A 55,284-nucleotide genomic window follows, 5' to 3' on the forward strand; every position below is an offset into this window, starting at 1 on the left:
CCGGAAATCGATCAAGACCCGTGGGTCATTCCCGACGGATGAGGCCGCGACCAAGCTGATCTACCTGACCATCCGAAACTACGAGAAGGACGGCCGGAATGTCCGCGAGTGGTTCGCAGTCAGTTCGCCATAACGTTTAGCGAACGCTTCGACGCTTGAGTGTCCCAAACGGCATGGACCGGGCCAGATACACAAAGTTCAGGACACTCCCAGGCAGTCGCCACTGGCACCCTCGCACCGACGGCCCTTGGTCCGGGTGTTTCAGTCTGCGAACTAGCTCCGCGCCACCTGCCGCGACCTTCCGCAAAGACGGCTGGACTGCCTTCGCTGCCAGTTGAGGATGCCAAACGAGCATCGCCAGCAGCCGCCTTACCGCCAACCGGACCCGGCCGCTGGCTGGCCCTCCGCAATCGTCCCACCCTTGGCTGGCGCCGCCCGAGGTGCCAAGCCGATCGATGTCGCGCGGAACCGGAAACCCCAGGAACATCCGACAGATCAAGCTGTTGGTAGGACTATGAACCTTATCCGACCGGAGGCTCCCGTCAGGCGCGAGAGAGCCTGAACCAGACGAGGCAGGAATGAACGACCAGACAAACCCGCAGCGGACCCGCCATTCCCTTTTGCTGTTGCTGGGCACCATCACCGTGATTCTGACCGGCTGGGCGCTGCATGCGACGGCGGCATTCATGGTTCCGGTGGTGTTTTCGGTATTTCTCGCCCTGCTGGTCGCGCCGCTGGACCGGATGGTGTCAGAAAGGGTGCCGGACAAGGTCAGCTGGCTGGGCCATCTTGCGGCAATCGGCGCAGTCGTGGTCGCGCTGCTGGTCTTCGCCGCGATGATCTGGGTGGCGGCTCAGCAGGTGGTCGAGAGGTTCCCCGACAGCAGCGGCAGCGGCGGCCTCCTGCCGCAGTTCGGACAGGAAATACGTGACCCGGCCGGAGGGTCCACCAGCGGCGCGGGTGCCACCGGCAGTGACCGGGCCACCCCCTCCTACGGCATGATGGAGGGACTTCGGGAACTTCTGCCCGACGCCGGCAGCACGGTCGTCGAGAACCTGGGCAGCTGGGCATCCGGCATTGCGATGCAGATCCTCAGGGCGGCCAGTTCGGCTCTGTTCGCGACGGTTCTGGTGATCTTCCTGACCCTGATCATGCTGATCGAGGCGCCCAAGTGGCAAAAAAAGGTCGCCGCCGTGTCCGACGGCGGAACGCGCCAGGATGTCCACGAGTCAACGGCCGTCATCGCCAGCCTGTTGCGCCGGTATCTTCTGGCCCGCACGATCCTGGGCGTGCTGACGGCGATCCTCTATGTCGCATGGTTGTGGATCTTCGGGATCGACCTGCTGGTGGTCTGGGCCCTGCTGACGGTCCTTCTGAACTATATCCCCACACTCGGCTCGCTCATTTCGGGGGTGCTGCCGGTGCTTTATGCTCTGGTCCAGAAGGATCCCGGCACGGCGGTCATGGTGGGTGCCGGCATCTTCGCGATCGAACAGGTGATGGGCAACTATGTCGACCCGCGCGTGCAGGGCCGGCAGGTGTCGCTGTCATCGTTGGTGGTGCTGATCACGCTGCTGGTCTGGGGCTGGATCTGGGGCATCGCCGGGGCCGTCCTTGCCGTGCCCGTTACGATCGCCACGATGATCATCTGCGCCCATATCGAATCGCTGCGCCCCTTCGCCCTGATGCTGAGCAATGAGACGGACATGGAGGGGTTGGACCGGCGGGCCAGCCAGTCTGGCGGCTGAGGGGCTTCGGCACCGGTCCACAGGCTTTCAAGGACATCGAGGCTGACTGATGTGAAAAAGGAGGTCCGCAGTGATCCGGATCCAAGACCTCGGGCCCAAGCGGTTCCTTCGCGAACTTGTCGCCTCGATCAACGACGACAATGTCTTCAATGGCGCAGCGGCGCTTGGTTTCTTCCTGACCATGGCAATCTTTCCGGGGCTGATCGTCCTGATGAGCGTCATTCCCTATCTTCCGATCGCCGACATCGACACCACCATCATGGACCTGCTTCGGCAGGCCCTGCCAAGTGAGGCTGCGGTCCTGCTTCAGGATGTGGTGACCGAGGTGACGCAGCAGCAGCGTGGCGGCGCGCTGTCCTTCGGCTTGCTTGCGACGCTGTGGATCGCGTCATCGGGGATGTATGCGATCATGCAGCAGCTCAACATCACCTATGGCGTCAAGGAGGCGCGCAGCCTGGTCCGTGGCCGCTTCACCGCGATCGTGCTCAGCCTGCTGTTCGGGGTCTTCGTCCTGGGTGCGATGTCGCTGATCGTCGCCGGCGGCAGCTTGGAACACTGGGTGACCGAGAGGTTCGGCACATCGGCGTCACTGGCCACCGCCTTCGCTGTCCTGCGCTGGATCGTCATCCTCTGCGCGCTGCTTCTGGGACACGCCTTCTTCTACAAGTTCGGTCCGAACGTCGAGCAGCGCTTCCGCTTCATCACGCCTGGCAGCGTATTCAGCACCATCGTCCTGGTCGTCGCGTCGCTGCTCTTTTCCCTCTATATCAGCAACTTCGGCACCTATGACGCAACCTATGGCAGCATCGGAGCGGTCATCATCCTGATGTTCTGGCTGTATATCGCGGGCTTCGTGATGCTGGTCGGCTCCGAGATAAATGCCCTGCTGGAGCATCACAGCAAGGAAGGGAAGCGGAAGGGGGAAAAGGAACTGCCCGACCCCTGATGGAGACACCGAGATCGAGCTGATACGCTGGAGGTCCCGTCAAGACGTCCAGCGGGCATGTGGAAGGTCACGCCTGATCATGCGTGATCGTCGCAGCAGGAGACAGTTGGCGTCAGTGCGTCCAGGGTGTGCGCCGGTCGGTGGCGAAGTTCTCTCCATAGCCACGCGGGCGGACGTTGGCACTGCGGCGATGGGGCTCTTGCACGACGAAGTCCAGCCCATGCTCCTTGGCATAGTCTTCGGCCTGCTTGCGGCTGTCGAAGCGCAGGCGGACCTGGCTTTGCGTGTCCTGGCTGCTGGTCCAGCCCATCAGCGGGTCAAGCTCGCGCGCGTCGGCGGGCGGAAACTCGAGGATCCAGCCCTTTGTGCGGGCGGTCCCGGACTGCATGGCGTTCCTGGATGGCTGATAGATGCGCACGAGCATGGGGCTGTCCTTCGGCTTCGGTCACCGGTATATCGCGAAATAGCCGGTCCGGATCAAGCCCCGGGAACATCGCACGCCTACAGACGTTCAGACTGCTGAACGCGACTGAGGAGTTTCCGATGACCGACAAAATTCTCTCCGCCAGCCTTGCCGTCCTGATGCTGTCCGCAGGCGCCGTCAGTGCCCAGGACGCCGCCTCCGAAAGCTTTACCGCGCAGGTCGCTGCGGCGGACGGCACCGACCACGGAACCGTGACGGTTCAGCCGACCGCGTCGGGCTATGCCCTGGTCACGCTGGATCTGCAGGGCCTGCCGCCCGGCCAGGTCGCTGTCCACCTGCACCAGACCGGCGCCTGCGAGGGCCCCAGCTTCGAAAGCGCTGGCGGCCACCTGGCGCTTGAAGGGCAGGACCACGGCATCATGACCGAAACCGGCCCGCATGTGGGCGATCTGCCGAACCTGCACGTCCCCGACAGCGGCGAAGTAATGGTCGAACATTTCGCGCCCGAACTGACAGCCGATGTGATCAACGATGATGATGGCACGGCCTTCATCATCCACGGCGGCACTGACGACTATGAAAGCCAGCCGTCCGGCGATGCCGGCGACCGGATCGCCTGCGGCGTCCTGGCCGCTGCGGAGTAAGCCCGCCCCCCCGCCCGACAGGGCGGGGGCGCCCGCCTGAAAGCCGAGGATCACCATGACCGCCCTGCCCCGTTTCGCCCGCCGCATCGGTGCCGCCACCCTCCCCGCCGCCCTGTTGGCGGTATCGGCCTGCGGCGGCAACCCCTATGACGTGGCGTCCCGCAGTTGCGATCCCGCCGAGCATCAGGCGCTGGTCGGCCGCAACGTCGGAGAGATCCTGCTGCCGCCGAGCCTTCGCGTTCGAGAGGTGATGACCCCAGGCGTCATGACCCGCGACTATAACCCGGCCCGGCTGACGATGTATGTCGACCCCAAGGGCTGGGTCACGGGCATTGCCTGCGGCTAACGACCGCGCTTCGACCGCTTGTTGCCGCCACGCTGTCCCGCACGACCGGCCGTCGAACGACCCGAGCTGCGTACTGCAGCCTCGGCCGCCTCGTCGATGGCGGATTGCCGCGCCATCGGATCGTCGGCGATCGCCAGATCCACCGCCTCCAGACGCTTGACCTCGTCTCGCAGCCGCGCGGCCTCCTCGAACTCAAGGTTCTCGGCGGCCTTGCGCATCTGAGCGCGCATCGCTTCGAGGTGAGCGGCCAGGTTCGCGCCGATCAGCGGCTTGTCGACCTTGGTGGTGATGCGCGACTGGTCGGTATCGCCCTGCCACAGTCCCGCGAGCACATCCTCGACGTTCTTGCGGACGGTCTGCGGCGTGATCCCGTGCGCCTCGTTGTATGCCATCTGCTTCTCGCGCCGCCGCTCGGTTTCGGCGATGGCACGCTCCATGCTGCCGGTCATACGGTCGGCATAGAGGATCACCCGCCCGTCGGCATTCCGCGCCGCCCGGCCGATCGTCTGGATCAGCGAGGTCTCTGACCGCAGGAAGCCCTCCTTGTCGGCGTCCAGGATGGCGACCAATCCGCACTCGGGAATGTCCAAACCCTCGCGCAACAGGTTGATGCCCACCAGCACGTCGAAGGCTCCAAGGCGCAGGTCGCGCAGGATCTCGATCCGTTCGATGGTGTCAATGTCGCTGTGCATGTAGCGGATCTTGATGCCCTGCTCGTGCAGGTACTCGGTCAAATCCTCGGCCATGCGCTTGGTCAGGGTGGTGACCAGCGTGCGATAACCCGCCGCCGTCACGCGCCGCACCTCATCCAGAAGGTCGTCCACCTGCATCTCGACGGGCCTGATCTCAATCTGCGGGTCCAGAAGGCCGGTCGGGCGGATGATCTGTTCGGCGAAGACGCCGCCGGTCTGGTCCATCTCCCATTGGGCGGGAGTTGCTGATACAAAGACGGACTGGGGCCGCATGGCGTCCCATTCTTCGAACTTCAGGGGGCGGTTGTCCATGCAGCTGGGCAGGCGGAAGCCGTGTTCCGCCAGCGTGAACTTGCGCCGGAAGTCGCCCCGGTACATGCCGCCAATCTGCGGCACGCTGACATGGCTTTCGTCAGCGAAGACGATGGCGTTGTCGGGGATGAACTCGAACAGCGTGGGGGGCGGCTCGCCCGGTGCGCGCCCGGTCAGATAACGCGAATAGTTCTCGATGCCGTTGCAGACGCCGGTGGACTCCAGCATCTCGATGTCGAAATTCGTCCGCTGTTCAAGCCGCTGCGCCTCAAGCAGCTTGCCCTCATCCTGAAGCTGCTTCAAGCGGCCCTGAAGCTCGGCCTTGATGCCCTTGATGGCCTGCTGCATCGTCGGGCGCGGTGTCACGTAGTGGCTGTTGGCATAGATGCGGATCTGCTTGAAGCTGTCGGACTTTGTCCCTGTCAGCGGATCGAATTCCGTGATCGCCTCCAATTCGTTGCCGAAGAAGTCGAACCGCCAGGCCCGATCCTCAAGGTGGGCGGGCCAGACCTCGACAAGATCGCCGCGCACACGGAAGCCGCCACGCTGGAAGCTGGCATCAAGGCGCTTGTATTGCTGCGCGACCAACTGGGCCAGGAACTCTCGCTGGTCATAACTTTGACCGACGATCATGTCTTGTGTCATGGCAGAATAGGTCTCGACCGAGCCGATACCATAGATGCAGCTGACCGAGGCGACGATGATCACGTCGTCACGCTCCAGCAGCGCACGCGTGGCGCTGTGGCGCATCCGGTCGATGGCCTCGTTGATCTGGGACTCCTTCTCGATATAGGTGTCCGACCGCGCGACATAGGCCTCGGGCTGGTAGTAGTCGTAGTAGCTGACAAAGTATTCGACGGCGTTGTCGGGGAAGAAACCCTTAAACTCTCCATAGAGCTGCGCGGCCAAGGTCTTGTTCGGGGCCAGGATGATCGCGGGGCGCTGAGTCTCCTCGATCACCTTGGCCATCGTATAGGTCTTGCCGGTGCCAGTCGCGCCCAGCAGCACCTGGTCGCGCTCCCCCTGCATCACGCCCGCCGCCAGTTCGCGGATCGCCGTCGGCTGGTCGCCGGCGGGCGAGAATTCTGACTTCATCACGAAACGCTTGCCGCCTTCCAGCTTGGGGCGGGTGACTTCCGGAAAGCGCAGCACGGGGGCGCTGGTGTTGTTGTGACCCATGGGGTTCCTGATCCGTTCGGAGTTGACCCCAAGATGTGCGCGACCTGCGCGAACTTCAACCGCGTTTCAGGCGCGCCGGCTGAAGTTCCTGCCAGCCGGGCTTTCCGTCCAGCTCATCGGCCAGGATCTCGGCCGTGACGGGGCCGAGGGTGAAGCCCTGGTGCCCATGCCCGAAATGCGCCCACAGGTTCGGCTGGTCAGGAACGCGGCCCACCAGCGGCAGCATGTCGGGCATGCATGGGCGGCGGCCAGTCCAAGGCTCGGCCTCGACCGGGGCGCCGATGTCGAACAGCTCGCGCGCGGCCCTCTCGCCATGCTTCAACTGCGGCGGGGACAGCCGCGGATGCGGGGTCAGCTCTGCCGCGGTGGCGATCCGCAGGCCACGGCGCATGGGCGACAGCACGACCGAGTTGCCGAAGTCCGCGATCGGGTGATGGGGCGGCATCTCCATGTGGTAATGCCGGTGATAGCCGCGCTTGTAGACCATCGGCACGCGCAGCCCGAAGCGTTCCGTCACCATGGGCGACCACGGGCCAAGTGCCACAACGGCATGTTCGGCGCTGACCTCGTCTGCGACCCAGGCCGCGCCCTTGCGGTGCAGATCGCCCGCGTCGCCGTTAACGATCCGGCCGCCGCGCTTCTGGAAAAGCGCCGCATAGGCCGCGACAAGCCCGCCCGGATCGGCGCAGTTCCAGCTGTCGGACCAGTGGGTCGCGCCCTCGACGCGGGTCCTGATCGACGGCTCCAGCGCCTGCAGCTCTTGCCTGTCCATCAGCCGCGCCTCGACGCCGAATTCGCTCCGGAACCGCTCGGCCGTCTGCCGCGCCTTGTCCATCTTGGCGGGCGTTCGGTGAAGCTCGATGTAGCCGTTGCGGCGGATAATGTTGTCGGCGCCGGCTGCCGCGATCAACGGGCCATGGCGTTCGGTCGACTGCCGGATCAGCTTGCCCCAGGTCACCGAGGCACGCCTGTGCGCCGCCGGCAGAGAGTTGCGTGCATAGGTCAGCACCGCGCCCAGCTGCGACATCAGCCCCTGCGGCGTCCACTTGACGTCATAGCCCCGCCCCATGGCGATCTGCAGAAGCGCACCGGGGGCCAGCGGCATGGCATAGGGCTCGACCGCTTCGGTCTGGATCAGGCCGGCATTGCCATAGCTGGTCTCACGGCCCGGCACGCCGCGCTCGACGATGGTAACGTCATGCCCCCGCGCCTGCAGCGCCAGCGCCGTGCTGACGCCCACCATACCCGCACCCAGAACCAGAACCTCGGCCATGCCTGCCCCCTTGCTGATAGGTCAGGGATGCAGACATTGCCGGCGCCGGGCAAGTTTTTTCGGGCAATCTTCGGCGTGCGCCCGAATCTTTGCAAGATTCAGGCGAAAAGCTCGCGGCAGAAGGTCAAACTTTCGACAAGAGCGTCAATATCCTCATGGGTGTTGTACATGGCAAAACTGGCCCGCGCGCTGGCGCTGATTCCCAGATGCTCCATAAGCGGCATGGCACAATGGGTGCCGGCCCTGACCGCGATGCCCTTCTTGTCCAGGATGGTCGAGATGTCGTGGGCATGCGCGCCCTCCATCGTCATCGAGAAGATCGCCCCCTTGCCGGGCGCGTCCCCCTGGACCTGCAGCCAATTCAGGCTGCGCAGCCGGTCGCGCGCATGGTCTCGCAACCCGCGTTCATGTGCGGCGATGTTCTCCATGCCCAAGTCCATCAGATATTCCAGGGCGGCACCAAGCCCGATCTGGTTGACGATGCCGGGGGTGCCAGCCTCGAACTTCAGCGGCGGGTCGGCATAGGTCACGGCGTCGCGCGTGACGGTGCGGATCATGTCGCCGCCGCCGATGAAGGGCCGCATCTCGGCCTGCCGGTCGGCGCTGATCCAGATCGCCCCCGACCCAGACGGACCATAGAGCTTGTGTCCCGTGATGCAGTAGAAATCCGCCCCCAAGGTCGAAAGGTCCACCGGCATGTGCACCGCAGCCTGGCTGCCATCCACCACCATCGGCAGGTCGGTGCCCGCCCTGATGCCGGCGATATCGACCACGGTCCCGGTGACGTTCGACATATGCGTGACGGCGATCATCTGCGTGCGCGGGCCGATGGCGGCCAGAACCTTTTCCGGCGGCAGGCTGCCGTCAGGTTCAGGCTCGACCCATTTCAGGACCACACCCTGGCGTTCCCGCAGGAAATGCCACGGCACGATGTTGGCATGATGCTCCAGCAGGGACAGCACGATCTCGTCCCCGGCCTGCAGGCGCGGCGCGGCCCAGCCATAGCTGACCATGTTCAGCGCTTCCGTCGATCCCGAGGTGAAGATCACCTCATCCTCTCGCGGAGCGTTCAGGAACCTCGCGATGATGCCGCGGACGCGTTCGTAATTGTCGGTCGCCAGGTTCGACAGGAAGTGCAGGCCGCGGTGCACATTGGCATATTCGCCCTCATAGGCGCGGGTGATTGCCTCGATCACCTGACGCGGCTTCTGCGCACTGGCGCCGCTGTCCAGATAGACCAGCGGGCGGCCGTTCACCTGCCGCGACAGGATCGGAAAGTCGGCTCGGACGGCGTTGACGTCAAAGCTCATTGCGGCATCTCCGGCATGAGGCCGAGCGCGGCCAGAATGAAGGACAGCACGAAGCCCATGGCCAGCAGCGTGGCGAACATCACCAGCAGCACCTTGGGTCCGCTGGTGAAGCCGTGCAGCGCCTTGGTGAACTGCACCGTCAGCCACAGGAACAACGCCACCGCAAGGATGCCCAGAATGCCCGCCAGCGCGGGCAGCGCCAGTGACAGGACGATCTGGGCCGCCTGGACGATCAGCAGCATGATCTCGATCCAGACGGTCAGCAGCAGCGCGTCCTCGAACCGGCCGTGGCCGCCGAACATGCGTCCCACACCGGCCATCAGCCCCGCGCCCAGGACGATCGCGACCATCTGCATGCCCGCCAGCACCAGGGGCTGGCGGCTCATGCCCAGCATGGCCGGAACCTCGCCTTCGGGAACGGGGAAGGCCAGCGTCGAGACATAGGCCAGCACACCCGACACGGACACGGCCAGAACCAGCGCCATCCAGCGCGCCTGCATCGGCCAATCCTGCGCGATCAGCCAGCGGGCAGCCTGTTCAGGCTCGGACAGGGTCCGGCGCGCCAGCGTCTTGAAGTCGTCAGAGGTCATGCACGTCTCGCAAGGGCCGAGATGCCGGAACACCAGATGAAGAAAAACCCCGCGCCGGCGATGGCGCGCGTCAGCGTCAGTTCGGGCCCCGGACCAATGAGCCCGGCCACCAGCCCCGCCAGCAGCGTCGCCGGAGAGGCCGCAAGCAGCGCCCAGAACAGCGCCACCCGCGACCGGCGGCTGTCGATGTGCCAAGGCGTCGCCCGCGACAGCACCGATATCAGCCCGGCCACTGCATATGACAGAAGCGGCATCATGAAGATCGTACCGAGCACCGCGCCACCCATGCGGGCATCCATTGGAATCGACGGGTCCAGCTGCGCCGCCCTGGCGTGGCCGGGGGCTTGCGCCACCAGCGTGATCAGCATCGCCAGCATCAGCACGATCAGCAGCACCCGGTCAGGCATGCCGGACAGGCCCCGCACCACCGGGCGCGGCGCCCACCAGCTGCGCAGCACGCGCTGCGCCATGCCGCCGCGTGGCGTCAGATCTGCGGTCGGGTCGTCAGCCACGCGTCCAGCCGCTCGTTGATCTCGTCGCGCAGGCTCTCATCCTCGACCTCTTCCAGCGCGTCGGCCAGGAAGGACAGGACCAGGAAGACGATCGCCCGCTCTCTCGGCACCCCCCGAGAGCGGAGGTAGAAGAGTGCGTCCTCGTCAATGGCGCCGGTGGTCGAACCATGCGAGCACTTGACGTCGTCGGCATAGATCTCAAGCTCTGGCTTTGCCAGGAACTGGCTCGCCTCGTCCAGCAGCAGCGCTTGGCTGATCTGATAGCCGTCGGTCTTCTGTGCGCCGGGCTTGACCAGGATCTTACCCTGGAAGACGCCCGTGGCCCCGTTCTTCAGCACCTTCTTGAACACCTGCCGGCTTTCGCCGCGCTCGGCGCCGTGGGTGATGAAGACCGTGTCGTCGTGGTGGAACGGCCCGACATCGCCATCGCCCAGGACGGCCGCCGCCACATGGGCCACCGCATCGTCGCCGGCCATGTCAATCACAGCCTCGTTGCGCATGTGCTGGCCATTGACGGCGAGGGTAAAGCTTTTCAGCGCAGCACCCTCGGCCACATGCGCGAAGACATGCGACAGGCCGACGCGCGGATCGACCGCCCGCTTGGCCGCCACGTGGTGCAGCTTGGCGCCAGGCGCCAGATCGACCTCGACCACGCCGTTCGACCGAGCGCCGACCATGCCGCTTTCCAGCAACGTCAGCTCGGCCCCGGATTCGACGCGGACGACGTGGTGCCACATCGCATCGGCATCGGCGGCGCGACGACGATGAAGCACGTGCACGGGCTTCGACGGCTTGCCGGTCACTCGGATCAGCAGGCCGTCATGCGCGGCGGCTGTGTTCAGCGCGGCGAACGGGCGCTCGACCGGCTTTTGACCCGCGGCCTCCAGCCTGCCGAACAGGTCCGCGGCCCAGTGGCCGTCGCCGGCCTGGGCAAGCGTGTCAATCTCGACCCCTTCCAGCGTCAGGTCGTCCGAGGACGCCGCGTCGAACCGGCCGTCCACGAAGACGATCGTCAGCTTGTCGCGCTCCGCGAACAGCGGCGATTCCAGCGCGGCCTCGACGGTCAGCGGCGAAGGTTCGGGCGCGTTGAACGGGCGCGGGTCGGTATAGCGCCAGTACTCGTCGCGCGGCCCCGGCAGGCCCATATCGCGAAAGCGCGCCAGCGCCTCGGCCCGCGCCGGGGCGAAAGCGCCCTGCGGCAGGTCCAGCGCAGCCAGCCGCGCGTCCAGCGCGTCGGCGGGCTTTGGCGCGCCGGACACCTGGGGCGTCTGCTGAACCTTGGTCTTGACGGCGGTATCGGACATCAGCCGGCCTCCGCCAGAAGATCGCCATAGCCGTTCTCTTCGACTTCCAGCGCCAGCTCGGGGCCGCCGGACTTGATGATGCGGCCGTTCGACATGATGTGGACCACGTCGGGCTGGATGTGGTTCAGCAGGCGCTGATAATGCGTGATGACCAGGAAGCTGCGGTCGGGGCTGCGGAGCGCATTCACACCCTCGCTAACCAGCCGCATCGCATCGACGTCGAGACCCGAGTCGGTCTCGTCCATGATGCACATGCGCGGCTCCAGCATCGCCATCTGCAGGATCTCGTTGCGCTTCTTCTCACCGCCGGAAAAGCCGACGTTCACCGGGCGCTTCAGCATCTCGGGGCTGATCTGCAGTTCGGCCGCCTTGGCACGGACGACCTTCAGGAACTCGCCCGAGGACAGCTCTTCCTCGCCGCGCGCCTTGCGCTGCGCGTTCACGGCAGTGCGCAGGAAAGTCATGTTGCCCACGCCCGGAATCTCGACCGGATACTGGAACGCCAGGAACAGGCCGGCGGCGGCACGCTCCTCGGGCTCCATGTCCAGCAGGCTCTCGCCGTCCAGCGTCGCCTCGCCCCCGGTCACCTCGTAGCCGTCGCGGCCCGACAGCACGTAGGAGAGCGTCGACTTGCCCGACCCGTTCGGGCCCATGATCGCATGGACCTCGCCAGCCGGAACCTCCAGCGACAGACCCTTCAGGATCTGCTTGTCCTCTTCTTCAAGTTTGACGTGCAGGTTGTTGATTTTCAGCATTCTTCTGACCTCAGTCGATGGTGACGGCGGTGCCGGAGGCCGACACCATCAGCATGGAATCCGCGACGACCTCGTAATCCAGATCGACGCCGACGACGGCGTTGGCGCCATGGGCGCGCGCACGCTCCTCAAGTTCGCGAAAGGCGATCGCCCGCGCATCGGCCAGCTTGGCCTCGTATGCACCCGAGCGGCCGCCGACGATATCGGTTATCTGCGCAAAGAAATCGCGCACGACATTGGCACCCATGATCGCCTCGCCGACCACGACACCGTGGTAGGCGGTGATGCGATGGCCCTCGATGTTGTTCGTGGTGGTGACGATCATCCGACCGACCCTTCCAGCGAGATCGCGACCAGCGACTGCGCTTCCATGGCGAATTCCATCGGCAGCGCCTGCAGCACCTCGCGGCAGAAGCCGTTCACGACCAGGGCAACGGCCTCTTCCTCGTCCATGCCGCGCTGACGGCAGTAGAACAGCTGGTCGTCGTCCACCTTGCTGGTCGTGGCCTCGTGCTCTACGCGGCTGCTGGTGTTCTTCACCTCGATATAGGGGACGGTATGCGCCCCGCACTTGTCCCCGATCAGCAGGCTGTCGCACTGGGTATAGTTGCGGCTGTTCGTCGCGCGCGGGTGCATGGTGACCAGACCGCGATAGGTGTTCTGCGCCTGCCCCGCCGAAATCCCCTTCGACACAATGCGTGACCGGGTGTTCTTGCCAAGATGGATCATCTTGGTGCCCGTATCAGCCTGCTGGAAGTTATTCGCGATGGCGATGGAATAGAACTCGCCCTGGCTTTCGTTGCCGCGCAGGATGCAGGACGGGTATTTCCAGGTGATCGCCGATCCGGTCTCGACCTGCGTCCACATGACCTTCGCCCGGTCACCCCGGCAATCGGCGCGCTTGGTGACGAAGTTGTAGATGCCGCCCTTGCCTTCCTCGTCGCCGGGGAACCAGTTCTGGACGGTGGAATACTTCACCTCGGCATCCTCGAGGATCACGATCTCGACCACGGCCGCATGCAGCTGGTTCGTGTCACGCTTGGGTGCCGTGCAACCTTCCAGATAGCTGACATAGCTGCCCTTGTCGGCGATGATCAGCGTCCGTTCGAACTGGCCGGTGTTCTCCGCGTTGATGCGGAAATAGGTCGACAGCTCCATCGGGCAGCGTACGCCCTCAGGGATGTAGACGAAGCTTCCGTCCGAGAACACGGCGCTGTTCAGCGTCGCGAAGTAGTTGTCGGACTGCGGCACGACAGAGCCGAGGTATTTCTTCACCAGTTCGGGATGCTCGCGGATCGCCTCCGAGATCGAGCAGAAGATGACGCCGGCCTTCGCCAATTCATCCTTGAAGGTCGTGCCCACGCTGACGCTGTCGAAGACGGCGTCCACGGCGACCTTGCGGCCCTCGGCCGGCGCGGCCTCTGCGCCCTCGACCCCGGCCAGGATCATCTGCTCGCGCAGCGGGATGCCCAGCTTGTCATAGGTCGCCAGCAGCTTGGGATCGACCTCGTCCAGCGACTTGGGCTTGTCTTCCATGCTTTTCGGGCGGGCGTAGTAGTACTGATCCTGATAGTCGATCCTGGGATAGTTCAGCATCGCCCATTTTGGCTCGGACATGGTGACCCAACGGCGATAGGCCTCCAGCCGCCATTCGGTCATCCATTCCGGTTCCCGGTTCTTCTTGGAGATCAGACGGACGATATCCTCGTTGACGCCCTTGGGGGCGTACTCCATCTCGATCTCGGTGTTCCAGCCATATTTATAGCTGCCCATGTTCTGAACGGCCTCGACCGTTTCGCGGTCGACGCCTTCGCGCACGTCAAGATCGGTGGTCGCCGTCATCCTGTATCCTTCCTCGGTCGCGGGCCCCTGCCCGGACATGTCCTCACGCGGGCCGATATCGGCCGTCGTCAAACCGACGCCGCCGCCATATTCCTGTCGCGCCAGCGTGCATAAGCCTTTTCCCAGGCATCCGCAAATCGGTTGATCTGATCGTCGCCCAAAGTGGGGCTTATCGAGATCCGGATCGCCGATTGCGAAAGCTGATTGTCGTAACCCATCGCCTGCAGCGTCCCGCTGGCCCTGACCTTGCCCGACGAACAGGCTGAGCCTGCCGATATGGCAAAGCCCGCCAGATCCATCTGCATGACCTGCGTTTCACCCTTCCACCCCGATGTAAGAAGGCAGGTGGTGTTCGGCAAGCGCCGGGCGCCTTTTCCGGCGATGATCGCCTGCGGCGCAATGTCCAGCAGCCGCGCCTCCAGCGCGTCCCGGCGCGCCTCGACCTCGGCCCAGAGGCCCGCGTCCAGGTCGCGTTGTGCCGCCGTGGCGGCCGCGGCAAAGCCCATGATGCCGATCAGGTTCTCGGTCCCGCCGCGGCGGCCCTGCTCTTGACCGCCGCCACGGATCAGCGGCGCCATGTCGGTGCCCTTCCGCAGGATCAGCGCGCCGATCCCCTTGGGGCCGCCCAGCTTGTGCGCGCTGACGAACCCCGCCGTCACGCCCAACCAGTTGAAGGCGAAGGGCACCTTGCCGAAAGCCTGCGTCAGGTCGCTGGAACCCAGACCCTGCGGCAGGTCCTGCATGACACCGGTTTCGTTGTTGGCCAGCTGCAGGCTAGTCGTCGCCGGGTCATCGACCGTTACGACCCCGTCCGGGTCCACCGGCAGCGTCGCATTGCACCAGGCCTTCACCGCGCTGTGCTCGACGGCGGCACAGCGGACCTCGCGCCCCGCCAGCACCATGGCCGCCGCCTCGGTCGCGCCCGAGGTGAAGACGACGTCCGCCCCCTCGGCCCCAAGTGCGGCTGCGACCTGTTCGCGGGCGCGTTCCAGCGCCCTCTTGGCCGCGCGCCCCTCGGTATGGACCGATGACGGATTGCCGCCGATCTCCATCGCCTCGACCATCGCGGCCTTCACCTCGGGGCGCAGCGGCGTCGTGGCGTTCCAGTCCAGGTATGTTCTCATCCGATGGTCTCCGCAATGCGGGCGGCCAGGCGGGCCGCCACGGCGCCCTTGGCCATGCGCGGCCAATCCTCGGCCCCCTCGGCGGTGATCAAGGTCACTGCGTTCTCCGAGCCGCCCATGATGCCGGTGCCGGGGCTGACATCGTTGGCGACGATCCAGTCGCAGCCCTTTCGCGCCCGCTTGGCGGTCGCATTTGCCGTCACGTCATCCGTTTCCGCGGCAAAACCCACAACAAGGCGCGGGCGCTGCGGCGCCTGGCTGATCCAGGACAGGATGTCGGGATTCTCGGCCATCTCAAGCGCCGGCGGACGGCCGCTGCCATCCTTCTTCAGCTTCCGTTCGCTGCCGTTCAGGACGCGCCAGTCCGCCACGGCGGCGGCCATCACGGCGGCGTCTGCGGGTAGCGCGGCCTCGACCGCGTCGCGCATCTGCTGCGCCGTCTCGACCGCAACCACGTCAACGCCCTGTGGCGGCGGGACCAAGGCCGGACCCGTCACGAAGCTGACCCGCGCACCCAGGTCGCGCAGCGCCGCGGCCACCGCCGCCCCCTGCGCGCCGCTGGAGCGGTTGGCGATATAGCGCACTGGGTCGATCGGCTCATGCGTGGGACCCGAGGTGACGATCACGTGCCGGCCTTTCAGCGGCCCGTCGGCCAGCGCCAGCCTGATCGCGGCCAGGATCGCCTCGGGCTCGGCCATCCTGCCGAGGCCGTATTCGCCGCAGGCCATGTCGCCGCTGTCTGGGCCGACCGTCAGGATGCCGTCGCCCTGCAGCGTCGCCAGGTTGCGTCGCGTCGCCGGATGGTCCCACATCCGGACGTTCATCGCCGGCGCGATCAGCACCCGCTTGTCCGTCGCCAGCAGCAGGGTCGCGGCGAGATCGCCCGCCGCCCCCTGCGCCATCTTCGCCATCAGGTCCGCCGTTGCCGGCGCCACGACGACAAGATCGGCTTGGCGCGACAGCTGGATGTGTCCGATCTCGGCCTCGGAATTGCGGTCCCACAGCGTGTCGTGCACCGGCTCTCCGGCCAGAACCGACAATGTCATGGGCGTAGTGAACTGTGCGCCCGCCGTCGTCAGGACCGGCGTCACCGCCGCACCCGCGCCGCGGATCAAACGGACCAGCTGCGGGATCTTGTAGGCCGAGATCCCCCCGCCCACGATCAGCAAGATGCGTTTGCCCTGCATAGTTCCCTCGGCCCGCGTCACGCTGCACAGATAGCGCCGCCCCGGCCCTCCCGCAAGGAAGCCTTGGCCGTTAACGCTTTCTTAAGCGGCTGGCCGTTAACCATTCCGCATCTTGAACGGGGGTTTCATGGTCGCCATCGCCTATTCGGTCGCCTTCGTCGGGGTCGAGGCCAGACTGGTCGAGGTGCAGTGCGCCGTCGCCGCGGGACTGCCAGGGTTCTCCATCGTCGGTCTGCCCGACAAGGCCATCAGCGAGGCGAAGGAACGTGTCCGCGCGGCCTTCGGCGCCTTGGCGATCGCGCTGCCGAACAAGCGGCTGACGGTCAATCTGTCGCCAGCCGACCTGCCCAAGGAAGGTTCGCATTTCGACCTGCCGATCGCGCTGGCGATCCTGGCGGCGCTGCAGATCGTGCCGGCGGAAGAGGTCGCCCGCTGCGTGGCCCTGGGCGAACTGGCGCTTGACGGACGGCTGGTGGCCGTCACAGGTGCCCTGCCCGCCGCCGTCGCCGCGTCCGAGGAAGACCGCGCCCTGATCTGCCCCCGCGCCTGCGGCGCTGAAGCCGCATGGATCGACGCGGTCCCGGTCTTCGCCCCCGATACGCTGCGCGCCGTCGTCGACCACCTGACCGACCGCAGCCCCTTGTCCCCCGCCCGACCCGGAGACATGGCAGACCCCGCCGACCACCGCTGCCTGTCCGAAGTGCGCGGCCAGGAACGCGCCAAGCGCGCCTTGGAGATTGCCGCCGCGGGGCGACACCATCTGCTGATGGTCGGGCCGCCCGGTGCTGGCAAGTCGATGCTGGCGCAGCGGCTGCCGGGGCTGATGCCGCCCCTGACTCCGCAGGAGGCGCTGGAAACCTCGATGGTCCATTCGGTGGCCGGTCTTCTGAAGAACGGCCGCATCTCGCGCCAGGCGCCCTATCAAAGCCCGCATCACACCGCATCCGGCCCCGCAATCACCGGCGGCGGCGCCAAGGCCCGACCCGGAGAGATCAGCCTGGCCCATAACGGCGTCCTTTTTCTGGATGAACTGCCCGAGTTCGAGGCCAGGGTCCTCGACAACCTGCGCCAGCCCATCGAGACCGGAGAGGTCTTCGTGTCTCGCGCCAGCGCCCATGTCCGATATCCGGCGCGCTTCCTGCTGGTGGCGGCCGCGAACCCCTGCCGCTGCGGCTATCTGGCCGATCCGGCCCGCGCCTGCGCACGCGCGCCCGTCTGCGGTGGAACCTACATGGGTAAGATCTCGGGGCCGCTGATGGACCGGTTCGACCTGCGGTTGGAGGTTCCGGGCGTCGGCCTGCACGACCTGGACCTGCCGCCGACAGGTGACAGCACGGCGACGGTCGCGGCGCGCGTGGCCGCCGCGCGTCAGATCCAGACGCGCCGCTTCCGCGATCACCCCGGCGTCGCCGTCAACGCCGACATGCCGGCCGCGCTGCTGGACCAGCTCGTCCTGCCAGACGATGCCGGCCGCGCGCTGCTGCACAAGGCCGCCGAGAGGCTGGGCCTTACCGCCCGCGGCTATCACCGCATCCTGCGCGCCGCGCGGACGATCGCCGACCTCGAGGCATCCGAACGCGTGCTGACCCACCATCTGGCCGAGGCAATCAGCTATCGCTTGCCATTCGTTGCCGGCGGCTGAAATGACCGGCTCGTGTTGCCTGCACTGGATCAAATCGGTCACCAGCACCGGCACATGGTCGCCGAGGCTGATAGCATTTTTCTGCCCTTCAGTCTGCCGATCCTTGGGTGTGATTCCCCTATCAGGTGAGCAGAATTCCTGAGCTTGTCGGAATGCACGAAGCGTCGACAGTCGCAGTCGCGCATAGACAACAATTCATCCACTCAAGCGGATGCTCCGCGCCTCATACCGCCATGACATTGCTGTTGGTGGCACTGCCCAAAGCCACATAGCTGATGCAGCGTAATTTGCGGCTTTGCTATGAAGGATCTCGGGCGCTCATCGCCCCCGCTTCGCAGTCACTTGTTCCGCCGCATATGTATGATGCAGTCCACTGGCATCCGTACCGGGTACCTTGGACAGGCTCGGGCAGCGTGAGGCGCGATCTGTCAATCACCTGCGATCGTGACTTTGGCACGGCGCTGCAGAAACCCTGGTCCGCCAGGAATGCCTGCTCCGCCCACACCGGAAGGCCGTCGCTATAGCTTAGGAAACCACCGTGCCGCAGGTGAAGCCTCCAAGGCGCAGCGTGCAAGAACAGCCGCCGGCAAGACCGCTGCCGGCAAGACCGCTGCCGGCGTGAGAAGGTTCAGCCGCGGGCCAGGATGCGACGCTCGATGGCCTGCCAGATGGCCTCGGCGGCGTTGATGCCGTCGAACCGTTCCAGCTCCTGGATGCCGGTGGGCGAGGTCACGTTGATCTCGGTCAGCCAGCCGTCGATCACGTCGATGCCGGTGAAGATCAGGCCCTTCTCGCGCAGGACCGGGGCAATGCGGGCGCAGATCTCGCGCTCGCGCTCGGTCAGGCCGACCTGTTCGGCGCGTCCGCCGACATGCATGTTCGACCGGGCCTCGCCTTCCTGCGGGACGCGGTTGATCGCGCCGACAGGCTCTCCATCCACCAGGATGATGCGCTTGTCCCCCTTGACGACGGCGGGCAGGTACTTCTGCGCGATCATTGGCTCGCGATTGATGCCTGCGAACGTTTCCAGCAGCGCCGACAGGTTCGGATCGCCCGGGCGCAGGTGGAAGACCCCTGCCCCGCCGTTGCCATAAAGCGGCTTGACGATGATCTCTCCGTGGCGGGCGCGGAAGGCGCGGAAGGCCGCCGGATCGCGAGCAATCATCGTGGGCGGCGTAAGGTCGGGGAAATCCAGCACCATCAGCTTTTCGGGGCAGTTCCTGACCCAGAACGGATCGTTCACGACCAGCGCCTGGTTGTGCACCCGGTCCAGAAGGTGGGTCGAGGTGACATAGGCCATGTCGAAGGGCGGGTCCTGGCGCAGCCAGATCACGTCGAAATCGGTGGCGTCGACGTCGGCCCAGTCGCCGAAATCGACATGGGCGCCAGCCTCTCGGCGCAGCGTGATGGGCCGGCCGCGCGCGATCACGCGGCCCTCGTCATAGCGCAGCTGGTCGACGGTGTACTGGAACAGCCGGTGACCCCGGACCTGGGCCTCGAGCCCGATGCGGAAGGTGCTGTCGGCATGGATCGAGACATGCTCGACCGGGTCCATCTGCAAGGCGACGTAAAGGCTCATCTGCACCTCCTGAAATGCGCGCCTGTTGTGGCCCGCGGTCCGGACGGATGCAAGCCTGCGTCAGAACTCTCCAAAGGCGTTCCTCAGCAGATCGACGCGGCCCGTCGCATCAACCAGCGCCGCGTCGAACCGCATGGTGACCTGACCAAGCCCCTGCGTCTCGCAGTATTCGCAGGCGGCCAACATGATCCGGCGCATCTGGGCGGGCTGCAGGCGTGCGGCGGCCTCGGCATGGGTGGCGGCGGCCTTCACCTCGACGAAGACAATGTCGTCACCGTCACGGAGGATCAGGTCGATCTCTCCGGCCCGGCCGCGCCAGCGTTCGGCCAGAAGATCGGCGCCCGCGCCTTTATAGGCACGCAGGACGTTCTCCTCGGCCATGCGCCCTGCGGTGGCGGCCACGCGGCCGCGCTGGCGGCGAAGCTGCGTCATTCGCCCGACAGCGCCAGCGCGCGCTGATAGACGTCGCGCCGGGGCAGGCCCAGTTCCTTTGCGGTTTCGCGGGCAGCGTCCTTGACCGACATCGTGGCCATGTGGCGCAAAAGGACGGTGCGCAGGCGGTCGTCGTCCACCTCGACGGCCGAGGGACGGTCGAGGACCATGACCACCTCGCCCTTCAGCGCCTCCATCCGGGGATCGGAGGCAAGGTCGCCGGCGGCGCCCCGGATCACCTCCTCGAACTTCTTGGTCAGCTCCCGGGCGACGACTGCGATGCGGGCCGGGTCGATCGCGGCAATGTCCTGCAGGCAGCGCGAAACGCGGCGCGGGCTTTCATAGAGGATCAGCGTCGAATCGACCGCCATCCAGCCTCGCAGCCAGGTCTGCCGTGCCGTGGCGGTCGAGGGCGGGAAGCCCAGGAACAGGAAGCGGTCGCTTGGCAGGCCCGCCACGCTCAGCGCCGCCAGCGCGGCCGAGGGGCCGGGCAAAGCGTGGACCCGCGCCCCCGCCTCGGCCGCATCCAGCGCCAGGCGATATCCGGGGTCGGCCACCAGGGGCGTTCCCGCGTCCGAGCAATAGGTCACGCTGCCTCCGTCAGCCAGCGCCGCCAGAAGCGCCGGGCGGGCGCGGTCGCCGTTATGGTCGTGATAGGACAGGATCCGCCGCCCCCGCAGGGGAATGCCGTGGATGTCCATCAGGTGGCGCAGCACGCGCGTATCCTCGGCCGCCAGCAGGTCGGCGCTGTTCAGCACATCAAGCGCCCGCAGGGTAATGTCGCGCGCAGCCCCGATGGGGGTCGCGACCAGATACAGCCCCGGATCAAGACGCGCGGCTTCGACATGCGCGGATAGTCGGCGCGGAGGTTCGCCCAAGGGTCTGTCGCTGCGGTCGCTCATCCTGCCTCCGTTCGGCGCCGGAGGGGGCCGGCGCTGATTGCCAATCGCGGATGCAGGTCCTAGGCTGCCGTCATCCGCGAGCGTTCTTATCACAAAGCAGGAAGTTTCACATGTTCGCCTTCGCCACAACCCGGCCTGCCCAGGGTCTGCACCGCGCGCTGCTGAAAACGGCCACGGTGGTCTCGGCCCTGTTCCTTGCGGCATGCGAACCCATGGGCGGGGCCGGTCAGGCCACGGGCCCCGAGACCGGGCCGATGATCGACCCGTCCGAGCCTGTCCAGATTGCGCTTCTGGCGCCCGGCGGCACCGGCTCCCAAGACCTCGAATGGCTGGCGCGCAGCATCAAGAACGCCGCTCGGATGGCGGCGGCCGACGCGCAGGGGGCGACAATCGACCTGCGGATCTATGATGTCGGCGCCTCGACCGAAACGGCGGTCGCGCAGGCCAACGCCGCCGCCGACGCCGGCGCGCAGATCATCCTCGGGCCGCTGTTCGCCGAGGGCGCGAACGCGGTCGGCAACGCGATGCTGCCGCGCAACATCAACGTCCTGACCTTTTCCAACAACACCCAGGTGGCCGGCGGCAACGTCTTCATCCTGGGCAACAGCTTCGAGAACATCGCCGACCGGCTGGTCGGCTATGGCGTGGACCAGGGCAAGCGGAACGTGCTGGTCGTGGCCGAGGACGACATCGCGGGCCAGTTGGGCGGCCGCGCGATCGAGACCGCCATCGCCCGCAACGGGGCGCGGCTGGCGGGGCGCGTGAACCATCCGGTGTCGATCTCGGGCATCGACGCGGTCACGCCGCGCATCGCCGAGGCCGCGAAGTCCGACCAGGTGGACGCCATCTTCATGACCGCCAACAACCAGGCCGTCCTGCCCTACCTGACCGAGCAGCTGGCCGAGGCGGGCGTCCGGTCGCCCGTCGCGCAGATGATGGGCCTGACCCGGTGGGACCAGCCGGCCGACCGCCTGCAGCTGCCGCAACTGGCCGAGGGGTGGTTCGCGATCCCCGACCAGACCCTGCAGCGCCAGTTCGAGGCCCGCTATGCCCAGGCCTATGGCGAGGCGCCGCACCCGCTGGCGTCATTGGGCTATGACGGCGTCGCCGCCGTGTCGTCGCTGGTACGCAACGGACAGCGCAATGCGCTGGCGACGTCGGGTCTGACGCAGCCGGCCGGGTTCTCGGGCGTGGGCGGCATCTTCCGGCTGCAGCGCGACGGCACGGTCCAGCGCGGGCTTGCGGTTGCCACCATCCGCAACAACCAGCTTGTGGTGCTCGACCCCGCGCCGCGCAGCACCCGAGGCTTCGGGTCGTAAGGGACAGTCCACGCAGATGACAAAGGTCATGAACAGCAGCGCCCCGGCATCGGCCGGGGCGCTTCCCGTTCCCGAAATCGGTCCGCTGCTGGGCCGGCTGGACCAGGCCCTGGCCGACCTGACCGAGCCGCGGCAGATCCGCGCCGCCACGGTCGCGATGCTGATGCAGACGCGGACCGAGTCGATGGCCGCGATCGAGGCGTCCTTCGCCACGCATCCGCGCGCCGCGCGAGAGACGGTCCGCGCCATCGCCTCGCTGACGGACGTGGTCGTGACGGCGGTGCACCACGTGGCCAGCACGCGGCTGCACCCGCAGCAGTCGCCGTCGGAAAGCGAACGTCTGGCCGTCCTGGGCGTCGGCGGCTACGGCCGGGCCGAGATGGCGCCGCATTCGGACGTGGACCTGCTGTTCCTGACGCCGTGGAAGATCACCCCCTGGGCCGAGAGCGTCGTTGAATCGATGCTCTACATGATGTGGGACCTCAAGTTGAAGATCGGCCATTCGATCCGCAGCGTCGACGACTGCCTGCGGCTGGGTGGCGCCGACATGACGATCCGGACCTCGCTGGTGGAGCACCGGGTGGTGACCGGTCACGCGCCACTGGCCGAGGAACTGCGGACGCGTCTCTGGACCGAGCTGTTTGCCGGCACCGTCCCCGAATTCATCGAGGCGAAGCTGGAGGAGCGCGCCAACCGCCACGCCCGTCAGGGCGGCCAGCGCTATGTCCTTGAACCGAACGTCAAGGAGGGCAAGGGCGGGCTGCGCGATCTTCAGACCCTCTATTGGATCGCCAAGTACATCCACCGCGTGGACCGTGCGGTGGAACTGGTGGATCTGGGCGTCTTCACCCGCGACGAGCATCTGGCCTTCTGGCAGGCCGAGGATTTCCTCTGGGCCGTGCGCAGCCACCTGCACCTGATCGCCGGCCGGCCGGTCGAGGTGCTGTCCTTCGACATGCAGGTCGAGGTGGCCCGCCGGATGCACTATGCCGACACCGCCGCTCGGCGCGGGGTCGAATACTTCATGCAGGATTATTTCCGCCACGCCACCCGCGTCGGTGAGCTGACCCGTGTCTTCCTGACCGAGCTCGAGGCGCGCCATGTCCGCACGGCGCCCTTCCTTGGCCGGTTCTTCCGCCGCCGCCGCAAGATGCGTCCGGGCTTCATCGACCGGGCCGGCCGGCTGACATTCGAGGACAGCAGGCAGTTCCTGTCGGACCCGCTGAACATCCTGCGCCTGTTCGAGGAGGCGCTGCGCAGCGGCGTCCTGATCCATCCCGATGCGATGCGCGTGGTGACCGCGAACCTCGACCTGATCGACGAGAAGGTGCAGAACGACCCCGAGGCGATCCGCATCTTCATGGACCTGCTGCTGAAGCACGGGAACCCGGAACGCGCCCTGCGGCGGATGAACGAACTGGGTGTGCTGGGGGCTTTCATCCCCGAATTCCAGCCCGTCGTGGCGATGATGCAGTTCAACCTGTATCACCACTATACCGTCGATGAACATTCGATCCAGTGCGTTGCCGCCCTGGCCGAGATCGAACGCGGCGAGCATCCTGACGACCTGCCCCTGTCCAGCGAGATCATCGACGCCGGCGTGAACCGCCGCGCACTCTATCTGGCGACGCTGCTTCATGACATCGGCAAGGGGCGGCGAGAGGATCACTCGATCCTCGGGGCCCGCATCGTGCGGCGCATCGCGACGCGCTTCGGCTTTCCGCAGGACGAGGTCGATATCGTCGAGTGGCTGGTCCGTAACCACCTGCTGATGTCCGACGTGGCGCAGAAGCGCGACATCAGCGACCCGCGCACGCTGCGAGACTTTGCCAAGGCGGTCAAGACCCGCAAGCGGCTGGACATGCTGCTGGTGCTTACCGTCTGCGACATCCGTGGCGTCGGCCCCGGCACATGGAACAACTGGAAAGCCATGCTGCTGCGCAAGCTGCACCAAGAAACGGCCGCCGCGCTGGAAAACGGGCTGGAGGAGCTGAACCGCGACCGCCGCCAAGCCGAGGCCAAGCGCAGCCTGCGCCACATGCTGGTCGCCAAGGGCTGGGACGCTCGCGCCATCCGGTCCGAGATGCAACGCCACTACGATGCGTACTGGCCGGGGCTGCCGACCCAGACGCAGGCGGTCTTCGCCGAACTTCTGTCGGGCCTGGGCGCCGACGAGATCCGCATCGACCTGCGTGCTGACACGGACCGGGACGCCACCAGGGCGGCCTTCGTGCTGTCTGACCATCCCGGCATCTTTTCCCGGCTGGCGGGGGCGCTGACCTTGACCGGGGCGAACGTGGTCGATGCGCGGACCTACACCACCCGCGACGGCTATGCGACCGCGGTGTTCTGGGTCCAGGACAGCGAGGGTCATCCCTTCGCCGAGGATCGCCTGCCCCGCCTGCGCCAGACCATCCTGCGCACCCTGGCCGGCGAAATCGTCGCCCGCGAAGCCTTCGCGACCCGCGACAAGCCCAAGAAGCGCAACCGGGAGTTCAAGTTCCCGACCCACATCACCTTCGACAACGACGGCAGCGACATCTATACGATCATCGAGGTGGACACCCGCGACCGTCCGGGCTTGCTCTATGACCTGACGCGGACGCTGGCGGCGAACCACATCCAGATCGTCAGCGCGGTCATCGCCACCTTCGGGGCGCAGGTCGTGGACAGCTTCTACGTCAAGGACATGTTCGGGCTGAAGCTGCACAGCCCGGCCAAGCGGGAAGCGCTGGAAAAGAAACTGCGCGCGGCGATCGCCGACGGCGTCAAACGGGCCGAGGCTGAACAGGCATGAAAAGCGGACTTGTGCGGGGGTTCCTCTCGGTGGGGCTCTGGACGCTGATCTCGCGTGCGTCGGGCTTCGTGCGCGACATCCTGATGGCGGCATGGCTGGGCACCGGTCCGGTCGCCGAGGCTTTTCTGATCGCCCTGTCGCTGCCCAACATGTTCCGGCGCTTCTTCGCCGAGGGCGCGTTCAACACCGCCTTCGTGCCGATGTTTTCAAAAAAAATCGAGAACATCGACGAGGCACGGGGCTTTGCCCAGGACGCGTTCTCGGGCCTCTTCATGACGGTGCTGGCGCTGTCGGCGCTGGCGATGATCTTCATGCCGGGGCTGGTCTGGCTGATGGCCTCGGGCTTCGTGGGCGATCCGCGGTTCGACCTTGCGGTGGAATACGGTCGCATCACCTTCCCCTACATCCTGCTGATCTCAATGGCGTCGATGATCTCGGGCGTGCTGAACGCCAACGGGCGCTTCACCGCCGCCGCTGCGGCGCCGGTGCTGCTGAACCTGCTGTTCATCGTGGCGATGTATCTGGGCCGCTGGCAGGGGTGGGACCTTGGCTTGACGCTGGCTTGGGCGACGCCGGTCACCGGCATCGCCCAATTGGGGCTGGTCTGGTGGGACGCGCGCGGCTCGGGTTATGTCTTCTGGCCGCGCCGCCCGCGGCTGACACCGGACATGCGCCGGCTGGTCGCCGTCGCCCTGCCAGCGGCCTTCGCCGGCGGCGTCGTCCAAATCAACCTGCTGATCGGCCGTCAGGTGGGATCGCGGTTCGAGGGTGCGATCGCCTGGCTGTCCTATTCCGACCGTCTTTACCAGCTGCCGTTGGGGGTCGTGGGGGCAGCGGTGGCGGTCGTCCTGCTGCCGGAACTGGCCCGCCGCATCCGTGCCGACGATCATGCCGGCGGCCAGTCCGCCTATTCCCGCGCGACGGAATTCGGGCTGTTCCTGACCCTGCCCGCCGCCTTCGCGATCGCCGTCATCGCCGAGCCGATGGTCTCCACCCTGTTCCAGCGCGGCGCCTTTTCGGCCTTCGACACGCAGCAGACCTCGGCGGCGCTGGTGGTCTATGCGCTCGGCCTGCCGGCCTTCGTGCTGCAGAAGATCCTCCAGCCGCTCTATTTCGCGCGCGAAGATACGAAGACGCCGTTCCGCTATGCGCTGTTCTCGATGATCGTGAATGCGGTGGCGGCGTTCGGCTTGATGCCGGTCTTCGGCTTCCTGGCCGCGGCGCTTGGCACCACGATCGCGGCCTGGGTCATGGTTGCGCAGCTTTGGTGGGGCACCCGCAGCATGGGGGCTGCGGCACGTGCCGATGCGCGGCTGCGCCGGGCTTTTCCGCGCATCCTGGCCGCTTCGGCGATCATGGCCATGGCCCTTTGGGTGATGCGCGGGTGGCTGGCGGGTGCAGAGTTGGGGCGCGGCGTCTCTCTGGCGATCCTGGTCTTCGGCGGGGCGGCGATCTATTTCGCGCTGGCCTACCTGGTCGCCGGCTATCGCCCGTCAGAACTGCGCGCGGCGGTCCGGCGGGGCTAACGCTGCCGGATCTGCGCCAGAGCCCGGCGGATGCCGCCGTCGACCAGCAGGAAAGACAGCGCAAATCCCGTGGCGAAGCCCGCAATCTCGGCGATCCAGCCCTGCCCGGCGCCGCCGAAGATCAGCCCGAAGACCAGCTGGAACGCCAGCAGCACACCGATCAGCACGAATGCGCGCAGGCGGTTGGCATTCTCGGCCGCAAGCCTTGTCCACAGAAGGAAGGTGAACGCCCCGACCAGCCCATAGACCGCCGGATAGCCGCCGATCAGCGGCGACGGCCGCGCCCCGATCAGCGGCAGGACCGCCGCATAGACCAGCGCCCCGCCGATGGCCGAACCCAGATACAGCGCCAGCACCGCCGCGGGTCGCAGGTTCTGGGCGACCATGTTGCCGAGCGCCAGCGTGAAGACCACGACGAACAGGGCATGGGTCAGCGACACGTGGATGAAGCTGTAGCTGAGGATGCGGTAGAACTGGTCCAGGTCCAGCACGCCGAAGCCCCAGGCCCTCTGCGCCAGTTCGGGCGGGAAGGCAGTCATTCGGATCGCCGACAGGCGCAGGCCGACGCCCTCGGCCCCGCCGATCAGGCCGGCGCTGCCAAGGGCGAACACTGCCTCGGATGCGATGACGGGAAGGGCCAGCAGCCAGATCACCGGCGGCAGCGGATTCAGCGGGGATTCAGTCAGGCCGGGGCGCATGGGCATTCCTTGGCGGTTGCGGAGGTTCCGACCAACCGCTAAGCCAGCGGCCAGGAAATTCCAAGGCAGGCCCGTCATGTCCGACCAGATCAACGCCCAGTTTCGTCAGCGCATCTTCTCGGGGATCCAGCCGTCTGGCGGGCTGACGCTTGGCAACTATCTGGGCGCGCTGAAGCGGTTCGCGGCCCTGCAGGGCGGAGAGGCCGAGACGATCTATTGCGTCGTTGACCTGCACGCCATCACCGTCTGGCAAGACCCTGAAGTCCTGCGCGTCCGCATCCGAGAGGCGGCGGCCGCCTTCATGGCGGCGGGTGTCGATCCCGCGCAATCGGTCCTGTTCAATCAAAGCCAGGTCAGCGCCCATGCGGAAATGGCGTGGCTCTTTAACACGGTCGCCCGCGTCGGCTGGATGTACCGGATGACGCAGTTCAAGGACAAGGCCGGCAAGAATACCGAAAACGTCAGCCTGGGCCTGCTGGCATATCCGGCGCTGATGGCGGCCGACATCCTGACCTATCAGGCGACCGCGGTTCCCGTGGGCGAGGATCAGAAGCAGCACCTGGAGCTGACCCGCGACATCGCCGCCAAGTTCAACCACGACTACGGGGTCGAGCATTTCCCGATGACCGAGCCGCTGATCGAGGGCGTGGCGACACGCGTGATGTCGCTGCGGGACGGGTCGAAGAAGATGTCCAAGTCAGATCCCTCGGACGCCAGCCGGATCAATCTGACCGACGACGCCGACACCATCGCCCAGAAGATCCGCAAGGCCCGCACCGATGCCGATCCCCTGCCCGGCCAGATGGAGGGCCTGAAGGACCGCCCCGAGGCGAAGAACCTGGTCAACATCTATGCCGCCCTGGCGGACGAGACGCCCGATCAGGTCCTGGCGCGGTTCGAGGGTCAGGGCTTCGGCGCCTTCAAGCCGGCCCTGGCCGAGATTGCGGTCGAGGCGCTGGCGCCCATCACCCGCCGGATGGCCGAATATACCGCCGACCCGGCCCAGATCGACCGCATCCTGGCCGACGGCGCCGACCGCGCCGCAGCCATCGCCAATCCCATCCTCGATCGCACCAAGGACATCATGGGACTGCTGCGCACCCGCGCCTGAGAACGCGCCACCCGCCGCGGGTGGCGTTTTCTCCTCAAAGTGTTGCCTTGCCGCACCTGCTGCGGCTATCAGACGCGCAATCGCATGGACCCGGTGAGATTCCGGGTGGCTACTCCGGCCGCCGATCCGCCGGACAATTCGAACCTTTCGCAAGAACATGCTGGGCCGCATCTCTGCCGGCCGGGAACGGATATCTCATGTTTTCGATGACACGTTACAAGAACGAATGGCTGGGCAATGTCCGCCCGGACCTTCTGTCGGGGCTGGTGGTGGCGCTGGCCCTCATCCCCGAGGCCATCGCCTTTTCCATCATCGCGGGCGTCGACCCCAAGGTCGGGCTCTATGCCAGCTTCTCGATCGCGGTGATCACGGCGATCACCGGCGGGCGACCGGGCATGATCTCGGCCGCGACGGCGGCCACGGCGGTCCTGATGGTCACGCTGGTGCGAGACCACGGGCTGGAATACCTGCTGGCGGCCACGGTGCTGGCCGGCCTGATCCAGATCGCCTGCGGCGCGCTGAGGCTGGGCTTCGTCATGCGCTTCGTGTCAAAGTCGGTGATGACCGGCTTCGTGAACGCGTTGGCGATCCTGATCTTCATGGCGCAGCTGCCGGAACTCGACCCCTCGACGCCGGGGGTCGGCTGGTTCACCTATGTCCTGGTCACCGCATCGCTGGCGATCATCTATCTGTTCCCGCGCCTGACGACGGCGGTCCCGTCACCCCTGGTCACCATCGTCGTGATGACCGCGCTGGCCATGGCCTTGGGATGGGACGTGCGGACAGTGGGCGACATGGGCGCGCTGCCCGATACGCTGCCGGTCTTCCTGCTGCCCAACGTGCCGCTGAACCTCGATACGCTGCGGATCATCCTGCCCTATTCCTTCGCTGTAGCAATCGTCGGCCTGCTGGAAAGCCTCATGACGCAGAACCTGGTGGACGAGCTGACCGACACCCGGACGAACCGCAACCAGGAGTGTATCGGCCAGGGGCTGGCCAACACCGCCACCGGCTTCATCGGCGGCATGGCGGGCTGCGCAATGATTGGTCAGTCGATGATCAACGTGAAGTCCGGCGGGCGCGGCCGCCTGTCGTCCTTCGTTGCCGGGGTGGCCCTGCTGATCCTGGTCGTGGGGCTGGGCGATCTGGTCAGCCGCATCCCCATGGCGGCGCTTGTCGCGATCATGATCATGGTCTCGATCGGCACGTTCAGCTGGTCGTCGATCTCCAATCTGCGCACTCATCCGCGATCGTCCTCGGTCGTGATGCTGGCGACGGTGGCGACGGTGGTCTGGACGCACAACCTGGCCATTGGGGTGCTGGTCGGGGTGCTTCTGTCGGGGATATTCTTCGCCGCGAAGATCGCGCAGCTGTTCCGCGTCACCTCAGTGCTGTCGACTGACGGGCGCAGCCGGACCTATGTGGTCGAGGGGCAGATGTTCTACGGCTCGGTCGAGGATTTCATGGCGGCTTTCGACTTCTCGGAAGCGCTTGATCATGTCACCATCGACGTCAGCCGGGCGCATATCTGGGACATCAGCTCGATTCAGGCATTGGACATGGCGATCCTCAAGTTCCGCCGCGACGGGGCCGAGGTCGAGCTGGTCGGCATGAACGAAGCCTCGGAAACGCTGGTCGACCGGCTTGCCATGCATGACAAGCCCGGCGCGCTGGATAAAATGGTTGCACACTAAAGGGGGGGGGGACGACCATGACGGACAAGATCATCGCGCTGGTGGACGGTTCGACCTATGCGGCGTCGGTCTGCGAACATGCGGCCTGGATGTCGGCGCGCAGCGGCAGTCCGGTGCACCTGCTGCACGTCCTCGGACGCCGGGAAGCGGCGGGCGCGCAGGACCTATCGGGTGCGATCCGGCTTGGCGCGCGCAGCGCCCTGCTGGAAGAGCTGTCGACGCTGGACGCGCAGCGGTCCCGAATCGCGAATGCCCAGGGGCGGGCGCTTCTGGAGGACGCCCGGGCGCTGGCCGAATCGACTGGCGCCGTCGACGTCACGACGCGACTGGATCAGGGCGACCTGATCGACCGCGCCGCCGGCCGGGAAACGGATGCGAAGATGATCGTCATCGGCAAGCGGGGCGCCGCGGCGGATTTCGCGCGGGGCCACCTGGGCTCCAACCTGGAACGCATCGTGCGTGCGGCGCGCGTGCCTGTCCTGGTGGCGGCCCGAGCCTTCCGCCCGATCTCGCGCGTGCTGATCGCCTTCGACGGCGGGTCCTCGGCCGTGAAGGCGGTCGATCACATCGCCGCCGATCCGGCATTCCAAGGCCTTGCCATCGAGGTCGCGATGGTAGCGCCCGGCCCCCGCAATGCCGACAGCCACCTGGACGAGGCGATCCTGCGGCTTCGCGCCTCGGGTCTGGATGCGCAGCAGGTCGTGCTGGACGGTCAGCCCGAAGCCGCGCTGATCAACCGCATCGAGGAGCGGGACCACGACCTGTTGGTGATGGGCGCCTACGGCCATAGCCGGATCCGCCAACTGATCATCGGATCGACGACAACGCAGATGCTGATCGAATCGCGCAGGCCCGTCCTGCTGTTCCGGTGACCATTCCCGCGGGCGTCATCTGATCGTGGCTCGGCTTCGCCCGCTGCGCTTCGACGCATAAAGCGCCTCATCCGCCAGGGCCAGCACCTCGTCTGGGTGCTCGGCCCCGTCGGTGGGCCAGACCACGATCCCCAGGCTGGTGGAAACTGGCAGCCCTGGCAGTTCCGGCGGCGTCAGGGCATTGATCGCACCGATGATGCGGGCGGAAAGCTGTTTCAGCGCAGGGCGCGAGGTCATGCCCGGCAGCAGCAGCACGAATTCGTCGCCGCCGATCCGGGTTGCCGTATCCGCGTGCCTGATCTGGTCGCGCAGCACCTTGCCGACCGCGCGGAGAAGATCATCCCCCGCCTGGTGGCCCAGCAGGTCGTTCACCTGCTTGAAGTTATCCAAATCCAGATGCACCAGCGCGAAGGGCCTGATCTCGCCCGTCTCTGAGGTCTTCAGCGCCGCCGAAAGCGTCGACTCCAGCTTTCTCCTGTTGCCCAGCCCGGTCAGTGGATCTGTCTGGGCCTGCAAAAGCGCCCGCGCACGCGACTGCTCCAGCTGTTCGTTGAAGCGCGACAGCTCATTCAGAACGCCGCGGTTGGCCTCTTGCAGGAACAGAAGTTCCATCGCCAGATCCGAGGGCGCGAAGTCGTCGTCGGTCAACGCGGCCTGCCGGATCGCATGGTGAAGCCCGATGCCGAAACCCAGGTTCAGCAGCACCGACCCGCCCGCAACCCGCACCCCGTGGCCGCGAAGGACAAGCTGGCTGCCCTCGACGCGCAGGAACAGCCTCCGACGGCCGTCCACCGCGCCGCGGATCGCGGTCATCGGGTCCGAGGGCTCACCCGGACGCGCCCCCGAAAGCCTGCCGACGAGCCCATCGTCCAGATCCGGCAGCAGCTTTGCCAAGGTCCGCCCGGCCGAGATGAGGGTTCCGTCTTCGCGCAGCCACAGGTGCATGGGCAGAAGCTGCGCCAGCGCAGAGGCCGGCATAAGGCATGAGGTTTCGGCCATGCTCATGTCGTCCCCAGCATGACGGACGCCCCCTCAAGGCTGAACAGGCGTCCTTCCGCAAACTGCTCGTCCCAGATGTCGATCCGGATAGATACCTCATCGATGGCGATGAGGCAGAGCGCACCATAGTCGTCGGCCATGCCGCGGATCAGGCCGACGAGCAGGAACTGCCATGCTGATTTCGGGTCAGGATCAATGATCATCACCTGGACGCCACGCTCGGACGTCCGGACCTGAAGCCGCGGAACGGGCAGCGTCGGCAGGACCAGGTTCGCCCGCCCCGGCAGTTCATCCAGGCGCAGCAGGAAATCCTTGAAGTCGCGCCCCGAAAATCGCAGCAGCCGCCGGATCGGTTCGATACGTGTCATCCAGCCGCCCATATCCTCGAGCATCTCGGACAGCGGCTTCGATAGGCGGCATCCAGCGCGCGAGAGGCCCGAGACGTCGATCCGCGCGGGGTCGGTGACGCCGGCCTCTGCCTCCGGCGTCCCGTCAAGCTCTTGCACCAGTTCCTCGCCGTAGGTGGAGCGCAGAAACTCCTCGATCGCCCGGCTGACCAACCTGTTCATGCTTCACCTCGATTCGAGTCGAGGTTACCCGTGCGGCGGTAAAGAAACCGGTAACGGCCGGCGGATTTCCGCTAGTCGGCGGACCATCCATAGCTGCCTGGTCCGGACAGCGCCGTCCGGGCTGACATGATGTCCTGGGGCCGCACATCGACGGCATCTGCAAAGGCACAGAGCCTCTCATCATCCTCGACAAGAAAATCTAGCAGGAACAGTGCCATGTCAGGCCGGTCAGCGAAGGCGCGCAGGTCGGATGGCTGGAGACCCGCACCGTCCAGGAACCGCACAAGATCATCCCGTCTTTCGGCCATGGCGATCAGGACGCGCGTCGCGATATCATGTGCCTGCTGCATACCTACCGCCATTCAAGTCTCCGATCGGGATTTCGCGCCGGGGCCAGGCCGCCGAGAAACCCTTTGTTAAGCATTTGCAGCGAAATTGGAACCTAGATGTCGAGATTCCCGGGTTAGCAGATGACGGCACGCATCCTTGTTGCAGACGGCACGGCGACGGCGCGGATCACCCTCAAGGTCCGTCTGTCTGCGGTATGCTATGACGTGGTGGCGGTCGGCGCGCTGGAGCAACTGACCGCCCAGCTTGCTATGGCCCGTCCGGACCTGATCATCATCGGCGGCGGGCTGTCGGACTGTCCGGCGATCGATGTCTGCAGGCAGCTGACCTCGGACATGCGCTACGCTGACATCCCCGTCCTGATGCTGGTCAGGCCCGAGGCCAGGCTGGCGGCGCTGCAGGCCGGCGCGACGGCCACCCTTGGCGCGGATGTCGAGGATCAGATGCTGATGGCGAGGGTCAGGGGCATCCTGCGCGATTCGCAGAACCCGCAAGAGGCGCAGCTGGGGCTGGCCGAAGCGCCCGCCGCATTCAGCCACGTCGCCCTGCCGCAGATCGTGCTGATCGCCGACAGTATCGGCCGGGCGCTGCGCTGGCGGCAGATGCTGTCGACGCGGATGGCGGGCCGGTTCGACATCCGCGACCCCGACGAGGCGCTTGGCGCCGCGGCCTCGGGGCGGACGGCCGACCTCTATCTGATCGCCGCCGACATTCGTGGCCGCGGCGACGGCCTGCGCCTTCTGTCCGAACTGCGGTCCCGCCAGGGGTCTAGGGATGCGGGCTTCGTGATCGCCATCGCACCCGAGCGCGAGGAGCTTGCCTCGATCGCGCTCGACCTTGGCGCCGGCGACGTGCTGTCGGACACGTTCGGTGGGGCCAGCGGGGCGCAGGCTGCCGTCGTGTCGCTGCAGCGCCTGCTGTCGCGAAAGACCAAGAGCGATCAGCACCGGGCCGAGGTGCAGCGTCACATGGTCTGGGCCATGACCGACCCGCTGACCGGCCTGTCGAACCGCCGCCACGCGCTGCCGAAGCTGGCCGAAATCGCGCGGGACGCGATGATCTCGAAGCACGGGTTCTGCGTCCTGGCCATCGACCTCGACCACTTCAAGTCGGTCAACGACAAGCACGGGCACAACGCCGGCGACGCCGTCCTGGTCGAAGTTGCGCAGCGGCTGCGCAACACGGTCGGCGGTGCCGGCCTTGTCGCCAGGATGGGGGGCGAAGAGTTTCTCTGCGCCCTCAGCGACTGCGACGCCGACTGCGGGCTCCGCATGGCCGAGGAACTGCGCCGCGCGGTCCAGGACAAGCCGGTGGCCCTTCCCGGCCTTTCCGGCGGAGGAGAGATTCGCGTGACCGCCTCGGTCGGCCTTGCCACCGTCCCGTCAGGCGGTGACGGCTGGCCGGACCAGATCGCGCAGCTGGCGATGGAGCGGGCGGATCGCGCGTTGCGCTCGGCCAAGGCCAGGGGCCGGAACCGCGTCGTTTCCGCCCCTTTTGAACAGGCGGCGTGACCGGGTCTTTCAATGACACGCCGCACCGCCTAGATTATCGGCAGCCGGAGCGGCCCGTCTTCGAAGGAGAACCCGATGAGCTATGGCGACAGCATGATGTCCCCCGACGATCAGGACGAGCGTCCGACCGGTATTGCCATGCGCCGCGCCGCGCTTGGCCGTTGCCCCGCCTGCGGACAGGGGCGCATCTTCAGCAGCTATCTGAAGGTCGCCGACCACTGCCCCAGTTGCAACGAGGCGCTGCATCACCAACGCGCCGACGACGGCCCGGCCTATCTGACGATCCTCATCGTTTCTCACCTCGGCGCGCCGCTGCTTCTGGCGTCGTTCGTGGCTTGGCGGCCAAGCGCGATGACGCTGCTTCTGGCCTTCGGCATCGGGTCAATAGTGCTGTCGCTGGCAATGCTTCCCGTCATCAAGGGCGGGTTCATCGGGCTGCAATGGGCGCGGCGGATGCATGGCTTTGATAACCGGTCCAAGGCCGGGGCATGACATCTGACGCCGCTTTGCCTGTGCGCGACGCGGCCACGATCGTGGCCCTGCGCCGTACGGGAAGTGGCACCTCGGTCCTGATGGGCATGCGCGGCGCCAAGGCGGTGTTCATGCCGTCGAAGTTCGTCTTCCCCGGCGGCGCCGTGGATCCCGAAGACGCGGCCGTCACGCTTGCAAAGCCGCTTCCGCCGCTCTGCCGCGAACGCCTGATGGCCGAACCCGCGGCAGGCCATGCTCCTGACCCGAATGCCCTGGCGGCCGCAGCCCTGCGAGAGCTGGCCGAGGAGACGGGCCTGCTGATTGGCCAGCCGGATGGATCGCCTTGCCCTTGGCCGGGCTATCGCGATGCCGGTCTGACACCTGATGCTAGTGCGTTGACCTATGTCTTCCGCGCAATCACCCCGCCTGGCCGCCCGCGCCGCTTCGATGCCCGTTTCTTCGTTGCGGATGCGGCGCACATCGTCGGTGATCCGGACGATTTCAGCATGGCCTGTGACGAGCTTTCGCACCTGCAATGGGTGCCCCTGCCCGAGGCACGCAATCTGGACCTGCCATTCATCACCGAGGTCGTTCTGGCCGAACTGGCCCGGTTGGTCGCAGGTGTCCCGCCCGAACAACCCTTGCCCCAGCCCCCGACCTTGCCCTTCTTCGACAACCGCGGGCCGGTGCCCCGGTTCTGCCAGATCCCCTAACCAGCGTTTGACGACGGCACATCAAACGGGGGACTAATCTGAATACCGCCCCAGGACGCCGGCAGCGCTTTCGAATGGTGCCGCCCCAAAGGCGAACACGGCACGAACCATCAGATCATCCCGGATCCCGCGTCAGCCCCCGCGCATGATCTCATCAAGCCGCTTCTTTTCAGCCGCGTCCAGCGCCGGGGTTTCCGTGGGGGCGCGGTCGCGGCTGCGCAAGAAGCGCCACGCCACAAGCGCCGCGATCAGCGCCATCAGAGGCCCGGCCAGCCACAAAATCAGCCCGCTGCCAGTGGCGCGTGGCTCGAAGAGGACGAACTCGCCGAAGCGGTCGACGACGTTGTCGATCACCTCGGGGTCGGTGTCACCGGCGACAAGACGTTCGCGAACATAGAGCCGAAGGTCGCGGCTGATTGCGGCGTTGGAATCATCGATGGTCTCGCCCTGGCAGACGGGACAGCGCAACTTGCGCGAGATTTCGCGCGCCCGCGCTTCGAGACCCGCATCTTCCAGCACCTCGTCTGGCTGAACGGCGAAAGCCGGCACGGAGAGGGGACCGGCCAGCGCCAGCACCAGCAGAAGGCCACGCAGCAGCCGCGTCATTCCGCGGCCACCGCCGTCGTGGGCGCAGCGCGTCGGGCGCCGGCAGCGACGCGATAGCGGCGGTCTGTCAGGCTGATCAGACCGCCAAGAGCCATCAGCATCGCACCGCCCCAGATCCAGTTGGCGAAGGGCTTGACATAGGTCCGCAGAGCCCAGCCTCCGTCCGGCTGTTCGTCACCCAGGACGACATAGAGATCGCGCCAGAAGCCATAGTCGATCGCCGCCTCGGTCGTGGGCATGCCCTGCACCGGATAAACGCGCTTTTCCGGATAAAGAGTTGCCACGTCGCGTCCGTCCCGCGTCACCTCGACCACGGCGCGCTGCGCCAGATAGTTCGGCCCGTCGTTCCGATCCACCGACCGCAGCACCATCTGATAGGGTCCGATTTGGAAGGGCTGGTCAACCTCCGCCACGCGGACATCCTCGATTTGCCACGCTTGGATCAAGGCGACGGCCACGAAGGTCACGCCAAGGCCGGCATGGGCGACGGCCTTGCCCCAATCCGCCCGCGGCAACCGCAGCAGGCGTCCCGCACCGGCCGAACCCGTCCGCAGCCACAGTTCGGAAAAGGCGCCGAACACCAGCCAGGACCCCAGCCCTGCGCCGATCACAGCCAGCGCCGAATGCCCGGTCGAGACGGCGAAGACCAGGGCCATGACCGCCGCCGCCAGCACCAGTGCCTCGCGGAGCGGCCTCAGGCTGCGGGCCAGTGTCGCGCGCTTCCACGGCATCAGCGAACCGACCGGCAGCACGATTGCAAGGACGATCATGAAGGGCGTGAAGGCCTGGTCGAAGAACGGCGGTCCGACCGACAGGACTCGGCCCCAGAACATCTCGGCCACCAAGGGCCAGATCGTGCCGATGAAGACCACGAAGGCGGCCACGGCCAACAGCACGTTGTTCAACACCAGCGCGCCTTCGCGTGACAGCGGCGCGAACACCCCTTTCGCCGTCATGGCCGAGGCGCGGAAGGCGTAAAGCGTCAACGCGCCGCCGATGAAGACCGCCAGGATCGCCAGGATGAACACCCCGCGTTCGGGGTCGTTGGCAAAGCTATGGACCGAGGTGATGACGCCCGACCGAACGATGAATGTCCCGATCAGCGAAAATCCAAAGGCCATGATCGCCAGAAGGATGGTCCAGCTTTTCAGGGCCTCGCGCTTTTCGACGACGATGGCGGAATGCAGAAGCGCCGCTGCCAGCAGCCACGGCATGAAGCTGGCATTCTCGACCGGGTCCCAGAACCAGAAGCCGCCCCAGCCCAGCTCGTAATAGGCCCACCAGGACCCGAGCGCGATGCCGATGGTCAGGAAGATCCATGCCGCCAGCGTCCAGGGACGCACCCACCGCGCCCAGGCCGCATCCACACGGCCCTCGATCAGGGCAGCGACCGCGAAGCTGAATGCCATCGAGAGGCCGACATAGCCGAGGTAAAGAAACGGCGGATGGAACGCCAGGCCCGGGTCCTGCAGCAGCGGGTTCAGGTCGCGGCCGTCGAAGGGCGGATTTCCCATCCGCCAGAACGGGTTCGAAGTGAAGATGATGAAGGCATAGAAGGCCACGCTGACCGCCGCCTGCACCCCCAGGACACGCGCCCGAAGGCTGGGCGGAAGGTTGCCTCCGAACAGCGCCGCCGCCGAACCGAACAGCGCCAGGATCAGCACCCACAGCAGCATCGAGCCTTCATGATTCCCCCAGACGCCGCTGATCTTGTAGATCAGCGGCTTCGAGGTATGCGAATTCTCATAGACGAGGCTGACCGAGAAGTCTGACGTGACAAAGGCAACCGTCAGCGCCCCGAAGCTGATCGCCATCAGCAGCAGCTGCGCCAGCGCCGCGGGGCGCGCGCTGTCCATCCAGCCCTGCCATCCCTTCGCGGCACCCACCATGGGCACCGTCATCTGATAGACGGCGACCGCGAAGGCCAGGATCAGGGCGAAATGGCCGTATTCAGCGATCATCAAGGGGTGTCCTCCGTTGATCGCAGCATAAGGCCGCGACGGCAGAGGTAAAAGTCCCTCGTTCGTCGCGGCCGGTCAGATTCGCGTGCGTCCTAATCGCGCAGGGTCTGCAGCCAGTCGCGCAGCGCCGCGTTGTCCTCGAAGCTGTCGTCGGGGCGCGGGGGCTGCTGGACGGCCACGACAGTCTGCTCGGCCACGGCGCTGGAGGGCCAGACCCGGTGGCGGAAGTAATGCGCCTCTCGCGCCCCGAAATAGAAGCCGACGATCGCGCCCAGCAGCCACCAGAGAGGCTCGGGGACCATCTGCAGACCCTGCATGCGGATGCCGAAGCCTACCGGCTCGACCATGGCATAGATGAACAGGCCCATCGTCCCAAGGGCCAGCAACGGTCGCGGCAGACGGTTCAGGCCGTTCACGAAATGGTCGAACCAGCCGGACCGGGGGCCGGTAAATTCTTGGCCCAACTGACCGATGGCGCGGGCATAGGCCTCTTCGTCCAGTTCCATCCGGCGGGTGGCGTTCTGCGTGAAGATCTCGGCCACGCCGGACGCGGCGCTGCCGAGGGCGGTGACGGTCGGGGCGACCCCGATGAAGCGGTCGATCAGGCCCATTTGGCGATCCTCGCGCGGTGTTCGGCGTCGGTCAGGCGATAGCGCGGCTGGATGAACTCCTCGGCACGCGTGATCCAGCCGCCCTTGCCGCCTGCGCGGGTGCGGGCATATTTGCGGCTGGCGGGACGCTGATCGGCCAGTGCGTAGTAATAGTTGCGCCGCGCGATCCCATAGGCGTCCGCCAGGTGCAGCGGCGCAGCCTGCGCGGCGTCGCGCACGGCGGCGATGGTCATCGGCCCCACCACACCGTCGTCGGCCGTCCTGAAGCCCATCCGTGTGATCAGCCGCTGCAGGATCTTGATCGCATTGCCGCCCGCGTTGACATACATGTCGAAGACGCTCGGCTGCAGCGCCTCTGGCAGCTCGGACAGGCGCGGCTTGCGGAAATAGTGCTCGACGAAGACCTGCTCGGCCTGGGCGCGTGTCAGGGCACGAACGTCGGCGGCATCGACCCGGCCGTCCCGGTTCAGGTCCATCCCCAGCAACTTCATCGTGCCGGTGGTCACGCCGTGATTGGTGGCACCCCCCGGATCGTCGGGATCGTTGACGTATCCACCCTCGCGCGCCACGATCTCTCGGGCAATCTGTTCGACGCTTGGCATTGGTTCCCCATGACTGGTCCGACCGGGATCGGTCGCCGGGGGATGCTGCGCTGGCGCGCTTAACCGTTCGTTAACCCTGCGCGCGTTGCGTCAGGCGCCGGGCTCCTGATAGACGCCGGTCTCCTTCAGCGTCTCGACGACCTCTCGCGGCATGTAGGTTTCGTCGTGCTTGGCCAGAAGCTCTCGCGCCTCGAAGCGGCCGTCGCGGTACCAGCCCTTGGCGATGGTGCCCTGGCCTTCGCCGAACAAGTCCGGGCGCGGGTCGCCGCCGACATAGGTCACGGGGATCTCGACCGCGCCGTCGGTGATGACGAAGTCGAAGGCGACGCCGGCGCCGTTCACGATCGAGCCGTCCTTGACCAGACCGCCCAGTTGGAAGAACTCGTCAGGTTCGGGCGCGGCCTCGCTGACCTGGGTAGGCGAGCGATAGAGGTTGATCCCGTCGCTGAACCCATAGCCGATCAGGACGACGGCGATGACCAGCGCGACCGCCGCCGAGGCGATGACCTGGATGCGGCGCTGCTTCTTGAGGGATTTCATTCCGGCCATTGCATGCTCCTCGGTTCAGGCGGCCTCGAAGGGGATGGGCCGGCGCAGGAACTGGGTGGCCTTTCCCGAAACCCGCGCGGGATCCCCCGTGGTCAGATACTTGCTGACGGTTCCCGACCCCAGGAATTCGGGCCGGCGCGTCAGGTAATCGGCAAGGCTTTCGGCCACAAGCCCCGCCTGGCTAAAGACCTTGACGCCGGGGCCAAGCGCGCGCTGGAACGCGGACTCCATCAGCGGATAGTGCGTGCAGCCCAGAACCGCGGCCTCGGGATGCGGCATCCGGCGCAGCAGGGCCTCGACGTGGCTGGTCACCAGCGCTTCGGCCAGCATCTCGTCGCCCATCTCGATCGCATCGACGACGCCGCCGCAGGGCTGCGCCTCGACATCGACGCCCACGGCGCGGAACGCGAGTTCGCGCTGGAAGGCGCGGCTGGCGACAGTCGCTGGCGTGGCGAACAGGGCCACGTTGTTCACCGCCACCCGTCGGGGCGGCGAATTGTCGCCCCAACGCCGCTCGGTCAGCGCCTCGATCATCGGCACGAAGACACCGAGGACGCGCTTGTCCTGCGGCAGCCATGTCTCCTGCATCCGCTTCAGGGCGGCGGCGCTGGCGGTGTTGCAGGCCAGGATGACCAGGTCGCAGCCCTCGGTCCACAATCTCTCGACGGCCCGGCAGGTCAGATCGAAGATGTCGTCGGCGGTGCGGACGCCGTAAGGCGCGTGCGCGTTGTCGCCAAGATAGACCAGGGGCAGATCGGGCAGCCGGGCGGCAATGGCCTGATGCACCGTCAAACCGCCCAGACCCGAATCGAACACCCCTACCGCCATGGTCGCATCTCCTGCCTCGCGTGGCGCCCTTCATAGGACGCCGCGCGCGGGTTGGAAATGATTCAGATCATTCAGCGGCTTCACGGATGGGTGCATGGCCGCTGCGGAACTGCGCCAGCAGCTCGGCGCGCCGTTCGGCGGCGCGGGCGGCCGCCTGTTCCTTGACGGGACCGTAACCGCGCACCGACAGCGGCAGCGCCGCCAGTTCAAGCGCTACAGGCATGGTGTGGTCGGTGACCGAGGCGAAGACCTCCTCCATGTCGGCCTCGAATTCTCGGATCATGGCGCGCTCGCGCTTGCGTTCGGCGGAGTGGCCGAAAGGGTCCAGCGGCGTGCCACGCAGTCCCTTCATCGCTGCCAGCACCCGGAACGCCCGCAGCATCCAAGCCCCGAACTCGCGCTTTCTTGGGCGGCCGTTCGAGTCGGTGCCGTTCAACATCGGCGGCGCCAGGTGCAACGACAGTTGCACGTCTCCTTCCCACTGCTCGGCCACCTGCTGCGCCGTCGTCAGGTGCAGTCGCGCAACCTCATATTCGTCCTTGTAGGCCAGCAGCTTGTAGTAGCTTCTTGCGACTGCTTCGCGCATCGGCTCCGGGGCGCGGTCGACCAGTTGCCGGAAGCGGCGCGACAGCCGGCGACCCTGATAATCGACCAGCCGCTTGGCCCGATAGTCGACAGGATCAACGGGCATTGGTGCCACTTCGGCCGGCTTGCGAACCTGATCGGGGAAGGCCATGGCCCACCGGCCAATCTGGAAGGCGCGCTGGTTTTGCGCTACCTTGGCGCCGTTCAGGCGGATCGCCTCCATGATCGCCTGTTCGGTCAGCGGGATCAGGCCCTGCTGCCAGCAGGCGCCCAGGACCAGCATGTTGGAATAAATCGAATCGCCCAGCATCCGCAGTGCCAGGTCGTTGGCATCGAAAAATGCCACCCGGTCCTGCAGCCGCGCCTGCAGCGACATCCGCAGGCGGTCGGACGGCACCTGGAAATCCCGGAACCGGGTGAAGTCGCCGGTGATGATCTCGTGGTCGTTGACCACGGCGCCGGTGCGTCCCTGGGTCATCAGGCCAACCGTCTTGGCGCCTGCGGTTACCACAAGATCGCCCCCGATGACGCAGTCGGCCTCACCCACGGCGACGCGGATGGCGCTGATGTCCTCCGGGCGGTTCGCCAGGCGCAGGTGGATATGGACCGCGCCGCCTTTCTGGGCCAATCCCGCCATCTCCATCATCCCGGCACCCTTGCCGTCCATATGGGCCGCCTGCGCCAGCACCGCGCCGATGGTCACGACGCCGGTGCCGCCGACGCCAGTGATGACGACATTGTGGGTGCCGTCGATGACCGGCAAAGCGGGCGCCGGCAGGTTGGGCAGGTCAAACGCTTCGGCCTTGGGCTTGCGCAGCTTGCCGCCCTTGACGGACACGAAACTGGGGCAGAAACCCTTCACGCAGCTGTAGTCCTTGTTGCAGCTGGACTGGTCGATCTGCCGCTTGCGGCCAAGTTCAGTGTCCAGCGGCACGACAGATACGCAGTTCGACTGGACCGAGCAGTCGCCGCAGCCTTCGCAAACCTCGGGGTTGATCCAGATGCGGCGGTCGGGGTCCGGGAACTGGCCCTTCTTGCGCCGCCGCCGCTTCTCGGCCGCGCAGGTCTGAATATAGAGGATCGCGCTGACGCCCTGGGCGGTCTCCAGCTCTCGCTGGACGGCGATCATCTCGGCCCGTTCCTCGAATCGCAGGCCGGCGGGGAACTGGCCGCGGTCCACGTCCTCCTTCTCGTCATAGACGACGACCAGCGGCGCCACGCCCATCGCCTGCAGCTCGCGCGCGATCTGCGGCGCGGTCAGCCCGCCCTCGTTCGGCTGCCCGCCAGTCATCGCGACGGCGTCGTTATAGAGGATCTTGTAGGTAATGTTGGTCCCCGCAGCCAGCGCCGCACGGATCGCCAGGATGCCGGAGTGGTTATAGGTTCCGTCGCCGAGGTTCTGGAAAACATGATCTCTCTTGCTGAACGGCGCCTCGCCGATCCAGTTCGCGCCCTCGCCGCCCATATGCGTGAAGCCTTCGGTTTCGCGGCCCATCCACTGCACCATGTAATGGCAGCCGATGCCTGCATAGGCGCGACTGCCCTCCGGCAGACGGGTCGAGCTGTTATGCGGGCAGCCGGAGCAGAACCAAGGCGTGCGGGTCGCGATCTCGGGGGCGTTGTCGTTGCGGCGAACCTCGTTCAGCCGCGCCAGTCCGGCTCGCACATGCTCGGTTCCCCGGCCCTCCTCGATCAGGATGTCGCCGATCTTCTGCGCGATCATCACCGGGTCCAGCGCATAGCGGGTCGGGAACAGCTCCTCGCCCGTGAGATCGTGCTTCCAGCCGTGGACGCGGCGGCCGCGGCGCTTGTCGAAGATTGCTTCCTTCAGCTGCACCTCGATCAGCTTGCGCTTTTCCTCGACGCAGACGATCAGCTCCAGGTCCTCGGACCATTCCTGGATCGACTTCATGTCCATGGGCCAGGTCTGCCCGACCTTGTAGGTGGTCAGGCCCAACCGCTCGGCCTCGGCCTCGTCGATGCCCAGAAGCGACAGGGCGTGGACCAGGTCCAGCCAGTTCTTGCCGGCGGCGACGAAACCGATCCGCGCACCGGGCCTGCCCCAGACGCGATGGTCGATGCGGTTCGCACGGCTGAACGCCTCGGCCGCCCACCGCTTGTGGTCGATCATCCGCGCTTCCTGCGCGACGGGCGTGTCGCCAAGCCGAATGTTCAGCCCGCCGTCGGGCATGTTGAACTGCTGCGGCTGGACGAACTGAAGCCGGTGCGGGTCGCCATCGACGACAGCCGTCGCCTCGACCGTGTCCTTCATCGTCTTCAGGCCGGTCCAGACACCGGCATAGCGTGACAGCGCGAAACCGTATAGGCCATAGTCCAGGATCTCCTGCACGCCGGCTGGCGACAGGACAGGAATATAGGCGTCGATCATCGCCCAGTCCGACTGGTGCAGCACGGTCGAGCTTTCGCCCGTGTGATCGTCGCCCATGGCCATGACCACGCCGCCATGCCGTGACGATCCCGCCATGTTGGCGTGCCGCATCACGTCGCCAGTGCGGTCGACGCCGGGCCCCTTGCCGTACCACAGCGCGAAGACGCCGTCGTGGCGACCCTCGCCCCGAAGTTCCGCCTGCTGGCTGCCCCAGATCGCCGTGGCGGCAAGATCCTCGTTGAGGCCGGGCTGGAAGATGACGCCGGCCTCTGACAGCCGCTTGCCCTCGCGCATCATCTGCAGGTCGACACCGCCGAGCGGGCTGCCGCGATAGCCCGTCACCAGGCCGGCGGTATCAAGCCCTGCATGCTTGTCGCGTGCCGATTGCATCAGCATCAGGCGCACCAGTGCCTGCGTGCCATTCAAAAGAACGTGTCGCTTCGACAAGTCAAAGCGGTCGGCGAGCGTAAATTCCTGCTGGCTCATTGCTGCGTCTCCTCCTATGCCTTACGGCCCCTCAAGGGAAGTATAGGTCAGAGTAGCTGACTTACGAACAGAAAAATCTGCGCTTGACGAACACGGTTTCGGTGCGCAGGTGAAAGTCAGGTCTGCAAAATTCGCATGGCTGTTATGACAGGAATGTAACGGGGATGGACTGGGACAAGCTTAGAATCTTTCACGCGGTGGCCGACGCGGGCAGCCTGACCCATGCCGGCGACACGTTGCACCTGTCGCAATCGGCGGTCAGCCGCCAGATCCGCGCGCTCGAGGAGTCGCTTGGCGCGACCCTGTTTCACCGCCACGCCCGCGGTCTGATTCTGACCGAGCAGGGAGAGCTGCTGTTCGAAGCCACCTCGTCCATGGCGCGCAAGCTGGACAGCGCCTCGGCCCGCATCCGCGACAGCGAGGAGAACGTCTTCGGCGAACTGAAGGTGACCGCGACGGTCGGCTTTGGCACGCTGTGGCTCGCGCCGCGGTTGGTGAAACTCTATGAGAAGTTCCCCGACCTGCGCATCGACCTGATGCTGGAGGAGCGGGTGCTGGACCTGCCGATGCGAGAGGCCGACGTGGCGATCCGCATGAAGGAACCCAGCCAATCCGACCTGATCCGGCGGCGCCTGCTGAACATCCGCATGCGGCTTTACGCCAGCCCCGAATATCTGGCGGCGCGGGGCGTCCCGGCCACGCTGGCCGAACTGGGCAAGCACCGCCTGATCTGCCAGAAGCCCGACCTGCCGCAGGTCGCCGCGGGCGCCCGGCTGGTGCAAGAGCTGATGTCGCAGAACGTCGGATCGACGCTGACCGTGAACAACTATTTCGGCGTCCTTCAGGCCGTGCTGGCGAACCTTGGGATCGGTGTGCTTCCGGACTACCTGACGGCTGACCATCCGAACCTGGTCCGGGTCTTTCCCGACGTCGAATCTGGTGAGGTTCCCGTCTTCCTCGCCTATCCCGAGGAACTGCGTCAGACGCGGCGCGTGGCCGTTTTCCGCGACTTCGTCCTCGAGGAGATCCAGGCCTATCGCCGCTTTCAGAGCGACGCCGGAGCCGCCTGACACGCGGCCGCGCCTCAACCGCTAGGTGCAGCCATTACGCCACTGCATGGCGGCTATGACATCTCGGCGGGCGCAATTGTCTTGAAGAGTTCACAGACTGCACATAGATCGGGCTTCGAAGGCGATGGTCCGCTTAATCGCGCATCACCTTCTACCTCCCTGTTGGACTTAGGCCGGGCCTCGTGCCCGGCTTTTTTTTGTCCGTTTCCCGCTGCCTGCGGCCTTCCCATGCGGGATGCCAGCGCCTAAAAGGCCGGTGATTTCACGCGCAGGAAGGCAGGATCATGCAGGACCCCCAGATCACCCCCGAACTGATCGCCGCGCACGGGCTGAAGCCCGACGAATACGACCGCATCCTGCAGATCATCGGGCGTGAGCCGACCTTCACGGAACTGGGCATCTTCAGCGCCATGTGGAACGAGCACTGTTCCTACAAGTCGTCGAAGAAATGGCTTCGCACCCTGCCCACTGATGGCCCGCAGGTCATCTGCGGCCCCGGTGAGAACGCGGGCGTCGTCGATATCGGCGACGGCCAGGCCGTGGTCTTCAAGATGGAGAGCCACAACCACCCCAGCTACATCGAGCCGCACCAGGGCGCCGCGACCGGGGTCGGCGGCATCCTGCGCGACGTCTTCACCATGGGCGCCCGCCCCATCGCCGCGATGGACGCCCTGTCCTTCGGCCGCCCCGAACACTCTAAGACTGCGCATCTGGTCAAGGGCGTGGTGGAAGGCATCGGCGCCTATGGCAACGCCTTCGGCGTGCCGAATGTCGGCGGAGAAGTGCGCTTTCACGCCAGCTATGATGGCAACTGCCTGGTCAACGCCTTCGCCGCGGGCCTCGCGGATGCCGACAAGATATTCTATTCCGCAGCGTCAGGCGTCGGCATGCCCGTCGTCTACCTGGGTGCCAAAACCGGCCGCGACGGCGTCGGCGGCGCCACCATGGCCAGCGCCGAATTCGACGACACGATCGAGGAAAAGCGCCCCACCGTTCAAGTCGGCGACCCCTTCACCGAGAAATGCCTGCTCGAGGCTTGCCTGGAGCTGATGGCGTCGGGCAGCGTGATCTCGATCCAGGACATGGGGGCCGCCGGCCTGACCTGCTCCGCGGTCGAGATGGGCGACAAGGGCGGCCTGGGGATCAAGCTGACGCTGGACCACGTCCCGCAGCGTGAAACCGGGATGACGGCATACGAGATGATGCTGTCGGAATCCCAGGAACGCATGCTGATGGTGCTGAAGCCTGAAAAGGAGGCCGAGGCCCGCGCGATCTTCGAAAAATGGGACCTGGATTTCGCCATCGTGGGCGAGACGATCCCCGAGGACCGCTTCCTGATCCTGCACGGGAACGAGGTCATGGCCGACCTGCCGCTGTCCAAGCTGTCCTCCAGCGCGCCTGAATACGACCGCCCCTGGGTCGAAACGCCCGTGGCGGCCGACGCCGCGCCCCTGCCGCAGATCGCGCCCATCGCGGCCCTGCGCGCCTTGATCGGCAGCCCGAACCACGCCCACAAGGCCTGGGTCTGGGAACAGTACGACACGCAGGTCGGTGCCGACACGATCCGGCGTCCGGGCATGGGCGCGGGCGTCGTGCGCGTGCACGGCACCCGCAAGGCGCTGGCCTTCACCAGCGACGTCACCCCGCGCTATGTCCGCGCAAATCCCTTCGAAGGCGGCAAGCAGGCCGTGGCCGAAGCCTATCGCAACCTGACGGCCGCAGGCGCCCTGCCCCTGGCCACCACCGACAACCTGAACTTCGGCAACCCGGAAAAGCCCGAGATCATGGGTCAGCTGGTCGGCGCCATCAAGGGTATCGGAGAGGCCTGCCGCGCGCTCGACTTCCCTATCGTGTCGGGCAACGTGTCGCTTTACAACGAGACCGACGGCAAGGGCATCATGCCCACGCCGACCATTGGTGGCGTCGGGCTGATCGCAGATCTGGACGACCTGATCGCAGGCCTGCCCGCTGACGGCGACGTGGCGCTGGTCATCGGCGAAACCGCAGGTCATCTTGGCCAGAGCGCGCTGGCATACGAGGCCTTTGGACGGGAAGACGGCGACGCGCCGCATGTCGACTTGGCGGCCGAGCGCAAGCACGGAGAGTTCCTGCGCGCCAACCGCAAGCTCGTCTCGTCGGCAACTGACCTGTCCGACGGCGGCCTGGCGCTGGCCGCCTTCGAGATGGCCGAAGCCGCAGGTCGGGGTGTCACCCTGGACAGTGACGACATCGCGCAGCTTTTTGGTGAGGATCAGGCCCGCTACCTGGTCGCCTGCGCACCCGACGCCGCCAAGGCGCTGCTGGCCGCGGCAGCGGATGCCGGTGTTCCGGCGGCCAGGGTCGGCCGCTTCGGCGGCGACGCCGTCGCCATCGGCGGCGATGCCGCACCGCTGGCACAGCTGTCCGACCTCTACCGCTCGGCCTTTGCGAAGGCGATCAGGGGCGACATGCCCGACCACGCATGAGGCTCTGCGCTCCGGAAGGTTTCGCCGCGCTGATCACGGCGGCCGGACGCGGAAGCCGCGCCGGCGGCGGCCAGCCCAAGCAGTGGCGCCACCTTGCTGGACGTCCGGTTCTGGACCGGACGATCGACGCCTTTCGCGGCTTCCAGCGCATCGTCCTGGTGGTACATCCCGACGACATGGCCGAGGCGATGGCCCGCTATGCCGGAGAGGTGACCATCGTCACCGGCGCCGACACGAGGACCGCCAGCGTCCGCGCCGGGCTGGCGGCGCTCGACGGTCAGTCAAACCATGTCCTGATCCATGACGGCGCACGCCCCCTGGTGTCGGCCAACGTGATCCGCGGCGTCATCGACGCCTTGCAATCGGGTGCCGAGGCTGCGGCGCCGGCCCTGCCCGTCTCGGACGCGCTGTGGCGCGGGGCGCAGGGGCATGTGACGGGGACGACGCCGCGCGACGACCTTTTCCGTGCGCAAACGCCGCAGGGCTTCGTGCTGGACCGCATCATCGCCGCCCATGACCAAGGCGCCGAGGCTGCCGATGACGTCGAACTGGCCCGGCAGGCCGGGATGACGGTTGTCATCACGCCCGGCTCGGAAGACAATCTGAAGATCACCTGGCCCGCCGATTTCGCGCGCGCCGAACGCATCCTGGGAGGTGCCATGGATATCCGCCTCGGCAACGGTTACGACGTCCACGCCTTCGGGCCGGGCGACCACGTGACGCTCTGCGGCGTCAGGATGGCGCACGACGCGGGCTTGGTCGGCCACTCCGACGCCGATGTCGGCATGCATGCGCTGACCGACGCGATTTACGGGGCGCTGGCGCAGGGCGATATCGGACGGCATTTCCCGCCGTCGGACCCGCAGTGGAAGGGCGTCGACAGCGCGATCTTTCTGACGCATGCTGCCGATCTCGCCCGCTCGTCCGGGTTTCGCTTTGGCAATGCCGATGTCACCCTGATCTGCGAGGCCCCAAAGATCGGCCCCCATGCGATGGCCATGCAGGACCGCCTGTGCGCCATCATGCAGATCGAACCGGGCCGCGTCAGCGTCAAGGCCACCACGTCAGAACGTCTGGGCTTCACCGGGCGCCGCGAAGGCATTGCCGCCATCGCGACAGTGACACTCATCAAGGATTAGGACATGGAGCGCCTGCTCTGCATCTGGTTCGGCGCCGGGCTGCTGCGCCCCGGACCCGGCACCTGGGGATCGATCGTTGCCGTCGCGTTGGGGCTGGTCCTGCACCGCATTGGGCACTTTCCCCTGCTGGCCCTTGCGACCGGGCTGGTGATCCCCCTGGGCTTCTGGGCAGTGGGCCGGCACACCGCTGGCATGACCAATCCCGACCGCCCCGAGATCGTCATCGACGAGGTCGGCGGCCAGTGGGTGGCACTGCTGTTCCCGTCATTCGGGTTCTGGATGATGGGACTGCCCAATGAAAGCTTCCCCTATCCGGGATGGGTTGCGGCCTTCCTCTTCTTCCGCCTGTTCGACATCTGGAAGCCCGGCATCATCGGTCGAGTCGACCGGCGGCATGACGTGCGCGGCGTGATGGTCGACGACCTCTGGGCCGGGATCTTCGCGGGCCTTGCCACCATGATGGCGGCGGCGGCGTTCCACATCCCGATGATGCTATGACCCTGGCGTCCGAGGTTCTGGACGCCGCCCGCGCACGTCGCGTGATGATCGCCACCGCCGAAAGCTGCACCGGCGGCCTGATCGCCGGCGCATTGACCGAGGTTTCTGGTTCGTCAGACGTGGTTGATCGCGGTTTCGTCACCTATTCGAACGCTGCCAAGATGCAGATGCTGGGCGTGTCGGCCGACACGCTGTCGGACCACGGCGCCGTCAGCGAGGAGGTGGCTGCGCAAATGGCGACCGGTGCCCTGCGCCACTCGGATGCCGGGATCGCGGTGTCGGTCACCGGCATCGCGGGACCCGGCGGGTCCGAACATAAGCCCGAGGGTCGCGTCTGCTTCGGCATTGCACAGCCCTTCGGTGTCACCACTTCGACAGTCGAGTTTGGCGCCATTGGCCGTCACCGTGTCCGTGCGGCGACGGTGGAACACGCGTTGAACCTGCTGCTGGGCGCGTTGCGGGCCTAGCCGCGCAGGATCGCCGCCAAGGCCTCGACATCCTCATCCGGACTGTCCCAGGCACAGACAAGGCGCAACGGCACCGGGTCCATCCCCTCGGCCGACTTGTCGGGCCAGAGGTGATAGACAGCCCCGGCCGCCCGCGCCCGCGCGTGCGTTTCGGCCGGAACGGTCGCGAAGACTGCATTGGACTGCACCGGCTGCAGCAGTTGCCCGCCCCCGGCCTCGACCGCGGCGGCCAATGTCCGGGCCTTGGCATTGGCGGCATCGGCCAAGGTCAGCCACAGCCCGTCGCTGGCCAAGGCCAGCATCTGCGCCGCCAGAAAACGGCTTTTCGAGAAGACATGGCCGGACTGCTTGCGGCGATAATCGAACGCCTCCGCCCGAGCCGGGTCGAAGAAGATCACCGCCTCGGCGGCCATGGCGCCGTTCTTGGTGCCGCCGAAGCAGAGCGCATCGACCCCCGCCCGCCACGTCACATCCGCGGCCGAACACCCCAGTGACGCGACTGCGTTCGCGAATCGGGCACCGTCCATGTGCAGCGGCAGCCCGGCCTCATGCGCGACCGATGCCAGCGCCGCCACGTCATCGGCAGTATACACGGTGCCCCACTCGGTCGCGTTCGTGATCGAAACCATGGCGTTTCGCCCGCCATTCAGGCCCCCGCCCGCGCCGATGCGGATGGCGTTGGACAGAACCGCTGGCAGCAGCTTGCCGCCGCTGCCTGGCAGCGTCATGAGCTTTGCGCCATGCGAGAAAAATTCGGGCGCCGCACATTCGCTGGTCTCGATATGCGCGTCCTCGTGGCAATAGATCCGCCCGAACGCGGGCGACAGCTGCGCGCAGACCAGCGCGTTGGCCGCCGTCCCGGTCGCCACGAACCGCACCACTGCATCCGGCGCGTCCAGAAGGTCGCGCATGGCGGCCTCGGCCTCGGCGGTCACGGGATCGGCGCCATAGCCCATCATCGCCCCCGAATTCGCCCGCGCCAGAGCGGCCATGACGGCAGGATGGGCAGCATAGGCATTGTCAGAAGCGAAATTCATGACAGGTCCTCGATGATGTGGTGTTCCCAGTCGTCTTCGCTAACCGTCACTTCGCTCACGGTCCAGCCGCGGACGCTGGCACCCGCCTTGTGCACGCTGTCCGGATCGCCCGAGATCAGGTGATGCCAGTCGTAAAGCGGCTTGCCCTCGTGCCGCAGGCGATAGGCGCAGGTGGCCGGCAGCCACCAGGCGATCTCGCTGATCTTGGCGGGGGTCAGGACCACGCAGTCGGGGACATAGTCGTGGCGATTGGCATAGCTGCTGCAGCGGCAGGCCTCGCCATCCAGCAGCTTGCAGGCGACGCGCGTGAAGGCCAGCTCGTTCGTGTCCTCGAACTCGATCTTGTTCAGGCAGCACTTGCCGCAACCGTCACAGAGCGCCTCCCACTCGTCGGGCGTCAAGTCGGGAAGCGGCAGTTCCCAGAAGCCCTCCCGCATCAGCGCCCCGCCAGCAGGCGACGCGCATCCTGCGCGTCCTGCGCGATCTGGGCGATCAGCGTGTCGACATCGGCAAAGCTCGCCTCGTCGCGCAGAAAGTCCACCAGCGCGACCGACAGGTGCTGGCCGTATAGATCGCCTGAAAAGTCAAAGAGGTGCACCTCGAGGTTGGGTGCATTCCTGCCGAACATCGGCCGCACGCCAAGCGAGGCGACGCCCTGACAGGATAGCCGGTCGGGGCCGGTCAGTACGTCGACCAGTACCGCATAGACACCCAGACGCGGCAGGTGCAGCCCGTCCATGCGCATGTTCGCCGTGGGCCAGCCGAAGTCGCGGCCGCGCTTGTGGCCATGCACGACCTCGCCCTCGATGCGGTGCCAATGGCCCAGCATGCGTTCCGCGTCATGGGTGCGGCCGTCGGTCAGCGCCTGGCGGATGGCGGTCGAGCTGTATTCCGCCCCCGCACCACCAACCAGCGGCACGATCGTCACGCCGAAGCCCATCTGCCGGCCAAGCGCGCGCAGCGTCTCGGCGGTGCCGGCGCGGTTCTTGCCGAAGCAGAAGTCGGCGCCGACGGTGACATTGGCCACGCTCAGGCCGTCCACCAGAACCTCTTGCGCGAAGGCTTGAGGCGACAGTCCCGCCAGGACAGGGCCGAACGGCAGTTCATAGAGCTGGTCCACGCCAAGACGCGCCAGACGGTTCGCCCGCGCCTCGGCGTTCATCAGACGGAAGGGCGGCGCGTCACTTGCGAAGTACTCGCGCGGATGCGGTTCGAAGGTCAGGACGCCCAATGGCGCATCGGCCGCGTTCCGCGCCGCCTCGATGACCGCCCGGTGGCCCTTGTGGACGCCGTCGAAGTTGCCCATGGCGATCGTCGCGCCGCATGCTTCTTTCGGAAGTCCGGTCCAGTCGCGATGGATTTGCAATGCGCCCCCACTGGGACGCCGGTTGCACGCCCCTTCAGTCGAACTTGCGGCTTGGGGCCAGCACGACCGCCTCGCCTTTCAGCACGACCGTATCACCCACGAGACACCGGGTTGCAAGCGTGACCCGCCGTTTTGCATGGTCGATCGTCTCGACGGTCACTTCCGCACGCACCAGGTCGCCCGGGCGCACTGGCGCCATGAACTTGAGCGTCTGACCCAGATAGACCGTCCCGTGCCCTGGCAGCTGTTCTCCAATCACGGCCGACACGAGGCCAGCCGTCAGCATCCCGTGAGCGATCCGACCCTCGAAGATCGTGTCCTGCGCATAATTGTCGTCCAGATGGACAGGATTGCGGTCGGTAGACACCTCGGCGAACAGTTCGATATCGCGATCGGTAATCCGCTTCTGCAGGTAGCGCGTCATCCCGATCTCAAGATCCTCGACGACAATCGTGCCGCGGGGAAGATTATCCAGCATCCTACGCTCCACTTGCGTGACCCGTTCGCGTTCAGTTTCTGCATAGCAGCAACCGATACGCGTGGCAACAATATTTCGCCACCGGAGCGCAAGGGATAAAAAGATTACTCGTTGGATCGACGCGCCATGAAGCGCGTCGCCTGATCAGCGCAGGCGCCCGATGGCAAAGGTCGGCGCGCGCTGCTGCACGGCCAGCCACTCGCGCAACAGCACTGCATCAGGCTGTTCCACATCGCTACCAAAGGCATCGGCGGCAAGCCCACCCGTCACGAAGATCGAGTCGATGCCCTGCGCCTCGGCGCCCTTGATGTCGGTCGCGATCCCGTCGCCGACCGCCAGATACCGTGCGTCCGGTCCCAGGCCCATCAGCCTGCGGGCCCGGTCATAGATCGGCGCATGGGGCTTGCCGAAATAAAGCGCCTTGCCGCCCATGCTCTCGTAGTATTCAGCCAGCGCGCCGGCGCAGTAGATCCGCGTTTCTCCCAAGTCGACAACGATATCGGGGTTGGCGCAGAGCATCGGCAGGCCGCGATCCCGCGCCGCCAGGAAGCGTTCGCGATAATCCTCGGGCGTCTCGTGCAACTCGTCGAAGGGGCCTGAGGCGACGATGCCTTCGGCTTCTTCCAAGGGCACCCGGACGACCGGCGTGGCGTCGCGGTGCTCATCGGGGACGTCGGTGAAGAACCCGAGGTCCTTCTCGGTCCCTATATGCCACAGGCGGCGGCCGACAGCGCCGTCGAACATAGCGTCCTGCGCGGCGTCCCCTGAACTCACCACCAAGTCCCAGCAGTCGCGGGGAACGCCCATCCGGTCCAACTGTCGGATGACATACTGGTTCGGGCGCGGGGCGTTCGTCATCAGGCAGACCTTGCCGCCCTGCGTCCGGAATGCCTGCAGTGCCGCGACGGCTGCCGCAAAGGGCTGCTTGCCGTTGTGCAGGCAGCCCCACAGGTCGCAGAACAGCGCGTCGTAGCCGGCCGAAATCTCGGCCAGCGAGGCGATGATGCGGGTCATCAGACCGCCAGGACCGGGATGATCTGCTTCTTGCGGCTCATGACGCCCGGCAGGACGACGGTATCGCCGGTGACAGTGGCGCCGAAGCTGCGTTCGGCCACGGACTTGACGAAATTGTTCGGAACCAGCAGCGTCGCCTCCTCGCGCAGGATGTCGACGATGAACAGAAGCACCTCGTCGGCGCCATCCTCGGCGGCGACTGCGGGCATTGCCGCCATCAACGCGCCCTTGCGGTCCAGCAGGACCTGCGGGGCCGTCGTCTCGAGCACAGAGACGCGCAGCTGCTTGCCCCCGAGGTCGTATTCCTTGCTATCCATGCGCAGAAGCGCCGCGTCGCTGAACGCGCTGACATCGGACTTGGCCGCAAACATCTCGGCCGCGAACTCGCTGACGTTCACGCTCAGGTCGGCCGCCAGCTTCTCGGCCACGGCGCGGTCGTGGGGCGTCGTCGTCGGGCTACGGAACTCCAGCGTGTCGGACAGGATGCAGGTCAGCATCGCGCCCTTGATACCTTCGGGCGCGCGCGCCATGTCGTCGCCGATCAGGTCGTGCATGATGGTGGCGGTGCAGGCCAGCGGGCGGATCGTGATGTTGATCGGCGCCCGGGTCTTGATGCCGCCGGCCAGCAGGTGGTGGTCGATGATCTCGATCACCTCGGCCTCGCTGATCGAGGCGGGCAGTTCGGCGGAGTTGTTCGTATCTACGACCACGCAGCGGTCGCCAGCGGCGACGTCGTCGATGATCTGCGGCTTGGTCAGGCTCCAGCGGTCCAGCATCCAGGCGGCTTCGGTGTTGGGTTCACCCTGCAGCACGGCCTCGGCCGGAGTCTTGCGGCACTCGGTCAGGTACCAGGCCCAGATGATGGGCGAGCCGGTCGAATCCGTATCCGGAGAGGTGTGGCCGAAAACCTTGATCATGATGTGCCTCAGATGCTGTGCGGGAACGTTGGCGCCTTATACCAGCCGGGTCAGCGTTGTCCACGACCGGAACAACGCCTTTGGAATGCAAAGAGGCGCCCCAAGGGCGCCTCTGGTCATCAATCTGACGCGGATCAGGCCGCGCGGGTCATCAGGACTTCCTCGACCCGCTTCTGCGCGCCGCCTTCGTCCAGACCGCCCACCGCCGCGACCTCGCGGGTCAACCGGTCCAGCGCAGCCTCATAGAGTTGACGCTCGGAATAGGACTGCTCGCGCTGGTCGTCACTGCGGTGAAGGTCGCGCACAACCTCGGCAATGGACATCAGGTCGCCCGAGTGGATCTTCTGTTCGTATTCCTGCGCCCGGCGCGACCACATCGCACGCTTGACGCGGGCCTTGCCCTTCAGCGTCTCCAGCGCGCGGTCGATCAGATCCGGGGTGGAGAGGCTCCGCATGCCGATCTCGCTGGCGCGGGCAGTCGGCACGCGCAACGTCATCTTGTCCTTGTCGAACGAAATCACGAACATTTCCAGCCGAAGCCCGGCGACTTCCTGCTCTTCGATCGAAACGATCCGGCCCACGCCATGGGCAGGATAAACGACAAAATCATCGGGACGGAATTCGTTCTTCTTGGATTTCGACATCTGGCTTCCTCTGAAACGCGCCCGCATGACGGGCACAAAGGGCCGCAGGGAGGCGGCGCCTCCCTCGGTCCATCTTGATCCTGACAGCTATCTCCGGTCCGGCAGCGGGCACGGAGGTGGCATCCACTGAGATGCGCAACTTAAGGAACCATAACACAAAAATGACGCGAAAAAAAGCGTCAGGAATGGTGCCAATTCCCG

52 protein-coding genes, 1 pseudogene and 1 other annotated feature are annotated in these 55,284 nt (G+C 66.3%); of the genes and pseudogenes, 20 read left to right on the top strand and 33 right to left on the bottom strand.

The genetic code is table 11. The features are described 5' to 3' along the window. The 3 genes and pseudogenes from OC184_RS06225 to OC184_RS06235 all read left to right on the top strand — a co-directional run. A pseudogene (locus tag OC184_RS06225) lies at positions 1 to 159 on the top strand (IS256 family transposase); the annotation flags it as partial. Positions 160 to 578: 419 nt separating this feature from the next. Further along, entirely contained in the window at positions 579 to 1,748 is a 1,170-nt protein-coding gene (locus OC184_RS06230; RefSeq protein ID WP_265506318.1) for an AI-2E family transporter, read from the top strand. Between the two features lie 70 nt (positions 1,749 to 1,818). Then, positions 1,819 to 2,694 carry a YihY/virulence factor BrkB family protein gene (locus OC184_RS06235; protein WP_265506319.1) on the top strand — a complete coding sequence of 292 codons (876 nt, stop codon included), beginning with the start codon at positions 1,819 to 1,821 and terminating at the stop codon, positions 2,692 to 2,694. A gap of 112 nt (positions 2,695 to 2,806) precedes the next feature. On the opposite strand, the gene OC184_RS06240 is transcribed toward OC184_RS06235, so the two are convergent. Then, positions 2,807 to 3,118 (bottom strand): ETC complex I subunit, encoded by a 312-nt coding sequence (locus tag OC184_RS06240; protein ID WP_265506320.1) that lies wholly within the window; start codon positions 3,116 to 3,118, stop codon positions 2,807 to 2,809. Positions 3,119 to 3,237: 119 nt separating this feature from the next. On the opposite strand from OC184_RS06240, the gene OC184_RS06245 reads away from it, so the two are divergent. Continuing rightward, complete coding sequence (locus OC184_RS06245) at positions 3,238 to 3,762, top strand: superoxide dismutase family protein (RefSeq protein WP_265506321.1); 525 nt, start codon at positions 3,238 to 3,240, stop codon at positions 3,760 to 3,762. A 55-nt stretch (positions 3,763 to 3,817) separates the two neighbouring features. Beyond that, positions 3,818 to 4,108 carry an I78 family peptidase inhibitor gene (locus OC184_RS06250; protein WP_265506322.1) on the top strand — a complete coding sequence of 97 codons (291 nt, stop codon included), beginning with the start codon at positions 3,818 to 3,820 and terminating at the stop codon, positions 4,106 to 4,108. On the opposite strand, the gene uvrB is transcribed toward OC184_RS06250, so the two are convergent. The 11 genes from uvrB to coaBC form a co-directional block, all read right to left on the bottom strand. Beyond that, positions 4,105 to 6,291 carry an excinuclease ABC subunit UvrB gene (uvrB, locus tag OC184_RS06255; protein WP_265506323.1) on the bottom strand — a complete coding sequence of 729 codons (2,187 nt, stop codon included), beginning with the start codon at positions 6,289 to 6,291 and terminating at the stop codon, positions 4,105 to 4,107. The genes OC184_RS06250 and uvrB overlap by 4 nt on opposite strands. Positions 6,292 to 6,346: 55 nt before the next feature. Next, complete coding sequence (locus OC184_RS06260; protein WP_265506324.1) at positions 6,347 to 7,564, bottom strand: NAD(P)/FAD-dependent oxidoreductase; 1,218 nt, start codon at positions 7,562 to 7,564, stop codon at positions 6,347 to 6,349. Positions 7,565 to 7,662: 98 nt separating this feature from the next. Further along, the gene (locus tag OC184_RS06265; RefSeq protein ID WP_265506325.1) at positions 7,663 to 8,874 is read right to left on the bottom strand and encodes a cysteine desulfurase; all 1,212 of its coding nucleotides are present in this window, start codon (positions 8,872 to 8,874) and stop codon (positions 7,663 to 7,665) included. Further along, positions 8,871 to 9,464, bottom strand: a complete 594-nt coding sequence (locus tag OC184_RS06270) for a Yip1 family protein (RefSeq protein WP_265506326.1) — start codon at positions 9,462 to 9,464, stop codon at positions 8,871 to 8,873. Before OC184_RS06270 ends, OC184_RS06265 begins: the two co-directional genes overlap by 4 nt. After that, positions 9,461 to 9,976, bottom strand: coding sequence for a hypothetical protein (locus tag OC184_RS06275; protein WP_265506327.1), 516 nt, complete (start codon positions 9,974 to 9,976; stop codon positions 9,461 to 9,463). Before OC184_RS06275 ends, OC184_RS06270 begins: the two co-directional genes overlap by 4 nt. After that, positions 9,949 to 11,280, bottom strand: a complete 1,332-nt coding sequence (locus OC184_RS06280) for a SufB/SufD family protein (protein WP_265506328.1) — start codon at positions 11,278 to 11,280, stop codon at positions 9,949 to 9,951. The genes OC184_RS06275 and OC184_RS06280 overlap by 28 nt, the downstream gene beginning before the upstream one ends. Next, complete coding sequence (gene sufC, locus OC184_RS06285) at positions 11,280 to 12,035, bottom strand: Fe-S cluster assembly ATPase SufC (protein WP_265506329.1); 756 nt, start codon at positions 12,033 to 12,035, stop codon at positions 11,280 to 11,282. The genes OC184_RS06280 and sufC overlap by 1 nt, the downstream gene beginning before the upstream one ends. Before the next feature lie 10 nt (positions 12,036 to 12,045). Next, entirely contained in the window at positions 12,046 to 12,360 is a 315-nt protein-coding gene (locus OC184_RS06290; protein ID WP_265506330.1) for a heavy metal-binding domain-containing protein, read from the bottom strand. Continuing rightward, the gene (gene sufB / locus OC184_RS06295) at positions 12,357 to 13,877 is read right to left on the bottom strand and encodes a Fe-S cluster assembly protein SufB (RefSeq protein WP_265506331.1); all 1,521 of its coding nucleotides are present in this window, start codon (positions 13,875 to 13,877) and stop codon (positions 12,357 to 12,359) included. Before sufB ends, OC184_RS06290 begins: the two co-directional genes overlap by 4 nt. Positions 13,878 to 13,945: 68 nt before the next feature. Continuing rightward, complete coding sequence (locus OC184_RS06300) at positions 13,946 to 15,001, bottom strand: cysteine desulfurase family protein (protein WP_265506332.1); 1,056 nt, start codon at positions 14,999 to 15,001, stop codon at positions 13,946 to 13,948. Then, positions 14,998 to 16,188: a bifunctional phosphopantothenoylcysteine decarboxylase/phosphopantothenate--cysteine ligase CoaBC gene (gene coaBC, locus OC184_RS06305; protein ID WP_265506333.1), complete on the bottom strand. Its 1,191-nt coding sequence runs from the start codon at positions 16,186 to 16,188 to the stop codon at positions 14,998 to 15,000. Before coaBC ends, OC184_RS06300 begins: the two co-directional genes overlap by 4 nt. A 127-nt stretch (positions 16,189 to 16,315) precedes the next feature. On the opposite strand from coaBC, the gene OC184_RS06310 reads away from it, so the two are divergent. After that, entirely contained in the window at positions 16,316 to 17,830 is a 1,515-nt protein-coding gene (locus OC184_RS06310; RefSeq protein WP_265506334.1) for a YifB family Mg chelatase-like AAA ATPase, read from the top strand. Positions 17,831 to 18,458: 628 nt separating this feature from the next. On the opposite strand, the gene gshB is transcribed toward OC184_RS06310, so the two are convergent. The 3 genes from gshB to rsmI are packed head-to-tail and all read right to left on the bottom strand — an operon-like array spanning position 18,459 to position 20,743. Then, entirely contained in the window at positions 18,459 to 19,409 is a 951-nt protein-coding gene (gene gshB, locus OC184_RS06315; protein ID WP_265506335.1) for a glutathione synthase, read from the bottom strand. Between the two features lie 60 nt (positions 19,410 to 19,469). After that, on the bottom strand, positions 19,470 to 19,841 hold the full coding sequence (locus tag OC184_RS06320; RefSeq protein WP_265506336.1) for a YraN family protein: 372 nt from the start codon (positions 19,839 to 19,841) through the stop codon (positions 19,470 to 19,472). After that, positions 19,838 to 20,743, bottom strand: a complete 906-nt coding sequence (gene rsmI, locus OC184_RS06325; protein ID WP_265506337.1) for a 16S rRNA (cytidine(1402)-2'-O)-methyltransferase — start codon at positions 20,741 to 20,743, stop codon at positions 19,838 to 19,840. The genes OC184_RS06320 and rsmI overlap by 4 nt, the downstream gene beginning before the upstream one ends. A gap of 110 nt (positions 20,744 to 20,853) precedes the next feature. Between rsmI and OC184_RS06330 the strand changes: the two genes are divergently transcribed. The 3 genes from OC184_RS06330 to murJ are packed head-to-tail and all read left to right on the top strand — an operon-like array spanning position 20,854 to position 26,385. Continuing rightward, positions 20,854 to 22,062 (top strand): penicillin-binding protein activator, encoded by a 1,209-nt coding sequence (locus OC184_RS06330; protein ID WP_265506338.1) that lies wholly within the window; start codon positions 20,854 to 20,856, stop codon positions 22,060 to 22,062. A 28-nt stretch (positions 22,063 to 22,090) separates the two neighbouring features. Next, positions 22,091 to 24,859, top strand: coding sequence for a [protein-PII] uridylyltransferase (locus OC184_RS06335; protein WP_265506339.1), 2,769 nt, complete (start codon positions 22,091 to 22,093; stop codon positions 24,857 to 24,859). Further along, positions 24,856 to 26,385, top strand: coding sequence for a murein biosynthesis integral membrane protein MurJ (murJ, locus tag OC184_RS06340; RefSeq protein ID WP_265506340.1), 1,530 nt, complete (start codon positions 24,856 to 24,858; stop codon positions 26,383 to 26,385). The genes OC184_RS06335 and murJ overlap by 4 nt, the downstream gene beginning before the upstream one ends. On the opposite strand, the gene OC184_RS06345 is transcribed toward murJ, so the two are convergent. Beyond that, positions 26,382 to 27,083, bottom strand: coding sequence for a rhomboid family intramembrane serine protease (locus OC184_RS06345; protein ID WP_265506341.1), 702 nt, complete (start codon positions 27,081 to 27,083; stop codon positions 26,382 to 26,384). The genes murJ and OC184_RS06345 overlap by 4 nt on opposite strands. Positions 27,084 to 27,159: 76 nt before the next feature. On the opposite strand from OC184_RS06345, the gene trpS reads away from it, so the two are divergent. The 3 genes from trpS (at position 27,160) to OC184_RS06360 (ending at position 30,760) form a co-directional block, all read left to right on the top strand. Then, positions 27,160 to 28,194: a tryptophan--tRNA ligase gene (gene trpS / locus OC184_RS06350; protein WP_265506342.1), complete on the top strand. Its 1,035-nt coding sequence runs from the start codon at positions 27,160 to 27,162 to the stop codon at positions 28,192 to 28,194. 83 nt (positions 28,195 to 28,277) lie between these two features. Beyond that, positions 28,278 to 28,333, top strand: a sequence feature (sul1 is cis-regulatory element that is thought to sense ions involved in sulfur or methionine metabolism; They are found in Alphaproteobacteria). A gap of 58 nt (positions 28,334 to 28,391) precedes the next feature. After that, the gene (locus tag OC184_RS06355; RefSeq protein WP_265506343.1) at positions 28,392 to 29,888 is read left to right on the top strand and encodes a SulP family inorganic anion transporter; all 1,497 of its coding nucleotides are present in this window, start codon (positions 28,392 to 28,394) and stop codon (positions 29,886 to 29,888) included. Between the two features lie 17 nt (positions 29,889 to 29,905). Beyond that, positions 29,906 to 30,760 (top strand): universal stress protein, encoded by an 855-nt coding sequence (locus OC184_RS06360; RefSeq protein ID WP_265506344.1) that lies wholly within the window; start codon positions 29,906 to 29,908, stop codon positions 30,758 to 30,760. Positions 30,761 to 30,775: 15 nt separating this feature from the next. On the opposite strand, the gene OC184_RS06365 is transcribed toward OC184_RS06360, so the two are convergent. The 3 genes from OC184_RS06365 to OC184_RS06375 form a co-directional block, all read right to left on the bottom strand. Next, a complete protein-coding gene (locus OC184_RS06365) occupies positions 30,776 to 31,759 on the bottom strand; it encodes a GGDEF domain-containing protein (protein ID WP_265506345.1) in 984 nt (327 codons plus the stop codon). Between the two features lie 2 nt (positions 31,760 to 31,761). Then, positions 31,762 to 32,328 (bottom strand): heme NO-binding protein, encoded by a 567-nt coding sequence (locus tag OC184_RS06370; protein ID WP_265506346.1) that lies wholly within the window; start codon positions 32,326 to 32,328, stop codon positions 31,762 to 31,764. Positions 32,329 to 32,399: 71 nt separating this feature from the next. Beyond that, complete coding sequence (locus OC184_RS06375) at positions 32,400 to 32,678, bottom strand: DUF3572 family protein (RefSeq protein ID WP_265506347.1); 279 nt, start codon at positions 32,676 to 32,678, stop codon at positions 32,400 to 32,402. 120 nt (positions 32,679 to 32,798) lie between these two features. Here OC184_RS06375 and OC184_RS06380 point away from each other — a divergent pair, with 120 nt between their 5' ends. From OC184_RS06380 to OC184_RS06390, 3 genes are all read left to right on the top strand, one after another. Beyond that, positions 32,799 to 34,187 (top strand): diguanylate cyclase, encoded by a 1,389-nt coding sequence (locus OC184_RS06380; RefSeq protein ID WP_265506348.1) that lies wholly within the window; start codon positions 32,799 to 32,801, stop codon positions 34,185 to 34,187. Between the two features lie 75 nt (positions 34,188 to 34,262). Next, on the top strand, positions 34,263 to 34,679 hold the full coding sequence (locus OC184_RS06385; RefSeq protein ID WP_265506349.1) for a DUF983 domain-containing protein: 417 nt from the start codon (positions 34,263 to 34,265) through the stop codon (positions 34,677 to 34,679). Next, positions 34,676 to 35,371 (top strand): NUDIX domain-containing protein, encoded by a 696-nt coding sequence (locus tag OC184_RS06390; protein WP_265506350.1) that lies wholly within the window; start codon positions 34,676 to 34,678, stop codon positions 35,369 to 35,371. The genes OC184_RS06385 and OC184_RS06390 overlap by 4 nt, the downstream gene beginning before the upstream one ends. 132 nt (positions 35,372 to 35,503) lie before the next feature. On the opposite strand, the gene OC184_RS06395 is transcribed toward OC184_RS06390, so the two are convergent. The 7 genes from OC184_RS06395 to OC184_RS06425 form a co-directional block, all read right to left on the bottom strand. Beyond that, the gene (locus OC184_RS06395; protein ID WP_265506351.1) at positions 35,504 to 35,977 is read right to left on the bottom strand and encodes a cytochrome c-type biogenesis protein; all 474 of its coding nucleotides are present in this window, start codon (positions 35,975 to 35,977) and stop codon (positions 35,504 to 35,506) included. Next, positions 35,974 to 37,938 (bottom strand): heme lyase CcmF/NrfE family subunit, encoded by a 1,965-nt coding sequence (locus OC184_RS06400; RefSeq protein WP_265506352.1) that lies wholly within the window; start codon positions 37,936 to 37,938, stop codon positions 35,974 to 35,976. The genes OC184_RS06395 and OC184_RS06400 overlap by 4 nt, the downstream gene beginning before the upstream one ends. A gap of 92 nt (positions 37,939 to 38,030) precedes the next feature. Next, entirely contained in the window at positions 38,031 to 38,549 is a 519-nt protein-coding gene (locus tag OC184_RS06405; RefSeq protein ID WP_265506353.1) for a holin family protein, read from the bottom strand. Next, positions 38,540 to 39,151 (bottom strand): holin-associated N-acetylmuramidase, encoded by a 612-nt coding sequence (locus OC184_RS06410; RefSeq protein WP_265506354.1) that lies wholly within the window; start codon positions 39,149 to 39,151, stop codon positions 38,540 to 38,542. Before OC184_RS06410 ends, OC184_RS06405 begins: the two co-directional genes overlap by 10 nt. Before the next feature lie 90 nt (positions 39,152 to 39,241). Beyond that, positions 39,242 to 39,691, bottom strand: coding sequence for a cytochrome c maturation protein CcmE (ccmE, locus tag OC184_RS06415; protein WP_265506395.1), 450 nt, complete (start codon positions 39,689 to 39,691; stop codon positions 39,242 to 39,244). A gap of 24 nt (positions 39,692 to 39,715) precedes the next feature. Continuing rightward, positions 39,716 to 40,528: a glutamate racemase gene (locus OC184_RS06420; protein ID WP_265506355.1), complete on the bottom strand. Its 813-nt coding sequence runs from the start codon at positions 40,526 to 40,528 to the stop codon at positions 39,716 to 39,718. 67 nt (positions 40,529 to 40,595) lie between these two features. After that, entirely contained in the window at positions 40,596 to 43,988 is a 3,393-nt protein-coding gene (locus OC184_RS06425; protein ID WP_265506356.1) for an indolepyruvate ferredoxin oxidoreductase family protein, read from the bottom strand. A 164-nt stretch (positions 43,989 to 44,152) separates the two neighbouring features. Here OC184_RS06425 and OC184_RS06430 point away from each other — a divergent pair, with 164 nt between their 5' ends. The 5 genes from OC184_RS06430 to OC184_RS06450 all read left to right on the top strand — a co-directional run bounded on the left by OC184_RS06430 (position 44,153) and on the right by OC184_RS06450 (position 49,627). Then, positions 44,153 to 45,058, top strand: a complete 906-nt coding sequence (locus tag OC184_RS06430; RefSeq protein ID WP_265506357.1) for a LysR family transcriptional regulator — start codon at positions 44,153 to 44,155, stop codon at positions 45,056 to 45,058. Between the two features lie 284 nt (positions 45,059 to 45,342). Further along, positions 45,343 to 47,523 (top strand): phosphoribosylformylglycinamidine synthase subunit PurL, encoded by a 2,181-nt coding sequence (gene purL, locus OC184_RS06435; protein WP_265506358.1) that lies wholly within the window; start codon positions 45,343 to 45,345, stop codon positions 47,521 to 47,523. Beyond that, a complete protein-coding gene (locus OC184_RS06440) occupies positions 47,520 to 48,662 on the top strand; it encodes a bifunctional 2-C-methyl-D-erythritol 4-phosphate cytidylyltransferase/2-C-methyl-D-erythritol 2,4-cyclodiphosphate synthase (RefSeq protein WP_265506359.1) in 1,143 nt (380 codons plus the stop codon). Before purL ends, OC184_RS06440 begins: the two co-directional genes overlap by 4 nt. A gap of 3 nt (positions 48,663 to 48,665) precedes the next feature. After that, positions 48,666 to 49,160, top strand: a complete 495-nt coding sequence (locus OC184_RS06445) for a phosphatidylglycerophosphatase A family protein (protein WP_265506360.1) — start codon at positions 48,666 to 48,668, stop codon at positions 49,158 to 49,160. Continuing rightward, positions 49,157 to 49,627 (top strand): CinA family protein, encoded by a 471-nt coding sequence (locus tag OC184_RS06450; RefSeq protein ID WP_265506361.1) that lies wholly within the window; start codon positions 49,157 to 49,159, stop codon positions 49,625 to 49,627. The genes OC184_RS06445 and OC184_RS06450 overlap by 4 nt, the downstream gene beginning before the upstream one ends. On the opposite strand, the gene OC184_RS06455 is transcribed toward OC184_RS06450, so the two are convergent. From OC184_RS06455 to OC184_RS06485, 7 genes are all read right to left on the bottom strand, one after another. Then, positions 49,624 to 50,664, bottom strand: coding sequence for a threonine aldolase family protein (locus OC184_RS06455; RefSeq protein ID WP_265506362.1), 1,041 nt, complete (start codon positions 50,662 to 50,664; stop codon positions 49,624 to 49,626). The two genes, OC184_RS06450 and OC184_RS06455, sit on opposite strands and share 4 nt — an antisense overlap. Then, positions 50,661 to 51,101 (bottom strand): YcgN family cysteine cluster protein, encoded by a 441-nt coding sequence (locus OC184_RS06460; protein WP_265506363.1) that lies wholly within the window; start codon positions 51,099 to 51,101, stop codon positions 50,661 to 50,663. The genes OC184_RS06455 and OC184_RS06460 overlap by 4 nt, the downstream gene beginning before the upstream one ends. Then, positions 51,101 to 52,030, bottom strand: a complete 930-nt coding sequence (locus OC184_RS06465; protein ID WP_265506364.1) for a bifunctional riboflavin kinase/FAD synthetase — start codon at positions 52,028 to 52,030, stop codon at positions 51,101 to 51,103. Before OC184_RS06465 ends, OC184_RS06460 begins: the two co-directional genes overlap by 1 nt. Before the next feature lie 34 nt (positions 52,031 to 52,064). Beyond that, positions 52,065 to 52,508, bottom strand: a complete 444-nt coding sequence (locus OC184_RS06470; RefSeq protein WP_265506365.1) for a MaoC family dehydratase — start codon at positions 52,506 to 52,508, stop codon at positions 52,065 to 52,067. A gap of 144 nt (positions 52,509 to 52,652) precedes the next feature. Beyond that, the gene (locus OC184_RS06475; RefSeq protein WP_265506366.1) at positions 52,653 to 53,522 is read right to left on the bottom strand and encodes a TIGR01459 family HAD-type hydrolase; all 870 of its coding nucleotides are present in this window, start codon (positions 53,520 to 53,522) and stop codon (positions 52,653 to 52,655) included. Beyond that, positions 53,522 to 54,439 (bottom strand): manganese-dependent inorganic pyrophosphatase, encoded by a 918-nt coding sequence (locus OC184_RS06480; RefSeq protein ID WP_265506367.1) that lies wholly within the window; start codon positions 54,437 to 54,439, stop codon positions 53,522 to 53,524. Before OC184_RS06480 ends, OC184_RS06475 begins: the two co-directional genes overlap by 1 nt. A 134-nt stretch (positions 54,440 to 54,573) precedes the next feature. Further along, positions 54,574 to 55,083: a CarD family transcriptional regulator gene (locus OC184_RS06485; RefSeq protein WP_265499968.1), complete on the bottom strand. Its 510-nt coding sequence runs from the start codon at positions 55,081 to 55,083 to the stop codon at positions 54,574 to 54,576. Positions 55,084 to 55,284: the final 201 nt, after the last annotated feature.

It is taken from the genome of Paracoccus rhizosphaerae (assembly GCF_026162645.1).
GTDB classification, from domain to species: Bacteria; Pseudomonadota; Alphaproteobacteria; order Rhodobacterales; family Rhodobacteraceae; genus Paracoccus; species Paracoccus rhizosphaerae.

What these genes read in the sequence shown, in the direction of transcription:
- OC184_RS06310 (WP_265506334.1), top strand. Translation starts at nt 16,316, where the DNA reads ATGGTCGCCATCGCCTATTCGGTCGCCTTCGTCGGGGTCGAGGCCAGA.
- OC184_RS06245 (WP_265506321.1), top strand. Translation starts at nt 3,238, where the DNA reads ATGACCGACAAAATTCTCTCCGCCAGCCTTGCCGTCCTGATGCTGTCC.
- OC184_RS06390 (WP_265506350.1), top strand. Translation starts at nt 34,676, where the DNA reads ATGACATCTGACGCCGCTTTGCCTGTGCGCGACGCGGCCACGATCGTG.
- ccmE (WP_265506395.1), bottom strand. Translation starts at nt 39,691, where the DNA reads ATGAAATCCCTCAAGAAGCAGCGCCGCATCCAGGTCATCGCCTCGGCG.
- sufB (WP_265506331.1), bottom strand. Translation starts at nt 13,877, where the DNA reads ATGACGGCGACCACCGATCTTGACGTGCGCGAAGGCGTCGACCGCGAA.
- OC184_RS06300 (WP_265506332.1), bottom strand. Translation starts at nt 15,001, where the DNA reads ATGAGAACATACCTGGACTGGAACGCCACGACGCCGCTGCGCCCCGAG.
- OC184_RS06360 (WP_265506344.1), top strand. Translation starts at nt 29,906, where the DNA reads ATGACGGACAAGATCATCGCGCTGGTGGACGGTTCGACCTATGCGGCG.
- OC184_RS06370 (WP_265506346.1), bottom strand. Translation starts at nt 32,328, where the DNA reads ATGAACAGGTTGGTCAGCCGGGCGATCGAGGAGTTTCTGCGCTCCACC.
- rsmI (WP_265506337.1), bottom strand. Translation starts at nt 20,743, where the DNA reads ATGAGCGACCGCAGCGACAGACCCTTGGGCGAACCTCCGCGCCGACTA.
- OC184_RS06400 (WP_265506352.1), bottom strand. Translation starts at nt 37,938, where the DNA reads ATGATCGCTGAATACGGCCATTTCGCCCTGATCCTGGCCTTCGCGGTC.
- OC184_RS06485 (WP_265499968.1), bottom strand. Translation starts at nt 55,083, where the DNA reads ATGTCGAAATCCAAGAAGAACGAATTCCGTCCCGATGATTTTGTCGTT.
- OC184_RS06270 (WP_265506326.1), bottom strand. Translation starts at nt 9,464, where the DNA reads ATGACCTCTGACGACTTCAAGACGCTGGCGCGCCGGACCCTGTCCGAG.
- OC184_RS06480 (WP_265506367.1), bottom strand. Translation starts at nt 54,439, where the DNA reads ATGATCAAGGTTTTCGGCCACACCTCTCCGGATACGGATTCGACCGGC.
- OC184_RS06240 (WP_265506320.1), bottom strand. Translation starts at nt 3,118, where the DNA reads ATGCTCGTGCGCATCTATCAGCCATCCAGGAACGCCATGCAGTCCGGG.
- OC184_RS06420 (WP_265506355.1), bottom strand. Translation starts at nt 40,528, where the DNA reads ATGGCGGTAGGGGTGTTCGATTCGGGTCTGGGCGGTTTGACGGTGCAT.
- OC184_RS06385 (WP_265506349.1), top strand. Translation starts at nt 34,263, where the DNA reads ATGAGCTATGGCGACAGCATGATGTCCCCCGACGATCAGGACGAGCGT.
- OC184_RS06440 (WP_265506359.1), top strand. Translation starts at nt 47,520, where the DNA reads ATGAGGCTCTGCGCTCCGGAAGGTTTCGCCGCGCTGATCACGGCGGCC.
- OC184_RS06460 (WP_265506363.1), bottom strand. Translation starts at nt 51,101, where the DNA reads ATGCGGGAGGGCTTCTGGGAACTGCCGCTTCCCGACTTGACGCCCGAC.
- OC184_RS06395 (WP_265506351.1), bottom strand. Translation starts at nt 35,977, where the DNA reads ATGACGCGGCTGCTGCGTGGCCTTCTGCTGGTGCTGGCGCTGGCCGGT.
- OC184_RS06345 (WP_265506341.1), bottom strand. Translation starts at nt 27,083, where the DNA reads ATGCGCCCCGGCCTGACTGAATCCCCGCTGAATCCGCTGCCGCCGGTG.
- OC184_RS06430 (WP_265506357.1), top strand. Translation starts at nt 44,153, where the DNA reads ATGGACTGGGACAAGCTTAGAATCTTTCACGCGGTGGCCGACGCGGGC.
- OC184_RS06290 (WP_265506330.1), bottom strand. Translation starts at nt 12,360, where the DNA reads ATGATCGTCACCACCACGAACAACATCGAGGGCCATCGCATCACCGCC.
- OC184_RS06405 (WP_265506353.1), bottom strand. Translation starts at nt 38,549, where the DNA reads ATGGGCCTGATCGACCGCTTCATCGGGGTCGCCCCGACCGTCACCGCC.
- murJ (WP_265506340.1), top strand. Translation starts at nt 24,856, where the DNA reads ATGAAAAGCGGACTTGTGCGGGGGTTCCTCTCGGTGGGGCTCTGGACG.
- OC184_RS06330 (WP_265506338.1), top strand. Translation starts at nt 20,854, where the DNA reads ATGTTCGCCTTCGCCACAACCCGGCCTGCCCAGGGTCTGCACCGCGCG.
- OC184_RS06455 (WP_265506362.1), bottom strand. Translation starts at nt 50,664, where the DNA reads ATGAATTTCGCTTCTGACAATGCCTATGCTGCCCATCCTGCCGTCATG.
- OC184_RS06475 (WP_265506366.1), bottom strand. Translation starts at nt 53,522, where the DNA reads ATGACCCGCATCATCGCCTCGCTGGCCGAGATTTCGGCCGGCTACGAC.
- OC184_RS06260 (WP_265506324.1), bottom strand. Translation starts at nt 7,564, where the DNA reads ATGGCCGAGGTTCTGGTTCTGGGTGCGGGTATGGTGGGCGTCAGCACG.
- OC184_RS06265 (WP_265506325.1), bottom strand. Translation starts at nt 8,874, where the DNA reads ATGAGCTTTGACGTCAACGCCGTCCGAGCCGACTTTCCGATCCTGTCG.
- OC184_RS06470 (WP_265506365.1), bottom strand. Translation starts at nt 52,508, where the DNA reads ATGCTGGATAATCTTCCCCGCGGCACGATTGTCGTCGAGGATCTTGAG.
- coaBC (WP_265506333.1), bottom strand. Translation starts at nt 16,188, where the DNA reads ATGCAGGGCAAACGCATCTTGCTGATCGTGGGCGGGGGGATCTCGGCC.
- gshB (WP_265506335.1), bottom strand. Translation starts at nt 19,409, where the DNA reads ATGAGCCTTTACGTCGCCTTGCAGATGGACCCGGTCGAGCATGTCTCG.
- purL (WP_265506358.1), top strand. Translation starts at nt 45,343, where the DNA reads ATGCAGGACCCCCAGATCACCCCCGAACTGATCGCCGCGCACGGGCTG.
- OC184_RS06230 (WP_265506318.1), top strand. Translation starts at nt 579, where the DNA reads ATGAACGACCAGACAAACCCGCAGCGGACCCGCCATTCCCTTTTGCTG.
- OC184_RS06280 (WP_265506328.1), bottom strand. Translation starts at nt 11,280, where the DNA reads ATGTCCGATACCGCCGTCAAGACCAAGGTTCAGCAGACGCCCCAGGTG.
- OC184_RS06250 (WP_265506322.1), top strand. Translation starts at nt 3,818, where the DNA reads ATGACCGCCCTGCCCCGTTTCGCCCGCCGCATCGGTGCCGCCACCCTC.
- uvrB (WP_265506323.1), bottom strand. Translation starts at nt 6,291, where the DNA reads ATGGGTCACAACAACACCAGCGCCCCCGTGCTGCGCTTTCCGGAAGTC.
- OC184_RS06365 (WP_265506345.1), bottom strand. Translation starts at nt 31,759, where the DNA reads ATGGCCGAAACCTCATGCCTTATGCCGGCCTCTGCGCTGGCGCAGCTT.
- OC184_RS06450 (WP_265506361.1), top strand. Translation starts at nt 49,157, where the DNA reads ATGACCCTGGCGTCCGAGGTTCTGGACGCCGCCCGCGCACGTCGCGTG.
- sufC (WP_265506329.1), bottom strand. Translation starts at nt 12,035, where the DNA reads ATGCTGAAAATCAACAACCTGCACGTCAAACTTGAAGAAGAGGACAAG.
- OC184_RS06375 (WP_265506347.1), bottom strand. Translation starts at nt 32,678, where the DNA reads ATGCAGCAGGCACATGATATCGCGACGCGCGTCCTGATCGCCATGGCC.
- OC184_RS06410 (WP_265506354.1), bottom strand. Translation starts at nt 39,151, where the DNA reads ATGCCAAGCGTCGAACAGATTGCCCGAGAGATCGTGGCGCGCGAGGGT.
- trpS (WP_265506342.1), top strand. Translation starts at nt 27,160, where the DNA reads ATGTCCGACCAGATCAACGCCCAGTTTCGTCAGCGCATCTTCTCGGGG.
- OC184_RS06355 (WP_265506343.1), top strand. Translation starts at nt 28,392, where the DNA reads ATGTTTTCGATGACACGTTACAAGAACGAATGGCTGGGCAATGTCCGC.
- OC184_RS06445 (WP_265506360.1), top strand. Translation starts at nt 48,666, where the DNA reads ATGGAGCGCCTGCTCTGCATCTGGTTCGGCGCCGGGCTGCTGCGCCCC.
- OC184_RS06425 (WP_265506356.1), bottom strand. Translation starts at nt 43,988, where the DNA reads ATGAGCCAGCAGGAATTTACGCTCGCCGACCGCTTTGACTTGTCGAAG.
- OC184_RS06380 (WP_265506348.1), top strand. Translation starts at nt 32,799, where the DNA reads ATGACGGCACGCATCCTTGTTGCAGACGGCACGGCGACGGCGCGGATC.
- OC184_RS06335 (WP_265506339.1), top strand. Translation starts at nt 22,091, where the DNA reads ATGAACAGCAGCGCCCCGGCATCGGCCGGGGCGCTTCCCGTTCCCGAA.
- OC184_RS06320 (WP_265506336.1), bottom strand. Translation starts at nt 19,841, where the DNA reads ATGACGCAGCTTCGCCGCCAGCGCGGCCGCGTGGCCGCCACCGCAGGG.